Below are 55,525 nucleotides of genomic sequence, written 5' to 3'. Positions count from 1 at the left end.
CGTGATGGGAATGAGATGGTAGAAGGTGTTCAGGACTTCCACGGGCTGCTCCGGCGGGCGGCGGCCCGCGCAAGGTCGAATGACGTGGGGCGGGATGCGTTCATGCGTTGGCCTGCAGCAGTATCTGGTCGCTGGCGCCGCCGAAGCGCTGCACCAGGTCGGCCACGCTAAGCCGGCGTTTCTCTTCACGCGCGATGTCGAGCTTGACGCGGCCGCATTCCATCATCAGCAGGCGATCTCCGTATTCCAGGGCATGGGCCATGTTGTGAGTGATCATGAGCGTGGTGAGGCGATGCTCGGCCACGATGCGCCGGGTCGCCTCCATGACCAGCTGCGCGGTGCGCGGATCCAGTGCCGCCGTATGTTCGTCCAGCAGCAGGACGCGCGGACGGTTCAGGGCGGCCATCAGGAGCGCCAGCACCTGGCGTTGCCCGCCCGACAACAGGCCCGCGGCTGCACCCATGCGGTTTTCCAGGCCTAGTCCGAAGCGCGCCAGCTCGTCGCGAAAGCGCGCCCGTTTCTGGTGGTTCAGCGCCATGCGCAGTCCACGCCTGCGGCCCCGCATGGCGGCGAAGGCGAGGTTCTCCTCGATGGACAAAGCCGGCGCGGTGCCCACCATGGGGTCCTGGAACACGCGCGATACCCATTGCGCGCGCCGGTGCACCGGCCAGGACGACACGTCCGTGCCGTCGATCACCGTGCGGCCCTGGCGAGGCCGGATGGCGCCCGCAAGAACGTTAAGCAAGGTGCTCTTGCCGGCGCCGTTGGTGCCCACGACCACGCAGAAACTGCCATCGTCGAGGGAAAGATCCAGGCGGTCAAGCGCGATGCGTTCGTCCGGCGTGCCTGGATAGAACACGACATCGATGTCTTCGAGCTCGATCATGCGGGGACTCCGGCGCGGCTCAATCGACGACGCAGTTCAGTTCTTGAGCGAGTCCGGCAAGGCGATGCCGAGCGCCTTGAGCCGGCGGCCGCTGATCCTGACTGCATGGTCTTCGACCGACGGGACGGAAATGGGGATGTCCGCGGGCTTCTTGCCGCGCAACACGTCGGCGGCGATCCGTCCCGCGTTCACGCCCAGGCTTTCGTACTCGACCGTCATGGCGGCCAGGAAATGGTGCTGCGCCACGTTGTCGACGTTGGGGCTGTAGGTCGGCAGCTTGATCCGGCTGGTGACCGACGCGATGGCGGCGGCCGCCGGGATCAGCATGCTGGAGGCGGGGACCATGAGGGCATCGGCCCGGCCCTGCAGCGAGGCGACGCGGGTCGGGATGTCGTTGGCATTGTCCACGCCCACCTTCACGAGCGAGAGGCCGTACTTGCCTACGACTTTCTCGAGCGCATTCAAAAAGCCCAGGTCGGCGTCGTCGCCAGGGTTGTAGATGAATCCCAGGCGCTTGACACCGGGGGTGAGCTGCTTGATGAAGCCCACGGAGGCGTCCATGTTGGGCAGGTTGGAGCCGCCAGTCATGAGGGTGTCACCACGGTCCCACGACGGCACCAGTTTCGCCGCCACGGGATTGGCCACCGCGCCGAACACGATGGGAAAGCTGCGGTTGGCCAGCACCTGCTTGGCCGTTTGCGTGAGCGGCGTGGTGATGGTGAGCATCAGGTCCGGCTTGCCGGCAGCCTGCCGGTTCAGCAATTGCGGCGCGAGCGACCGGTCGAAATTCACGTGACCCTCGTCGTAGGTCACCTTCAGCCCCTGGCTCGCGAGCTCTTTCTTGAAACTCGAGACCAGCGTGTCCAGCGTGTGGTCGGGGCCGAATTGCGCGATGGCCACCTTGTAGGTCGGCTGGGCATGGGCCAGCGACGCGGCGCAGGCCAGGGACAGACAGGCGCCGAGTCGTGCGGCGCGGACGAAGATGGCATGGATCATGGCGGCTCCAGGCGTTGCGGGTGGGAGAAGAGGTCAGGGCAGTCCGAAAATGCGGTCCCTGCCGAGCAGGGCCCCGGGGTCGAAGGCGCGCTTGACGCGGCGCATGGCATCGAGTTCGGCGGCCGGATACAACCGCTGGAAACTCTGGCTCTTCTCCAGGCCGATGCCGTGCTCGGCGGAGATCGAGCCGCCGCTGCGCATCACCTCGCGATAGACCAGGTTCTCGACGCCGTCGGCCGGCGACCCTTGGCAGCCGACCAGCAGATGCACATTGCCGTCGCCCAGGTGGCCGTAGGTGAGGCGGCGCATTGCCGGATCGATGGCATCCAGCCCGGCGTAGATGCGAGGCAGGCAGTCCTGCAGTTCGCTGGTCGGTATGCTGACGTCGAATGAAAGGTAGGGGCCGAGATGCCGGGCCGCCTCGCCCGAGGCGTCGCGCATGCGCCAGAGCTCCGCGGCTTCGGACAGCGACTTGGCGATGACCACGTGCTGGGTGGACAGCGAGGCCGAGAGATCCTCCAGCGCATCCATGACGCGCGCCTCGTCGCGTTCGGGTTGGCGGTCGTAGCAGGAGAGTTCGAGCAGCACCACGTAGCCGCATCGGCCGCCGAAGGGATCGCGCCCGATGCCCAATTCACGCGCGACGAAGTCGACGAAATCGCGCCACATGACCTCGAACGAAGTCAGCATGGGGCCGAACTGGCCGCGGCAGGCCGCCAGCGCGCGCAGCACCTGGTCCAGTTCTTCCACGCCCAGCGCGACCGTGAACCTCTGGCGGGGCAGGGGCTGGAGCTTGAGCACCGCGCGCGCGACGATGCCCAGCGTGCCTTCCGAACCGATGAACAATTGCTTGAGATCGTAGCCTGCGTTGTCTTTCGCCACGCGGCCCATGCGCGAGACGAGCCGGCCATCGGGCAAGACCACCTCCAGGCCGAGCACCGAGGCGCGGGTCATGCCGTACTGCAGGACGCGGTTGCCGCCGGCGTTGGTTGCGATGTTGCCTCCCACGGTGCAACTGCCCCGGCTACCGAGATCGACGGGGTAGAACAACCCATGCCGCTCGGCCTCCTCTTGCACCGCCTGCAGTGTGGCGCCGGCCTGTACCGTCATGGTGGCGCCGTAGAGATCGCAGGCCTCGATCCGGTTCAGCAGCTCGAGCGAGATCACCACCTCGTCTTGCATGGGCGCGCCGCCGCCCACGAGTCCGCTCATTCCGCCCTGGGCCACCATGCGCATGCCTGCCTCATGCAGTCGCCGTACCGCCTCCGCCAAGGCGGCGACCGTGCGCGGCCGTACGACCGGGGAACGGGCGCCAAAGGCGCCGGACCAGTCTTCCTGGTAGCGCGGGCCGGCGGTCGCGGAATCGAGAATAGAGATATTGTCCGACAGACCGGCAAGAATCCTGAGCACAGCCGCATCCAGGTCCGATGCCTTGGAATCAGATCGTTTATTGGCAGCGTAAGATTGATTGTCGGACAGCATCGTGCTTTTTTCCAGAGTATGCTGGGTATTTGCCCTGAAATTGCACGGTATTGTCGGACAGGATGAGCGAAGTCAATATCGGGAAAAGTACCCAGTCATAGATTTCCGCCATTGTTTTGTCGCGGCTGGGACTGTGCGGAGATAGGATTTGTCCTACAATTTTGCGGACGATTGCTTCTTCCGGATGCGCCCGTACCCGACCATGGCCAAAGACCCGACCTCGATCGTTCCCTTCTACCAGCCGCCGCAGGCCGAGCCTGTGCGTTCAGGCAGCGTGTCGGATTTCGTGTTGAACGAAATCGCCCGCCGCATCGTGGACGGGGTCTATAAGCCCGGGCAGCGCATCGTCGAGGCCGAAGTCACCCGCGACCTCGGCGTGAGCCGCAGCTCCGTGCGCGAAGCGTTCCGGCGCCTGGAAACCAACCGGTTCGTGCGCATCGAGCCCAATCGCGGGGCGATGGTGGCCACGCCCAGGCGCGAGGACATCGTGGCGCAGTTCCGCATCCGCGAGGTCATCTCCGGGCTGGGCGCGCGCGCCGCGGCCGAACGCGTGCAGGAACCTGGCAACCGGGAAATCATGCTGGGCCTGCTGGACGACATCGAGGCGCAGCGCAAGGCGGACGATCCCCGCAACCACCGCGCGGAAAACGGCAGGTTCCACCGGGCCATTAACAACATGTCAGGCATTCCGGACGTGGGCGAGCTCCTGGACCAGTACAACTATCCGATCCTGCACACCATCTACTTCCGGGACTTGAGCCATGCCAACTGGCTGCGCAACCTCTCGGACCATGTCGACATCGCGCGCGCCGTCCTGCACGGCGACCCGGTCGCGGCCGAGCACTTCGCGCGCCAGCACATGCACCGCATGGTCGATATCGCCATAGAAATCGCCGAACGGCTGCTGGAAGAGGCGCGCAACCGCTGAGTGCCGGCGCAGGCGGCGGTCAGGCCGCGATCGCCTCCGGCTCGAGGTCGGCGAGGAAATGATCGCGCCACTGCCGGATGCTGTTGTCTTTGAGCAATTGCATCATGTGGCCGTGGCGTTCGAGCCGTTCCTCGAGCGGCATGTTCAGGGCCTGGTCCAGCGCGCGGGCCATTGCCTCGATGTCGTAGGGATTCACGATGATGGCGCCGTTGGCCAGTTCGTCGGCCGCGCCGGCGAATTCGGACAGCACCAGGACGCCAGGGTCGTCGGGCGCCTGGGCGGCTACGTACTCTTTGGCCACCAGGTTCATGCCATCGCGCAACGGCGTCACGAAACCCACCTGCGAGGCGCGGAAGAACGACAGCAGCGCGGACCGCTCGTAGGCGCGGTTCATGTAGCGGATGGGCGTCCACGACAGTTCGGTCCATCGGCCATTGATGTGGCCCGCCGTGCTTTCGAGCTGGCGGCGGATGTGCCGGTAGCCCTCGACGTCGGAACGCGAAGGCGGGGCGATCTGCAGGAAACTGACCTGGCCGCAATGCGCCGGATACGACTCGAGCAGGCGTTCGAAGGCGTTGAAGCGTTCCACCAGCCCCTTGCTGTAGTCGAGCCGATCGACGCTGACGATGAGCTTGCGTTCCTGCAGTCCCTGCTTGAGGGTGGCTACGAGCTTGGAGCGGCTGCGCGCCTTGGACTTGTTCTGGATGTCGTCGGGCAGGATGCCTATGGGATAGTGGCCTACCCGGACCAGCCCGGAGCGTGTGCGCAGCATGCCCCCGGTCTCCAGCGGCAAGCCGAGCCGCCTGCTGGCGTAATCGATGAATGCCTGGGCGTCGCCGCGGGTCTGAAAGCCGACCAAGTCATATTCGCACAGGGCTTCGACGAGGTCCCGATGGGGCGGAATGGTGCGCAGGACGCCCTCCGCGGGAAAGGGCGTATGCAGAAAAAAGCCGATGCGGTTGCGCATGCCCATGCGCCGGCAGGCCCGGGCAAAGGGAATGAGATGGTAGTCGTGCACCCAGAGCCGGTCGTCCTCGTCGACCAGCTCCGTGAGCATGCCCGCGAGCCGTTCGTTGACGGCAAGGTAGCCGGCGTATTCCTTGGGGTCGTAGCGGCTCAGGTCGACCCGGTAGTGAAACGCGGGCCAGAGCGTGCCATTGGCGAAGCCGCGGTAATAGGTGTCGTATTCGCCGCGGGAGAGGCTGGTGGTGGCGCAATCGATGCGGCCGATGCGGTATGAAGAAAGGCCCGCCTGGGCGGGATCCTCGATCTTGCCGTTCCACCCGAACCAGAGTCCGTCCTGCCGCTTGAGCGCATCGAGCACGCCCACCGCCAGGCCGCCGGCGGTGCTCTTTCCCTCGGCGGCGGAAGCCACGCGATTGGAGACGATGACGAGTTTGCCCATGTCATGATCCTCTATTCGTGGCCCCGGACGCATGCGAAGCCAGCGCCAGGAGGCCGTTCAGCCAGAGCGCGAGGGCGGCCGGATCCGCCAGCCGCCATGATGCCGACGTGTCGCCGCCGCCTATCTTGATCGAGACACCGCCCAGGCGATTGACCGCTTGGAACGCCGGTTCGTCGGTCAGGTCGTCTCCCGCCATCACCGGCGTGCGGGCCGAGAATGGCTCGACCGCCATGAACCGCTCGATGGCCCGGGCCTTGTCCGCGCCGCGCGGCTTGACCTCGGCGACCATCTTTCCGTACTGCAGCGCGTAGCGCTGGTCGAAGGGCTCGGCTGCCGCCCGCACTTCCTCCCTGATCCGGTCCTCCAGGCCGGGGGCGTGGCGGTAATGAACCGCGAACGAAAGCCCCTTGTTTTCCAGGCGCACGCCCGGATGCCGCGCGGCCACGGCGGTCAAGGCGTCCAGCAGACGCGCGGACTCGACCGGGTCCACGGACGCTTCCCACAACCGTCCGTCGGGTCCGCGCCATTGGGCGCCGTGCAGGCCGCCCGCGGGCAGTCGCAGCGGCTGCAGCATGCGGTCGATGGTGTCGAGCGCACGACCGGAAACCACGGCCAGCGCGCCGGCCGCGGCGCGCTGCAGACGTTGCAGCAGGGCGATGGTGGACGCGGGGACCGCCGCGGACTCGGGCGTCGGCGCGATCGGAGCGAGCGTGCCGTCCAGATCGAAAAAGAAGGCACAGCGTGCCAGGTCGGGAGCGCGGGCGGGACCGGAGGCCGGGCCGCGTCCCAGCGTGCAGGCAAGCAGGTCTCTGGTGGGGGAAAACGGATGTGTATTTTCTTCCGATCCGGTCATCGCCTGTTGATGCGCACTCTACGTATCGTTTTGACAACATTCATGATAGTGAATGTTAGGTAACGGCATGGCTCGGCGGATGGTTCATTCTGCGTGTTTTTGTTTCCATTTATCTCCACGTGCGCCCGCATGCCGGCCAGGCCGGACGCGGCCACGGGGCGCCACGCCGTTCCTGCGCGCTTCGACTTTTACGGTACGCTATCGGCAAGAACGAGAAGAGAGCGGACGAAGCCATGCAACTGGTTCATCTCCAGGGTGAGCAAGGGGAGGCGGTATGGCGCCGCACCTCCCAGCGGGCGTCCTTCGCCATGGCGGGGGTCATCGGCTGTCTCGGACACGAGGATTTCGGGACGGCGGCGCTGCGGCAGCTCAACGAGGCGATCCCCTTGTGCTGGTGGTCCACTTACAGCCTGCATCAGTCCCGGCCGCCCGAACTGCACGCCACCGGCAGCTTCCGCGTGCCCGACCGCACCCGCGAAGCCTTCCGCTTCTACCGGGAAGGCCTCTACCGGTACGACCGGACGTTCGAGGCGGCGCGCGAACGGGTCCTGGGCGGCGGGGCGGTGGTCACGCACTGGCACGCGGCGGAATTGCCGACCGCGCATCGCGATGGCATCTATACGCGGCATGACCTGCGCGAGCGCGTGTCGCTGGTGCGGACCTGGGAAAGCGAGGACCTCATCGCGGTCAATCTCTACCGGCGCAACGAGCAGCCGGCATTCAGCGATGCCGAGCTGGACCTGATCTGCGGCCTGGCGCCGCCGCTCATCGCCTGCATCGAAACCCACCTGCGAAGCAGGCCGCAGGGGCCGGGACGCGCGGGCGCCTTGCCATCGGTGTTCGACGCGTTGCCGCGCCGCGAGCGCGAGGTGTGCGAACGCCTGCTGCGAGGCTGGACCCACGAAGGCATTGCGGCGGATCTGGGAATTTCCGCGGGTACCGTCAAGACCTATCGCGATCGTGCCTTCGAAAGGCTGGGCATTCATCATCGCAACGAATTGTTCGCGCTCGCGCTGAACGGCATCGCGCCGCCCGGCCTGCCGGCTGCCGGACACTGACGCCGGCTTTCGTCGCACCGTCCTGGGGTTGACCCGGTCCCCAACGCAGGGGACAGCCTTGCGGGCGCATTCTCTCTAGGCTTCGGTCAGGCGCCTCCCAGGCATGGAGGCGTTCCATGACACGAAGGAGACCGCGTGAAGACACCTGCCATCCGATGCCTGGACGACATCCGGGCCATCGAGTTGCAGCCCTACGCCACGTTCATGCCGCATGAAAGCGTTCACGAGGCGCTCGAACACGTCGCGCGCGCGCACCCCGCGCGGCGGGCGCTGACCTTCATCGAATCGGCCGACTCCGCCGTGCCCGCACGCAGCTGGACCTATGCCGACCTGATCGGCAGGATACGGCAAGCCGCCCGGGTCTTCAGCCTCCTGGCGGACGGGGCGCCGCCGCGCGTCGGCTTCCTGCTCCCCGCTATTCCCGCCGCGTACGTCACGCTGTGGGGAGCGGAAGCGGCGGGCATCGCGTGCCCCATCAACTACCTGCTTGGCGAGGAGCACATCGCAGATCTCATCGACAACGCGGGCGTGAACGTGCTGGTGGCGCTCGGCCCGCACACCGACCTGGACATCTGGTCGAAAGTGCCTGGCCTGATGCGGCGCTGCGCCGGGCTACGCCGCGTCGTCGCCGTGGGCGGGGCGGACGATGCGCCGGATTTCGAGACGTTGCTGGCCGGCGAGAGCGACGCGCCCCTGGGACCCGGTTACCGGCGCCGGCCCGACGACATCGCGGCGCTTTTCCATACCGGCGGCACCACTGGTCGTCCCAAGCTCGCACGCCATGCCCACCGCAACCAGCTCCATGCGGCATGGGGCGCCGCATGCATGTACGGGGCCAGCGAAACGGACGTGATGTTGAACGGTTTCCCGTTGTTTCATGTTGCCGGATCGTTCGTCTACGGCTTGTCCACGCTGCTGGTAGGCGGCGAGGTCGTCCTGCCCACCGTGCTAGGCATGCGCAACCGCGGCTTTGTGCAGCGCTACTGGGAGTTCGTCGAACGCCATGGCGTGACGCTGCTGGCGGCCGTTCCCACGGTCATGGCCAGCCTGCTCGGGGTGCCGCGGCAGGACGAGGACCTGTCCCGCGTCCGCTGCCTGCTTACGGGAGGATCGCCCCTGCCTGCGGAGCTGGCCGATGCCTTCGAGCAGCGGCTGGGAATAGGCGTGCGCAACATCCTGGGCATGACCGAGTGTGGGGGCGTCATCGCCATCGAGCCGGTCTGCCTGCCGAGGACCGCCGGGTCCGTCGGGCTGCGGCTGCCGTTCACCGTCGTCGAAGTCGATCCGTCCAGCGGCATCGATGGCGAGGGCATCTTGCGCGTCAAGGGGCCGAACGTCAGCCCGGGCTACACCGATCCCCGCAACGATGCGGGCGCATTCGACGGCGACGGCTGGCTGGTCACCGGAGACGTCGGGCACATCGACGAGACCGGACGGGTCTTCGTCACCGGCCGGGCGAAAGACCTGATCATACGCAGCAGCCACAACATCGATCCGGTCGTGATCGAGGATGCGCTGCTCAAGCATCCGGACGTGCTGATGGCGGCCGCGGTGGGGGCGCCGGACGAGTATGCGGGGGAGGTCCCGGTCGCCTATGTCGCGTTGCGGCCGGGCAGCCGGCTGGCGGTGGAGGAACTGGCCGCGTTCGCGCGCCGGCACATCCCGGAGCGCCCGGCGATTCCCAAGGCGATCTTCGTTCTCGACGCATTGCCCATGACGGCCATCGGCAAGCTGTACAAGCCCGAGCTGCGCGCCAGGGCCGCGCGATGGGCGCTGGAGGAACGCGTCGCGGATCGCGGCCTGGCCGGGGCGGTGAAGGTCGATGTGAGCGCCGGGGCCAAGGGGTGCACCGCGCTGTTCGCCATCGCGGAAGGCGAAGGAATCGAGATGCGCATCCGGGAGCTGATGGCGCCATTCGCCCTGGACTATCGCATAGAGAGCCACCCGGCGCGGGCCTGCGGAGGCGCGGCATGAGCGGACACGTGGCGTATGAGAAGCAGGGGCACATGGCCGTTATCCGCCTGGAGCGGCCGGCCGCGCGCAACGCGCTGACGCCCGGCATGCTTTGCGCGCTGGCCGACGCATTCATCGACTTCAGCCGCGACGATGCGCTCCGTGTGGCGGTGCTCACCGCCGTGGGCGATGCGGCGTTCTGCGCAGGCGGCGATCTGGGGACCACCTTGCCGCTCCTGACCGGAGCCCGGCCTCCGGCCGACGCGTTCGACCGGCGCGTACTGGACGACCCGCTGGTGATGGCGGCGTCATCGCTGCGCGATTTTCCGTTGCACAAGCCCGTGATCGCCGCCATCAACGGCGCATGTCTGGCCGCCGGCATGGAGCTGGTCCTGGGGACCGACATCCGCGTGGCGGCCGGGCATGCCACGTTCGGGCTGCCGGAGGTCAAGCGCGGGCTCGTCCCATTCGCCGGCTCCATGGCGAGGCTGCCGCGCCAGGTGCCGCACGCGGTCGCCATGCACATGCTGCTCACGGGCCAGGCGATTTCCGCTGCCCAGGCGCTGCAATGGGGGCTGGTCAACCAGGTCGTGGCCGCCTCCGATCTGCAGGCGGCGGCGATGGACCTCGCGGGGCGCATCGCACGCAACGGACCGCTCGCGGTCAGGGCCGCCAAGCGGGCGGCGCTCGAGGCCAGCGGCGTGCCGCTGGACCTTGCGTACCGGCTGGAGGATCACGCGCGCGAAGCGGTCCTGGCCAGCGAGGATGCGCGCGAGGGGCCGCGCGCGTTCATGGAAAAGCGCAGCCCGGTCTATGCGGGGAGGTGAGATGGGGCTTGAACGAGCTGTCAGGCTGGACGGGAAGGTGGCGATCGTCACCGGCAGCGGCAGGGGACTGGGGCTGGCATTCGCCCGTTCGCTGGCTGCCGCGGGAGCCGCGGTGGTGGTGAACGACGTCGACGCCCGAGCCGCGGACGAAGCCGCGGCGGCGATATGCGCGCAAGGCGGCAAGGCCGTGGCCGAGGCCGTGCCGGTTGGCGAGACAGAGGCCGCGGAGCGGCTGGTGGCCACCGCCGTGCGCAGCTTCGGCCGTCTCGACATACTCTGCGCCAACGCGGGAAATTTGCGCGACCGAGTCCTTTGGAAACTTGCCGACGATGATTTCGACAGTGTCGTGGCGACGCACCTGCGAGGGACCTTCACCTGCGCACGGGCCGCGGTTCGGCAGATGCGGGCCCAGGAAAGCCCGGGGCGGCTGGTGCTGGTCGCCTCGCCGGCCGGGCAGCGGGGCAACCCGGGACAGACCGCCTATGCGGCGGCCAAGGCGGGCATCGCATCGTTCGCGCGGACCTGGTCGATGGAGTGCGCCAGATCGGGCATCACGGTCAACGCCATCGTTCCGGTCGCGCTGACCCGCATGGTAGCGACCATGCCCGCGTTCGCGCCCTACGCCGAGGCGCTTGCCAGGGGCGAACCGCTGCCCGATTCGCTGCGCAAGGGAGCAGGCATGGGATCGCCCGAGGACGTGGCGCCGCTGGTGGTGTTCCTGGCATCGGACCTGGCCGCCCACATCACCGGCCAGTGCATCGGCCTCGGCGGCGACAGACTCAGCCTCTGGTCCCATCCGCAAGAGATCCGTTGCGCGTTCCGCGATGGCGGATGGAGCGCGGAAGCCATCGCGCAAGCCTGGCCGGCAACCGTCGGGAGCCATCCGGAGAGCGTGGGCCTGCCGCCCATGCCTTGAAGCGTCCGCAACACCGCTATCGACTACGAGAGGAGACGACATTCATGGATACCGCATCGTTATCGCGCCGCCTGTTTGCCGGCTGGATGGCCGCCATGGCGGGCGCCTGGCTGCCCGGCCATGCCGCGGCGGCCGAGACCTATCCCGCGCGCCCCATCCGCCTTGCCGTGGGATTCGCGCCGGGCACGGGGCCCGACATCCTGGCGCGCACCCTGGGGCAGAAGCTCGGCGACCTGTTGGGCCAGCCCATGGTCGTGGAGAACCGCGCGGGAGCGGGAGGACAGATCGCCGCTCAGTTCGTCGCCAAGAGCCCGCCCGACGGCTACACCGTGCTGGTCGCCGACGTGAGCGCCATCAGCATTGCCCCGGCGGCGTTTTCCAAGCTGGGCTACGACCCGGCGCGCGAACTCGTCCCCGTGTCGGAGGTGGTCAAGACGGATTTCATTCTTGTCGTGCCGAACCAGTCGCCGGCACGGTCCGTGGCGGAGTTCGTCAAGGCGGCCCGGTCGCGGGACAAGGTCAACTTCGGCACGTTCGGGGCGGGCACGCCGGGCCATTTCGGGGCCGAGATGTTCGCCGAGCAGGGCGGATTCCGGATCGAGCCCGTTCACTACCGGGCCACGGGCGATGCGGTGTCGGCGGTGGTCAGCGGCGACGTCAATGCGGTGTTCATGTCCACGGCCCTGGCCACGGCCCAGGTCAAGGGCGGCAAGATGCGCGCGCTGGCGACGACCGCGCCGCAACGTTCGCCGCTGTTGCCGGAGGTGCCCACCTTTGCCGAGGCGGGCTATCCCAAGGCCGACTTCTCGGCCTGGTTCGCGCTGTTCGTGCCGGCGGGAACGCCCGAGTCCGTCGTTGCCGGGCTCAATGCGAAGGCGGTTGCCGCGGTGCAATCGCCGGAGGCGCGCAAGCGGCTGGAGGAAGCGGGCTTCAGCATTTCGGGCACCAGTGCCGAGGATGCGCGGCGCATGATCGCGGCCGAGGCCGAACGCTGGAAGAAGATCGTTTCGGCAACCGGATTCAGGGGCGATTAATCGCGCGGCCTCACCGGCGTTCGAACAACGAGCGCCGGTTGCGGTTGCGCATCTCGCCGGCCACCTCGCGCAAGACGTCGATGAACAGCCGCACGCTCTCCGGCAGTTCTTCCGTGCCCAGCGTCGTCAGCCCGACGGCCGCCGAGGTGGGGCTGGTGTCCACCGGCAGCGCTTGCGCCTCTCCCTGGTCAAGGTCGATCTCGATCACGCCGTAGGGAACGAACCATATGGCGTCTCCGGTGCGCATCAGTGTCCGCGCCATGGTGGAGGAGAGCGTTTCCACCAGTTGCTGCGGGATGCCGATGCCGCTTGATTGCAGGAAGGTCTCCGCGGCCGGCCGGATGTAGGTGCCCTTCATCGGCAGCACCAGGGGGTAGGCCCGCACGTCAGCCGGTTCGAGCGTGGCGGAGGCCAGCAAGGGATGATCCGGGCGCACCGCCATGACCAGTGGTTCCATGTACAGGTGCTCGAACGAGATGCCCACCATTTCGGAAGGGTGGCTGATCCGCCCGATCACCAGATCCAGCTCCCGCAATTTCAGGCGCACCAGCAGGTCGGCGTTGGTGCCGCCGTGGGCGGTCACGACCAGATGGGAATAGCGCGCCTGCATCTGCCGGATCGCGTTGGGGACCAGCGTCGCCGCGGCGGTGGGAAGAATGCCGATGCGGATGTGCTCGGGCGCCTTCTCGCCCGCGCCCAGCAGCTCGAAGCCGTCGCGCAGCGCGCCGATGGCCTGGGCCGCGTGGCGCAGCAGGATATGGCCCGCCGGAGTGAGCTCCAGCCCCTTGCGGTGCCGCAACGCCAGGGTTTCGCCGGTAATGGCCTCCAGTTCGGCCAGGCTCTTGGAGACGGCGGACGGCGTCTGGGCCAGGGCGTCGGCGGCCTTCAGCACGCTGCGATGGCTGGCCAGGGCAACCAGACACTGCAGGTGCCGCAGGCGCAGGCGAGGGTCGAGGACGCGCAGCATGATTTCCTTTTTCTCAATTAATTTGCGAAAAGATCAACCAATATTACCGCCTGCGCTTCTATGATGGGGCCAGAGAGGATGTCCCCGACAGGGCGGCATTTCCACATCCAGGAGGAGTTTCGACATGCTGAAAACCATGGTCCGCGCACTCGGCGTGGCGTTTGCATTGTCCGTGGCGTCCGGCGCGGCCACGGCCCAGGCGGCTTATCCGGACAAGCCGGTGCGTTTCGTCGTCAATTTCACGGCCGGCGGCCCGCTCGACATCATGGCGCGCATGATGGCCGAGCGCCTGAACGCCATTTTCAAGCAGCCTTTCGTGGTCGAGAACAAGACGGGCAGCGGCGGCAACATCGGCGCCGCCGCCGTGGCCAACGCGGCGCCGGACGGCTACACCGTCCTGATCGGGCTGGACTCGACCTTTACCGTCAATCCCAGCCTCTATTCGTCGCTGGGGTTCGGGCTCGATCAATTGAAACCGGTGATGCGGCTGGCTTCCTCGGGCATGCTGATCGCCGCCCACCCCTCGGCCAAGGCCGACACGCTCAAGGGCCTGGTCGAACGCGGCCACAAGGACCCGATCACCTTCAGTTCCGCCGGCAACGGCTCGCCCGGCCACCTGAGCCTGAGCATGTTGTCGCAGGCGACCGGCATGAAGATCAACCACATCCCGTACCGCGGCAATGCGCCCGCCGTCCTCGCGCTCGTGTCGGGCGAGGTGCAGGCGGCGGCGCTGGCCACGCCGGGGCTGTTGCAGCACGTGAACGTGGGCACGCTCAAGGCGCTGGCGGTGACCGGCAGCCAGCGCTCGCCGCTGCTGCCTTCCGTGCCGACCACCGCGGAACTGGGATACCCCGACGTCAAGCAGGATGTGTTGTATCTTGCGATGGTACCGTCGCAGACGCCGGATGCCGTCGTGCAGGCGCTGCGCAAGGCCATCCAGCAGGTCCTGGCGCAGCCCGACGTGCAGCAGCGGCTGCGCGCCATGGACTTTACGCTGGAGACGCGGGACGGCGAGGCGGCAGCCAAGGAGCTGGCCGAAGTGCGGGCGCGCTACGCGAAAATCATCAAGTCGGCCGGCATGACCGTCGACTGATCACGTGGGAAAAAGACCAGTTCGTATGACCAATTTCATCTTCATCCTGGCCGACGACCTCGGCTATGCCGACCTGGGGTGCTATGGCGGGCGCCAGCCGGTATCGCCCCATCTGGACCGCATGGCCGCGCGCGGCATCCGCTTCACCCAGGGCTATTCCAACTCGCCCGTGTGTTCGCCCACCCGGTTCGGCCTGATTACCGGCCGCTACCAATACCGCCTGCGCGGCGCCGCCGAAGAGCCCATGACCGGCAAGTTTCGCGGCAGCACGGAAATCGGCCTGCCGCCGGCGCATCCTACCTTGCCCTCGCTGCTGCGCGACCATGGCTACCGCACCGCGCTGATCGGCAAGTGGCACCTGGGCTACCCGCCTCACTTTGGCCCGCAGAAGAGCGGATACGAGTATCACATCGGTCCTTTGTCGGGCGGCGTCAGCTATTTCAGCCACGTGGACCGCATGGGCAAGCACGATCTCGTGCGCAATGGCGAGCCGGTCAACTACGACGGCCACTATCTGACCGACCTGCTGACCGACGAGGCCGAGGCCTACCTGCGGACACGCGCCGAAGACCGCCAGCCCTTTCTTCTCAGCCTGCACTACACCGCGCCGCACTGGCCGTGGGAGACGCGCGAGCAGGGCCGCTCCAGCCCCGAGACCGACAAGGATATCCGGCACCTGGACGGCGGCTCCATCCACGTCTACGCCGAAATGATCAAGGCCCTGGACGAAGGTTGCGGACGGGTCCTGCAGCGCTTGGACGAGCTCGGGCTGGCCGACGACACCATGGTCATCTTCACCAGTGACAATGGCGGCGAACGGTTCTCCGATTCGTGGCCGCTCGTGGGCGGGAAAATGGACCTGACCGAAGGCGGGATCCGCGTGCCTTACATCGTGCAATGGGGCAGCAAGATCGCCCCGGGAGCCGTTTCAGCGCAGCATTGCATGACCATGGATTGGACAGCGACGATGCTCGATGCGGCGGGTGTGCCTGCCCATACGGACTTTCCGCTGGACGGGGTGTCGATGCTGCCGGTGCTGCGCGATCCGGCCCTGACCTTTCCACGAGAGATGTACTGGCGGATGAAATACCGCAACCAGCGGGCCATGCGAGACGGCAACTGGAAATACCTGGCGATCGAGGACAACGAGTATTTGTTCGACTTGTCGGTGGACGAGCGCGAACGCGCCAATCTGGCGCGCCGCCATCCCGAGAAGCTGGCTGGGATGCGTGCACGGTATGATCGCTGGAATGCCATTTTCGGCCCCATCCCGTCAGAGGCAAACAGCGAGCTCGTCTATACCGAAAAGGACATGCCGAGCCGCTGACCGGCTGCGCCGGCCGAGGCCGGCGCTTCCTCCGGGGCCGTACGGTGCCACGGGGGACCTCATGCAGTTGAACAAACTCGATCTCAATCTGCTCCTGATCTTCGACGCCTTGATGCGTACGCGCAGCGTGACCTTGGCGGGGGAGCGCGTGGGGTTGTCCCAATCGGCCACCAGCAACTCTCTGCAGCGCCTGCGCGAGGCCTTCGGCGACAAGCTGTTCGTGCGCACGCCGACAGGCATGCAGCCGACCGGGCTGGCATTGGAGATCGCCGACGAGGTAGGCGAGGCACTCGATCGCCTCCGCCAGGCGATCGAGCGCAGCCGGGTTTTCGATCCCGCGCAGGCACGCCGGACTTTTCGCATTCTCTTGAGCGATATCGCGCAGCAGGCCCATCTGCCGACATTCGTCGCCTTGCTGCGAAGGGAGGCTCCTCATGTGGATCTGGCAGGGGTTTCGCTGCCCGTGCGAGAAGCCAAGGAGGCGATGGCTTCGGGGGAGCTCGACCTGGCCGTGGGGTTCCTGCCCGATCTGGGCGCCGATTTCCATCGGCAGTCGCTTTTCGTCGAGCACTGGGTCTGCGTGATCAGCCGCGAACATCCGACGATCGGAGAAGCGATGACGCCGGAGCAATATCTCTCCGCCGCGCACGTGAGTTATCGGCCGGCTGCGTCCATTCATGCTTCGCTCGACCAACTGCTCGAGACCCAGTTCGCCGGCCAGGGCGTCAGGCGGCGGGTCGCGCTGAGTGTCTCGTACTCCAGCGGTCTGGCGGCGACTTTGGCGCTGTCGGATCTGGTGCTGACCGCGCCTTATGGCCCGGCCCGCTCGATGATTCACAGCCAGCCGCTGCGGATCGTGCCCCTGCCGTTCCAGTTGCCCACTATCGATCTCAACATGCAGTGGCACGACCGCATGCATCACGATCCCGGCAACCGGTGGTTCCGCCAGCGTTTTGCCGCGAACTATTGCGATAGCCGCCAATAAGAGACGATGCCGGGTCGTCCTTGGGGACAACCCGCCCCCCGGGCTTTCCCGAAATATCCGTATCGTCCATTTCCGGTATTCGGACTATCCATTGGACGCTGGCGCCCATGCATTCCTAAGATGCTTGGCTGTGGCCGCGCCGCCCAGGACGCGAATCCATGGACCGCATTCCGTCAGCCGTTTCGCGGCAACGGTCCGGCCAGCGCGTGCCGCTTCGTCAACCAAGGAAAGCCTGAATATGTCTGGACCGCAAAACATTCGACTGCCTGAACACCGGGACCTCTACTACGGCGGCCAATGGCACGCCCCCGAGGGCGGCTACGTGGACACCTGGAATCCCGCTACCGGCGAATGCCTGGGCCCCTGCGCGGACGCCAATGCGGCGGACGTGGATGCCGCCGTGCAAGCAGCGCAAGCCGCTTTCGCGGAATGGAGCCGAACCAGGCCCGCGGAGCGCGCGGCGCTGATGCGCAAGGTGGCCACGGTACTGCGGGGCCATGCGACCGAGCTGGCGCTGCTCGATGCAGCCAACTGCGGCAATCCCGTGGCGGAGATGACGCGGGACGCGCTCGCGGCGGCCGCCCAATTCGATTTCTTCGCTGGACTGGTCACTGAGATCAAGGGCGATACCATTCCCATGGGGGAGGGAGTCGTGAACCTGTCGGTACGCGAACCTTATGGGGTCGTCGGCCGCATCGTGGCCTACAACCATCCGCTGATGTTTACGGCGGCCAAGAGCGCCGCGCCGCTGGCGGCCGGCAATACCGTCGTGATGAAACCCCCGGTTCAGGCGCCGCTGTCGGCTTATCGCTGGATGGAGTTGATCGACGGGATCCTGCCTCCCGGCGTGCTGAACGTGGTGAGCGGCGGAACGGAGTGCGGGGCGGCCTTGTCGGCCCACCCGGACGTCCCCTTCGTGTCGCTGATCGGGAGCGTGGCGACCGGCCGTGCGGTGGCCAGGGCCGGCGCGGACCGCCTCAAGCGCATCACACTGGAGCTCGGCGGCAAAAACGCCTGCATCATCTATCCCGATGCCGATCTCGAGCGCGCGAGTCATGGCGCCGTCCATGGCATGAACTTCACCTGGAGCGGGCAATCGTGCGGATCGACTTCCCGCCTGTTCGTCCATGAGTCGGTTCATGACGAGGTGGTGGCGCGAGTGCTGGACAAGATACGCCACTATCGCCCCGGATTGCCCACTGATCCCGCCACGACCATGGGCGCCATCGTTTCGCGCGCCCAGTTCGACAAGATCATGAAGTACATCGACTTGGGGCTGAGCGAAGGCGCGACGCTGGCATATGGCGGCAAACGGCCGGACGACCCGGCGCTGAGCAAGGGTTTTTTCATCGAACCCACGGTGTTCACCGATGTGACCGCCAAAATGCGCCTCGCCAACGAGGAGATCTTCGGCCCCGTCCTGTCCGTCATCAAATGGAGCGACGAGGAAACGATGCTGGCCCAGGTCAACGCGGTGGAATACGGCTTGACCGGCGCTGTCTTTACACGCGACCTGGCGAACGCACACCGCGCCGCCAGCCGTATCCAGGCGGGCTTCATCTGGGTGAACAACGCCGGGCCACATTTCCTGGGCACCAGCTACGGCGGCTACAAGCAGTCCGGCATCGGGCGCGACGAGTCCATCGAAGAGCTGCTCTCCTACACGCAGGGCAAGAACATCAACATCACTTACTGATTCAGTCCGGCGCGGCCGGCACACAAGGATAAGGATATGAGACAACGGATAGCCACCGTATGCATGGCCCTGGCAGCATTCACCCAGTTGACGCCCGCTGCCGCGCAATCCTGGGCGCCGACCAAACCCGTGACCATCGTGGTGACGGTGCCGCCGGGGTCGAGCACTGACATGCTGGCCAGGATACTGGCCGAGCGCCTGCCAGCCACGCTCGGGCAGCCCGTGGTCGTCACCAACCGCCCGGGCGCCAGTGGCCTGATCGGCGCCGCCTCGGTAGCCCGTGCCGAGGCCGACGGCCATACGCTGTTGCTGAGCCCCAGTACCTTGCTGGGAGCCCCGCACGTGCTGCCGAAAGGAGCCGGCGGCGGGGTGGACGTGGTGCGGGACTTGATGCCTGTCGTCCGAACCGCCTCGTCGCCGGTGATCCTTCTCGCGAATCCCCAGTTGGGGGTGAAGACGCCACAAGAGCTGGTGGCCTATCTGAAAAAGCATCCGGGCCTGCCATATGCGTCCTCCGGCAATGGCTCGCCGCAGCATATCGCCGGGCAACTCTTCATGAAGGCCACGGGCACGCAGATGACGCATGTTCCCTACAAGGGCGTGATGCCGGCGGTAGTCGACACGATCAGCGGCCAGATCAAGCTGGCGGTCGGAGCGCTGGGCGGCGTGGGGCAGTACATAGACGGCGGGCAATTGATTGCCGTTGCCGTGGCCGAGCGGCAGCGATCCGGCCTGTTGCCCAGGGTGCCGACATTGAGCGAGAGCGGTATCCCGGGCGTGGAACTGAACGTATTCTTTCCGGTTTTTGCTCCCGCCGGCACGCCGCGGGCCGCGGTAGAGCGCCTGAACCGCGAGATCAGCCAGGTCATGCGCGCTCCCGACGTCAAGGAGAAGATGCGCGGTGCCGGTGTGGAGACCTCGGGCAGCAGTGTGGATGAAGCCGTGCATGCCGTGAGGGATGAGTACGCGTTCTACGGGCGGGTCGTGGCCGAGTTCGGGATCAAAGGGGAATAGCCGCCGGGTGGAAAAAATGCCCCACGCTAGGCCCTTCGGGCCGTCCCAAGGCAAAAAAATGGCCGCGTAAGCGGCCATTCCTGCGGGAAGATCTCTCGGACTTACATAGGCATCATGTTCGCATTCATGTTGTGCAGCACCCAGGCGGAGCCGCCGACGATGATCGCGATGATGAGCACCGTGAAGACGAAGGACGAGAGGTTCTCGCGCTGCTCGGGCGAGGTGCCCATGTGCAGGAAGAACACCAGCTGGACCAGCAGCTGCAGCACGCACAGGACGACGAGGGAAGCGACGGCGGCGAAGCCGGTCAGGATTCCCGTCATCGCCACGCCGAACGACAAGGCCGTCAGCACGATGCAGAGGACGAATCCGACGATGTACGACTTGACCGAGCCGTGGCTGCTGGCGTGGGCGCCGTGATCGCCGGCGGCCGTGGAGGAGTGTTGCGCCATTACAGGGCTCCCATCAGGTAGACGAAGGTGAACACGCAGATCCAGACTAGGTCCAGGAAGTGCCAGAACAGGCTCAGGCAGGCCATGCGGCGGCGAACCACCGGATCCAGGCCGTAGCGCCGGATCATGTCCATCATCACGACCATCCAGATCAGGCCCGAGGTCACGTGCAGGCCGTGGGTCCCGACCAAGGTGAAGAAGGCCGACAGGTAGGCGCTGCGCTGCGGGCCGGCGCCCTCGGCGATCAGGTGATGAAACTCATAGATTTCCATCGCGATGAAGCCGGCGCCGAACAGGAACGTGACGGCCATCCAGCCCAACACCTTGTTGCGCTGGCCGGCGTGCATGGCCAGCATGGCCATGCCGAAGGTCACGCTGCTGATCAGCAGCAGCATGGTCTCGGTCAGCACGAACGACAGGTCGAACAGCTCGCTGCCATGAGGCCCGCCCGCGGTCGCTCCCGACAGCACGGCAAACGTCGCGAACAGCACCGAAAAGATGAGCAAGTCGCTCATCAGATAGATCCAGAACCCCAATACGGTCTTGGACCCGTCATCGTGATGCTCATGCCCCCCATGGGCATGATGATCGCCACCATCGTGACGATGCGTATGAAGAATTGCTGCGCTACTCATATTGATCTTTAAAAAATCGGCGCTCCGCACCAAAACACTGCTACACGACCCAGGATGCGGTGGATCCGGCTTTGCCGGTCCACTCGCATCGCCCCCTGGGGGGCGCGCGCAAGCGCGTAGGGGGGACCTCTACGCCGCCTGCTTCAGCGACTCGTAGTGCGCGTTCTCGATGCGCGCAACCTCGTCAGCCTTGACGTAGTAGTCCACGTCGCGGTCGTAGGCGCGGGCGATGAAACCGCCGATCATGCCGACCAGACCCGCCACGGCCAGCCACCAGATGTGCCAGACCAGCGCGAAGCCGAGAATGGTGCCGGCGATGCCGATGTACACGCCGGCGCCGGTGTTGCGCGGCATGTGGATGTCTTCGTAGTGGTCGGGACGCTTGTAGGCGACGCCGGTTTCCTTGTCATGCCAGAACTGATCGAGCTGGGTCACTTGGGGCACCTTTGCGAAGTTGTAGAACGGCGGAGGAGAGGGAATGGACCATTCCAGCGTACGGCCACCCCAGGGGTCGCCGTCGAAGTCGACATTCTTCTTGCGGTCGCGGATGCTGACGAAGATCTGCAGCAGCAGGAAGAAGATACCCAGCGCGATGATGACGGCGCCTACCCAGGCGACGATCAGGTACGGTTCCCACGCGGGGTTGTTGTGGTGGTTCAGGCGGCGCGTCATGCCCATGAAGCCGAGGATGTACAGCGGCATGAAGGCCATGAAGAACCCGACGAACCAGCACCAGAACGAGTACTTGCCCAGGCGCTCGTTGAGCTTGAAGCCGAAGGCCTTGGGGAACCAGTACACCATGGCCGCGATACACCCGAACACGACGCCGCCGATGATGGTGTTATGGAAGTGGGCGATCAGGAACAGGCTGTTGTGCAGCACGAACGAGACAGCGGGAATCGCCATCAGCACGCCGGTCATGCCGCCGATCACGAAGGTGACCATGAAGCCCAGCGTCCACAGCACCGGCGTGGTGATCTGCACCCGTCCGCGGTACATCGTGAAGAGCCAGTTGAAGATCTTCACGCCCGTGGGTACCGAGATGATCATCGTCGCGATGCCGAAGAAGGCGTTGACGTTCGCCCCCGAGCCCATGGTGAAGAAGTGGTGCAGCCAGACCAGGAACGACAGCACGCCGATGGCGGCCGTGGCGTACACCATGGACTTGTACCCGAACAGCGGCTTGCGCGAGAAGGTGGCGATGATTTCCGAGAACGCGCCGAAGCAGGGCAGGATCAGGATGTAGACCTCGGGGTGGCCCCAGATCCAGATCAGGTTCACGTACATCATCACGTTGCCGCCCAGGTCGTTCGTGAAGAAGTGCGTGCCCAGGTAGCGGTCGGCGGTCAGCAGCGCCAGCGTGGCCGTCAGCACCGGGAAGGCGGCGACGATCAGGATGTTGGTGACCAGCGCGGTCCACGTGAAGACCGGCATCTTCATCATCGTCATGCCCGGGGCGCGCATGCGCATGATGGTGACGATGAAGTTGATCCCGCTGAGCGTGGTTCCGAGCCCTGACAGCTGCAATGCCCAGATGTAGTAGTCCACCCCCACCCCCGGGCTATAGTCCAGGCCCGACAGCGGCGGATAGGCCAGCCAGCCGGTGGCGGCGAATTCGCCCACGAACAGCGACATCATGATCAGTACCACGCCGCCGCCGAACAGCCAGAAGCTCAGCGAGTTCAGGAACGGATAGGCGACGTCGCGCGCGCCGATCTGCAGCGGCACGACGATGTTCATCAGGCCCGTGATGAAAGGCATGGCCATGAAGAAGATCATGATCACGCCGTGGGCGGTGAAGATCTGGTCGTAGTGGTGCGGCGGCAGGTAGCCGGCCGAGTCGCCCGAGGCGACGGCCAGCTGGGTGCGCATCATGATGGCATCGGCAAAGCCACGCAGCAGCATGATCAGCGCGACGATGATGTACATGATGCCGATGCGCTTGTGATCCACCGTGGTCAGCCATTCCTTCCACAGGTAGGTCCACTTGCCGTAATAGGTGACGGCGCCGAGCAGTGCGGCGCCCAAAACGACGACCGCGGCCAGCGTGACCATGACGATGGGCTCATGGTACGGGATGGCATCCAGGGTCAGTTTCCCGAACATCGATTTACTCCGACAAGGCGATCTTGGGTGTGTTGGCAGGCGTGCACATTCCGGTATCCATGCCTGCGGAGGCCATGTACTGGTAAATGATGCCGTCGAACATGTTGGGTTCGGCGCCCGAGTAGTAGGCGACGGGCTCGTGCTCGCTGGGCGAGACCAGCGCCTGGTAGGCCTCGGGCGTCATCTTGTTGGGCGACGCCTGGGCGTTGCGGACCCACGCCTCGAAATCTTCCTGGCTGGTGGCGATGGCCTTGAAGCGCATGCCCGAGAAGCCCGCGCCACTGTAGTTGGCCGAGATGCCCGCGTAGGTGCCGGCTTCGCGCGCGATCAGGTGGAGCTTGGTTTCCATGCCCGCCATGGAATAGATCTGGCTACCCAGCTGCGGAATGAAGAAGGAGTTCATGACCGAGGCGGATGTGATGCGGAAGTTGACCGGGACATCGACCGGGAACTTGATCTCGTTGACCGTGGCGATCTTGTATTCCGGGTAGATGAACAGCCACTTCCAGTCCAGCGAAACGACGTCGATCTCCACCGGCTTGACCTCGGACTGCAGGGGCCGGTAGGGGTCCAGCTCGTGAGAACTCTTCCAGGTCAGTACGGCGAGGATGCCGACGATGATGCAGGGAATGGTCCAGACGACCACTTCGATGGCGGTGGAATGCGACCACTGGGGATCGTATTTGGCCTTGGTGTTGGAGGCGCGGTATTTCCAGGCGAACCAGAGGGTGAGGAAGATGACCGGCACGACCACCAGCAGCATCAGCCCGGTCGCGGTCAGGAGCAGGGTTTTCTCTTGGGCGCCGATGTCGCCCTTGGGATTTAGAATGTCCATGTTGCAGCCAGCCAGCAGCAACATGACGGCGCCGACGCATAACGTGCGTCCCGCGTTCGCAAAGAAGGATTTACTCACGTCCAGCCTTGGTTTGTAGAAACGTTGGCGAAATCCGCCAGTTCCGCATCCTACTGAACGTGTCTCGGGTGGGGATGCGACAAAAAGTCGCGCGGGCGGGCCGGTCCGGCCGCCCCCGGAGCACAAGGCGCCCGCCCGGGCCTTGCTTCCCCTAGTTGTGGCGAATTGTGACGGTCAAAGGCTAGGGAATTGCCCTGCGACAATATGTCGCACCGCCGGCGACGGGTATTCCCGCTCGACGCTCCACGGAGGGTGGCGCCGGATGCAGGCCTACGGTTTTACTCGGGCTCCGGCCCTCGTTCCGGCCCCGGCCGCTTGGCCAGCTTGCGCTGCAACGATCGTCGATGCATGTTCAACAGACGCGCCGCCGCCGACACGTTGCCCCCTGTTTCATGCAGTGCCTGCTGGATATGCTCCCATTCCAGTCGATGCAGCGGAATCATGGTCGACTCCACCGTCACGGCTTCGGCTTTTTCCAGCCCCAGCGCGCGCAGGATCATGTCGGCGGTGGCCGGCTTGGGCAGATAATCGTCGGCGCCGCGCTTGATGGCGTCCACGGCGGTGGCGACGCTGGCATAGCCCGTCACCAGCAGGATGCGCATGTCGGCGCGCAGTGCGCGCAGCGGCTTGATCAGGGTCAGGCCGGAATCGTCGCTGCTGAGCTTGAGGTCGACCAGCGCGAAGCCGGGACGGATCTCGTCGGCGATGCGCAGCGCCTCGGCGATGGTCGTGGCGGTGCGGGTTTCGAGGCCGCGCCGCGCGAGGCTGCGCTGCAAGGTGCGCAGGTAGAGTTCGTCGTCGTCGACGAGAAGTCCGGTATCCAGGGCAGTCATCATGAGGTCACGGTGGTTTCCACGGGCAGTTGGAACTGGATGCGCACGCCGCCGCCTTCGGCGGCCGTCATCGTCATCTCGCCGCCCAGGCGCTCGACCGTGGCATGCGAGAGCGCCAGGCCCACGCCCAGCCCGCCGGGCTTGCCGCTGCGGAACAGCGTGGCGGGCAGCAGGGGCTGGTCGGGGTTGAGCCCGCGTCCATAGTCGCGCACCACGCCCCGCACCATGCCGCCTTTGCATTCCAGGTGCAGGTCCACATAGGGCGCGCCGGCCTGGACGCCGGCGTCGGCGGCATTGTTCAGCAGCGCCTGCAGCAGGTGGGCGACCGAGGGTTCGACGCGCAGGCCGCGCGGCAGCACGCCGGTGCGGTGCAGTTCGACCGTGGGGCGGACCAGCTTCCACTGTTCCACCACACGTTCCAGTTCCACTTCGGTTGGGACAGCGAGATTGCGCACACGTTCCCGGCACAGGGCCAGCAGCTCCACCAGCATCTCGGTGTCGGCGCGCAGGTCGTCGGTATCGGCCTGGGCGGCGATTTCGTCGGCGAGCAGCGTCATGGTGGCCAGCGGCGTATTCAGTTCATGCGCCATCGAGGCGGCGTGGGTGGCCAGGGCCACGATGCCCTCGTTGCGCGCGAAGCGCTCGCGCAGGTCGGCCAGCTCCCGTTCGCGGTTGCGCAGGTCGGCCGCCAGGCGCGTGGAGAAGATGAGGATCACCACGACCGAGATCAGGAAACTCGCGGCTATGCCCCACAGCAGCAATTCGTAGGCGTCGCCGGGCGCGTGGAGGGGCCGGCCGAAGATGGCTGCCGCGGCATAGCCGACAACGCCCGCGCCGGCGGTGGCGTAGGCCCAGCGGCTGGGCAGAACCATGGCGGCCAGCGCAATCAGGACCAGGAACAGCAGCCCGAAGGGGTTGCTGATGCCCCCGCTCCAAGCCACCATCCAGGCCAGCACCACGATGTCCACCAGCATGTGGACGAACGCGGTGGCATGCGAGGGTTCGCCGCCGGTGCGCAGGCGCCAGCCGGCGTACAGGTTGAAAAGGACGAGGGTGGCCACACCGCTCCACAGCATGGCCAGGGGCAGGTCCACGTCCAGTGGGCCGCTGGCGATGAAGATGGTGGCCGCCTGGCCGCCGATGGCGAGCCAGCGCAGGCTGGACAGGGTGCGTAGGAACGAGGTTTCGGTACGGCTCATACGATAGGAGGACGAGCCGGACGGTGGCGCCGGCGGGGCTCCATTATGACGTACGGAAGCGCGGGGCCGCCGGCCGGCGGCCCCGCGGTCAGGCGTTGCCCGGCGGAGGGGCGGCCGGCAATCCCCTGCGCAGCGCCAGGCCGAGCATCACGAGAGTGGCTCCCTGGAACAGCAGGTCGATGGCCAGCAGGAGGCCGAGTATCCAGAGGCTGTTGGCGGGCCAGCCCACCGCCACGAGCAGGCCCGCGAGCAGTGTGATCACCCCCGACAAGGCGAGCCATCCCCAGCCTTGCTGGCTGCGGTGCTGGAACCAGACCCAGAGCCGCAGCACACCGGCGGCGATGAGGAAGGCGCCCAGCAGCAGCGTCAGGACGGCGGCGCCGGCGAGCGGATTGTAGAGGGCGAGGCCGCCGGCGATGGCGTAGAGCAGGCCGCTGAGGGTCCAGAGGAGGAACCCGCGCCAGCCTTTCACGCGCCAGGCCTGGACCAGCTGGCCGATGCCGGCAACCAGCATCATGACGCCCACGAACAGGACGCTCGCGACGGTGGCCGCCAGGACGTAGACGCCGGCCACGAAACCCAGGATCAGCATCAGCACGCCCAGGGCGACGAACCAGCCCCAGCTCGCGCCAAGCGTCTTCAAGGTTTCCGGCCACGAGAGGCTGCCCGGTACGGGCGTGGGGTTTGAAGCATCTGCCATATCGGTTCCCTCCGTATGGGTTCAAGCCGATAGCCGAGGTCACGCAGTGCCATGCCGCGTGCGGCGGATACGCGGTGCATCCGCCGCACGCTCCCAGTGTAAACACGCTCTAGCCGGAGCGTTGGAGCAAATCTTGTAACCGATCGATGAAGGGGCGCTGGGCTTCGAGGATCTTGCCGCGGGCGGTGTGCAGGTCGAACCAGGCCGCGCGGTCGACCTCGGGGAAGGCCTGCATGCGGCCGCTGCGCGGCGGCCATTCGAGTTCGAAGGTGTTGCTTCGCAGGGCGGCGGGGTCGAAATCGGCTTCCATTGCGAAGGCGCAGACTTCCTTGCCGCCGCGCTGCCGTATCCGGCCCAGCGGCGCGAGCGCGCCGGCCGGGGCGTCTCCCAGTTCCTCGCGCAGTTCGCGCAGGGCCGCGGCGGCGAGATCCTCATCCGCTTCCACCAGGCCTTTGGGAATGGACCACGCGCCGGCGTCGCGCCGGCGCCAGAATGGTCCGCCAGGGTGGACGAGCAGCACCTGCCATGCTCCGGCTTCGCGCCGGTACATCAGGATGCCCGCGCTCGTCGCGCTCATGGCTGATACGTCTGCCGGGCCTGCGCCGCGGCGTCCGCGCCTTGCCGCATCTGCGCGTAGGAGACGCCGAAGATGGCCAGTCCGCCGAGCGCGAGCAGCAGGCCGACCCAGCCGGTGGACGCCCAGCCCAGGCCGGCCGAGATGGTCAGGCCGCCGAGCCAGGCGCCCAGCGCATTGGCGAGGTTGAAGGCGGAGTGGTTGAGCGCGGCCGCCAGCGTCTGGGCGTCGCCGGCCACATCCATCAGGCGGATCTGCAGGGCCGGGCCGATGGCCACGATGGTTCCGATCAGGAAGACGTTGAACGCGCCGAGCCAGATGCTGGAGGCGGTCAGGCAGAACAGTCCGAGCACCAGCCCGGACCAGACCAGGAGGCCGCATATGGTAGGCATCAGGGCCTTGTCGGCCAGCCGGGAGCCGACCAGATTGCCGGTCACCATGCCCACTCCGAAGAGCGCGAGCACGAATGGAACCCCGTGCACCGGCAGGCCCGCCAGCTCCATCAGCGTCGGCTTGATGTAGCTGAACACCGCGAACATGCCGCCAAATCCGATCGCGCCGATGCCCAGCGTGAGCCACACCTGCTTGCGGCGCAACGCCCCGAGTTCGCGCCAGGGGCTGGCGCCTTCGCTGGCCGGGATGTCGGGGATCCAGCGCCAGACGAGCAGCGCGGCCAGCACGCCGATGGCGCCGACCAGGGTGAATGCGGCGCGCCATCCCAGCCATTGTCCCAGCCCCGCGGCCAGCGGGACGCCGATCAGGGTCGCGACGGTCAGTCCCAGCATGACGTAGCCAACCGCACGTGCGCGCTGTCCGCCGGGCGCCAGGTGCGCCGCGACCAGCGCCGCGACGCCGAAGTACGTGCCGTGCGGCAATCCCGTCATCAGGCGCATCAGGATCATGGAGAGATAGCCCGGCGCGGCCGCGCTGGCGACGTTGCCGAGGGCGAAGAAGGCCATCAGGGCCACCAGCAGGGCGCGACGCGGCATGCGGGCGCCAAGCACGGCCAGCACCGGGGCGCCCACCACGACGCCGAGGGCGTAGGCGCTGATCAGGTGCCCGGCGGCAGGAATGGAGATACCCAGGTCCTGGGCGGCGTCAGGCAGGAGCCCCATGATGACGAATTCGCCGGTACCGATGCCGAAACCGCCGAGCCCCAGTGCCATCAGCGCCCGGCCGAACGAGGGCGGGCGGCCCGGGGCCGTGGACGGATCGGGGAAGGAAGACTGCGGCGTGGCGGGGACGTTCATGAAGAGGCGGCGGGCCGCGAGGCGAATGGCGTGGCGAAAGCGGATAGCTTAGCAGCACCAGGTTGCACTGCACAAAAAGTCTTGCCCACGGCGTGGTCCGCGTCGAGGCTATGATGCGGTCAGCGCCGCGCCGGTGGGGCGGGGCAGACTTTTCATGTGAGACCATGCAATGAGCGACATCACCATCTACCACAACCCCGCATGCGGCACGTCACGCAAGGTCCTGGCCCTGCTCCAGGAGCGCGGCTACGCGCCCACGGTGGTCGAATACCTCAAGACGCCCCCCAGCCGCGAGACGCTCGAGTCGCTCATCGCCGCAATGGGGCTGCCTGTGCGCGAGGCAATGCGGGTCAAGGGCTCGCCCTACGAGGAGCTGGGCCTGGGCGACCCCAAGTGGAGCGATGAGGAACTGATCGATTTCATGATGCAGCATCCCATCCTGATCAATCGCCCCATCGTCGTGACGCCGCGCGGCACGCGCCTGTGCCGTCCCATGGAGACCGTGCTGGAAATTCTGCCGGAGTGAGAGGCAACCGGGCGGAGCAGGATCCTAGAGCAAGACTTCGCCGGTGACGCAATCGGCGACATCGCCTCCCACCCAGATGTCGCCATCCGCGCGGCTGATGTACAGGCGTCCCGCGCGGCCGCGGGCGGTCCCCTGGCTGGCGACATAGGAGGCGGGGGCAAGGCCGGCGCCAATGAGCCATTGCGCGACGCCGGCGTTGAGGCTGCCGGTGACGGGGTCTTCCGGGATTCCCAGGCCGGGTGCGAAGGCGCGGACCTCGAATTGCGCTTCGGCGCCGTCCGTGGCCGGGTCCCAGGGGCCCACGACCCCCAGCTTCAGCGTACCCAGGGCGGGAAAGTCGGGTTTCAGCGCCAGCACGTCGGCGCGCGAGGCAAGCATGACCGCGATCCACGCCGGGCCGTTGTCCACCCAATTCGCGGCGACGATCGCCTGGGGCGCGATTCCGAGGCCGCGTGCCGCCTGTGCGAGGGTGGCCGGATCGATCGGGCCCGAGCGCCGCAGCGGCGGCGCCGCGAAGGCCAGGCGGCCTTGGTCGCGCCGGATTCGCACCAGCCCCACGCCGCATTCCTGGACGATGTCCGCCGCCCGGGGACGCCCGCCGGCCTGCAGCCACGCATGGCAACTGCCCAGCGTGGGATGGCCCGCGAAGGGCAGCTCGCCCGATGGCGTGAAGATGCGCAGCCGGTAGTCGGCGCCGGCCACGGTGGGGCGCAGCAGGAACGTGGTTTCGCTCAGGCCGGTCCAGCGGGCGAACGCGGCCATCCGGTCCTCATCGAGATCGTCCGCGCCGTGGACGACGGCCAGCGGATTGCCCAGCAGCGGAACCGCAGTGAAGACGTCCACTTGCCGGAATTCATAGGGGCGGGGAGAGGCGGCGGGCATCATGGCACCAAAGAAGCGGTCAAACGTAGGTGGACAGGAGGATGTTGGTCTCGGTATTGGCGATGCCGGGGATCAGCCGTATCCGTTCCAGGGCGCGGTCGAACGCTTCCAGGCTCTCGGCACGCAGTTCGGCCATGATGTCCCAGCGGCCGTTGGTGGTGTGCAGCGCCTGGATCGCCGGCTCCCCGCGCAGCGCCTGCAGGACTCGCCGCGCGGTGTTGCCTTCGATTTCTATGCTCATCCACGCGCGTATGCCCTTGGGCTCCGCATCCGGCCGCAGACGCACGGTGTAGCCCACGACGACGCCTTGTTCTTCCAGGCGTGCCATGCGGTTCTGGACTGTGCCGCGCGAGACCTTGAGCTTGTGGGCGAGCGCGGAGACGGGCGTGCGCGCATTGTCGCGCAGCAGGGCGATCAGGCGATGGTCGACGTCGTCCATGGCGATTCCTGCGCGGGGAGATGACAAAACGATAGCAGACTCTGGCGTTCTGGCAATCGATGGGACGGAATGCGCAATTTCTTGCACTCCATCTTGGCATCACGGACGAGCAGAATGGGGATGCGGTCCTGCGGGACCGCGCGCGGAACAAGGAGGCAAAGTGAGCGCCAGAGCCAAGATCCTGATGATTGATCCGACACATTTCGACGTCAGCTATCGCATCAATCCCTGGATGAAACCCGACCTGTGGGCGCGCGATCCCGAGGGATTCCGCGCCGCTGCGCGCACCGCGTCCGACGCGCTGCATCGGGCGCTGTCGCGGGCGGGCTGCGACGTGATCGTGGGTGCCGGCAGACCGGGCCTGCCGGACATGGTGTTCCCCGCCAATGCCGCCATCGTCCTCGACGGCCGGGCGTTGTTGGCCCGGTTCCGTTATCCGCAGCGACAGGGCGAGGAAGCGGCGTTCCTCGCGATGTTCGAGGCGCTGCGCGCACAAGGCCTGCTGGCGGAAGTGGCGCAGTTTCCCGACGGCTGCCACCAGGAAGGCGCGGGCGATGCCATCTGGGACGCCAACCGGCAATGGTTCTGGGCCGCCCATGGCCCGCGTTCTTCCCGCGAGTCGCTGGCCCATATCTCCGGATTCTTCGGGCAGGAAGTGGTGCCGATGGAACTGGTTTCGGACCGCTGCTATCACCTGGACGTGTGCTTCTGCCCATTGAGCGGGGGCGAGATCCTCTATTTCCCGCCGGCCCTGACGCAGGACGCACTGCGCAACCTGCGCGAGCGCGTGCCGGCCGACATGCTGATCGAGGCCACCGAGGAAGACCTGGCGCGTTTCAGCGTGAACGCGGTCAACGTCGGCAGGCAAGTCGTCATGGCCACGCCGCCGGATCGCCTGCGGTCCGTCTTGAACGAGCGCGGCTATCGCGTCGTGCCGATAGAACTCTCGCCCTTCATGATGTCTGGCGGTGGCGCCTATTGCATGACCTTGCGGCTGGACCGGGCGAGCGTGCCGGAAGCGTCGGTGGGCAACGGCAGGCGGGAGGCCGCCATGGCCTGAGGAGGCGACATGAAAACGCGCTTTCTGGATGCGGACGCGGTTGCCGCACTGGTGGTCCGGCGCGGCACGACGCAGGTCATCGAGGAGCTGGCGCGCTACATCCGCGACGATTACCTGCGCTGGCCCGAGTTCGAGAAGAGTGTCCGCGTGGCCCATCATTCCAGCATGGGTGTCATCGAGCTGATGCCGGTATCCGATGGCCGGCGCTATGCGTTCAAGTACGTCAACGGACATCCGGGCAACGCGCTGAGCGGCCTGCCCACGGTCCTGGCGTTTGGCGTGCTGGCCGAGGTGGCGACCGGTTATCCGCTGCTGCTTGCCGACCTCACCCTGGCGACCGCGCTGCGCACCGCGGCCACCTCGGCGCTGGCCGCGCGCGCCATGGCGCGCAAGGGCGCGCGAACCATGGCCCTGATCGGCAACGGCGCGCAGAGCGAATTCCAGGCGCTGGCGTTTCATTCCATGCTGGGCGTCGCCGAAATCCGGGCCTACGACGTCGACCGCCGCGCGACCGACAAGCTGATGGCCAACCTGGCCGGCATCGCCGGATTGCAGCTTATGCCGGCGCCATCGGCCAAAGCCGCGGTCCAGGGCTCCGACATCGTGACCACGCTGACCGCGGACAAGCGCAAGGCTGTGATCATCCGGCCGGAGTGGGTGGAGCCGGGCATGCACCTGAATGCCGTGGGCGGCGATTGTCCCGGCAAGACCGAGCTGCATCCGGCCATATTGAAGCGCGCCCGCATCGTGGTTGAATACGAGGCGCAAACGCGCATCGAAGGCGAAATCCAGCAATTGCCGGCGCATGCGCCTGTGGTGCCGCTCTGGCAGGTGTTGTCGGGCGCGCTGCCGGGACGCCAGCAGCCCGAAGAGGTGACGGTATTCGACTCGGTGGGGTTCGCGCTGGAAGATTTCTCGACGCTGCGCTATCTCATGGATCTGGCGCGCGGCGGCGAGGCCGGCAAGGACTACCGGCTCGTGCCGGAACTTGCGGATCCCAAGGACTTGTACGCGCTGCTCGAGCTTGGCCAGCGTGCCGCGGCTTCCGCGGTCACATCCTGATCCAGCCGCGCCTGACCATCAGGTGCAGGGCCAGGCCCACGACGAAGCCGGCCGCGACGTTCCACATGCAAAGCGCTGCGGTCATCAACGCGACCAGGCGCTGGTTCCTGTCGGCCGGCAGGACGCTGCTGCCTAGCGCCAGCTGAGCACCGGTCAGGAACAGGATTACGCCGAGGATGGCAAGCGGGAACAGCTTGAACAGCAAGGCCACCCCCGGGCTGAAAAACAAGGCCAGCGCAAGCAGAATGCCCCCCAGTATGACCAGCGATCCCCCGGTTCGGGCGCCGAAGGCCACGTGCCCCGCCATGCCGCCCGCGCCATGGCACATCGGAACGCCGCCCACCACCGAGCTGAGCAGGTTCATGATCCCGGTGGACGTCGCCAGGCCGTTCTCCGATACGGGCCGCTGGGGAAAGAGGCGGTTGTTTTCCTCCTTGATGGCGATCACGGCGTTGCCCAGAGTAAGCGGAAGCTGGGGCAGGGCGAGCAGGAAGACGCCCACCATCAGTTCGTTCCAGCCCAGGCTCGACAAGGCAAAGGTCGGCGCAGGCAGGCCGATGGGCACTTCGGCCAGGCCATGGAGCAGCTCGGGCTGGCGCCACAGGCCCACCGCAGCGCCGAAGGCCAGGAGCACGAACATCGCCGGAAAGGTCCGATTGGCCATCAGGGCGAGCGTGGCGAGCCCGGCGATCGCGGCGACGGGCCAATCGGTCTGCATCATTTTCACGCCTTCCAGCATGAATCCGAATCCCAGTCCCAGCATGATCCCCAGGACGACGGCCGGCGGCACGAGGCGCGACAGGCGGGCCGCGGCGCCGCTCAGGCCGAGGAAGAGCCACGCGGCGCCCGTGGCCAGCGCCGCGGCGTAGACCGCGCCAGGGGTGACGACGGCCGTTTGCGCGGCCTGGGTCACGGCCACGGCGCCGATGGCCTTCATGGGCTGGACGGGGATCGGGGTCCTGTAATGCAGGCCGCAGGCCAGCATGCACAGGCCGAACGCGAACAGCACGCCGAACGGGTCGAGCTTGAGCACGCCGATGTAGGCCACCACGAATGGGATCAGCGTGCCGAGGTCGCCGAAGGCCCCGGCCCATTCCATGCGGTCATAGCGATTGCCCGTGGCCGCTTCCTGCACGGAGCGGCTGGCCGGCTCGTGCATCCGTGCCCCCTGATGTGTGGACAAAGAACAGCATTGTCGGCCAGCCCAGGAGGCCTGTAAATGCGGCCCGGCGTTCAGGCCCAGGCTTCGGTGCGCAGCGTCCGGCCCATGGCTTCGAGCATGCGGGCCCATCCCTTGCGCGTGCGGTCGGCGTATTCGGCGTGGCGGGCATCCATCTGGTGCGTGACCTTGACCTTGCAGCCGGCTTCGGCGGCGAGCAGGGCGACGGTGACGACGTCGGCCCGTTCCATGCCCGCAACGTTCCAGGTAAAGGCGAGGCAGTAGGGCCGATCCACGATCAGGTATTGCCCCCAATGCTCCGCGTCGCCGTCGGTCCTCCGCTGGGTGAAGAAGAACGTGCCGCGTTCGCGCGCATCGATCTCCACCCTGACCAATTCGCCCAGGCCGGGACCGAACCAGCCGCGCACGGCGGCGGGAGAGATCCAGGCGTCGAAGACGCGTTCGGCGGGAACCGGGAAATGCTTGATGGTCGAGACGTCGATCGTGCTGGCGCTCATGGGACTTTTTCCTGGGCGGAGAGCGGGCGCTGGGGGAGCACGCGCTTGGCGGGCAATGCGGGGACTCGCAGAGTAGCGAATTTTGTGTACAGCGTCCACAATATCCCGCACGAGATGTCGGAATAAGGTATCAGCCGGCTTTGCGCAGGGTGAAGTTGATGCGCTGCCCGCCCAGTTCAGGATGGTGGGCCTCGCGCAGCGGCAGGACGCCGTGATAGCGCAGCCGGTCCGAGCCGCCCCATACGGCCACGTCGCCATGGAAGAGCGGGTAGCGCCGGGGCCGATCGGCACGCTCGTGCCCGCCGAACAGGAAGACGGCGGGAACGCCCAGCGATACCGAGACAATGGGGGCGCCGAAATCGCGTTCGTTGCGATCCTGGTGCAGGGTCAGGCGCGAACCCGGCAGGTAGCGATTGACCAGGCAGGCATCGGGGGCGAAATCCGGAAAACCCGCGGCGGCCGCCGCGCGCGCCGCGAGACTGGCGAAGGCCTCCGGCATGGCGGGCCAGGGCCGGCCGGTCAACGGGTCGTGGCGGGCATAGCGATAGCCCTGGCGGTCGCTCACCCAGCCCCAAGTTCCGCAGTTGGTCAGGGCCACCGACATGGTGTGCCCGCCCGGCGTGACCATGTGGCGAAACGGCGCGACGGCCTCGAGGCGCGCGAGCGCGTCCAGCAGGCGCGGCACGTCGGGCAAGGCCTCGCCGCGCAGGATGACCGCCTGTTCGCCTATCGGCTCGGCAATGCCGGCGGAGCCGGCGTGATCGAAAAGTTCGAGGTTCATGAACAGGCCTAGGCCGCGTCGTGGAAGATGATGCCCAGCGTGTGGCGCGTGCCGGCATGCAGGCGGCTCACGCCGTGGCGCAACTGGTGCCGCACGGGACCGCGCGCGCCGGGCACGGGACGGGCATGGACCGCGAACACGACCGCGTCGCCTTGATCCAGCGGCACGACCTCGGCCCGCGATTGCATGCGCGGGCGCTGTTCCGTCAGCACGAATTCGCCGCCGGTGAAATCGCGGCCCGTGCGCGACAGGAGGATCGCGACCTGGAGGGGAAATACGTGTTCGCCGTAAAGATCCTGGTGCAGGCAGTTGTAGTCGCCGGCCGTGTACTGGAGCAACAGCGGCGTCGGCCGTGTCTGTCCGGCCCGGTGGCAGCGGGCGACGAAATCGGCATGGGCGGGCGGGAAGCGCTGGGGCAGCCGCAAGAGCGCGTGCCAGCGGTTGGCGAGCGGAACGAGGCGCGGATAGAGGGCCGTGCGCAGGGCCTCGACCAGCGGCGGCAACGGATACGCGAAATATTTGTACTGGCCGCGTCCGTAGCCGTGCCGCGCCATGTCGACGCGGGTGCGGTAGCCCTCGTCGCGCGGATAGAGCGCGGCCATGGCCGTGCATTCCGTGCTGTCCAGCAGTGCGGGCACCCGCGCACAGCCGTAGCGGTCGAGGTCCGCCTCGATGGCGGTCCAGTCGAGGCGCGCGCAGCGTCGTTCGACGTCTGCGGATGTATGGGGGGCGTTCATGGCGTTCCTGGGATGCGGGGCTGGCAATGTAGGCGCGCGAGCCAGGCTGGGCACTCCGGATGTTGCGGCCGAATTCCGGTGGTAATGATACGTCCATGTCCCGAAGGGTCATGCAAACGCAAGGAAGTGTTTCGGTTTCCGCGCCCTGGCGGCGGGCATGTCCGCCTCGCGGACGCGGGGGCCGGATGAGCCGATAGCGAAGGTTGCATCTTTAACGGCAAGACATGCGCGTGGAACGCAACTGCCCCAAGCTGGCGACGTGAAATGACCAAGGACGATGCGGAGCTGCCCATGACGGAGTCCGAATCGATCCCGCTGCGTGAGCGGATGGTGGAATGGCAACTGGCGGGGCGAGGCATCGCGGATGCCGCGGTGCTGGAGGCAATGCGGCGCGTGCCCAGGGAGCGTTTCGTGCCGCCGGAGCTGCGCGAGTTCGCCTATGACGACGCCCCCCTGCCGATCGGCGAAGGGCAGACTATTTCCCAGCCGTACATCGTCGCCCTGATGGCGGAGGCGGCCCGCCTGCGCCCGGGGGATCGCGTGTTGGAAATCGGGACCGGTTCCGGCTATGCGGCCGCGGTACTGGCGCGGCTCGCTGCGCGGGTCGATACCGTGGAACTGCGCCGCGACCTGGCGCAAGCGGCGCGCGAGCGCTTGCGCGACTATCCGCAGATCGAGGTCCACATCGGCGACGGTACGTTGGGGTGGCCGGCGCGAGCACCTTTCGACGCGATACTTGCCGCGGCCGGCGGGCCGGATGTGCCAGCCGCGTGGCGCGAGCAGCTTGCGCCGGGCGGGCGCCTCATCATGCCGGTGGGCGCGAGCCGGGACAGGCAGCGGTTGCTCAGGATAATCCGCGAGGCCGATGGAAGCTTCCATCAGGAAGACCTGGGCGGCGTGCGTTTCGTGCCGCTCATCGGGGCCCAGGGTTGGAGCGACTCCGACCATGGCGCGGGCGAGCCGGCCGCGCACGGCGAAAGTGGCGGGACCGGGCCGAGCCCCGGCGATGGGGCGCCATCGCCGGGCAGCAGCCTCGGAGAGCGGATCCGCCATGCGGCCGAGCCTTTCGCCGACCCGGAGGAAGCCGCGGCGCGGGGATTGTTCGACCGGTGGGGCAGCCGGCGGATCGTGCTGCTGGGCGAAGCCAGCCACGGGACGTCCGAGTTCTACCAGGCACGCGCCGCCATTACCCGGCGCCTGATCGAGCGCCATGGGTTCAACATCGTGGCGGTGGAGGCCGACTGGCCGGATGCCGCCGCCGTGGACAGGCATGTGCGGCATCTCCCGCATCGTGCCGACGGCGGCCCGGCGTTCCGGCGCTTTCCCACCTGGATGTGGCGCAACACGGACGTGGCCGCGTTCGTCGAGTGGCTGCGCTCGCACAATTCGGGACGACCGTCCGCCGAGCGCGCGGGCTTCTTCGGGCTCGATCTCTACAGCCTGTCCGATTCGATCGCGGCGGTGCTGGCCTACCTGGAGGACGTGGACCCGGAAGCCGCCAAGGTCGCGCGCGAACGCTACGGCTGCCTGACGCCCTGGCAGAAGAATCCCGCCGTCTACGGCCGCGCAGTGTTGAGCGATGCTTACCGGGGCTGCGAGGCGCAGGTCGTCGCGCAATTGACGGACCTGCTGGCCAAGCGCATGGAGTATGCCCGCGACGAGACGGGCACCTTCCTCGACGCCGCGCAGAATGCGCGCCTGGTGGCGTCGGCCGAGCGCTATTACCGCGCCATGTACTATGGCGCGGCCGAGTCGTGGAACCTGCGCGATACGCATATGTTCGAGACCCTGGTCCACTTGCTGGAAGCCCATGGACCCGATGCCAAGGCGGTGGTCTGGGCGCACAACTCGCACATCGGCGACGCCGCAGCTACCGAGATGGGACGCGTGCGCGGCGAGCTGAACATCGGCCAGCTGTGCAGGGAGCGTTATGGCGCCGAAGTGGCGCTGGTCGGCATGGGCACGCACGCCGGTACCGTGGCGGCCGCCCATGAATGGGGAGGCGCGATGGAAGTCATGCAGGTCCTGCCCGCGCGGGAAGACAGCTATGAGTTCCTGTCGCACGGCAGCGGCGTGTCGCGCTTCCTGCTGGACCTGCGGGCACCCGGCAACGAGGCCTTGTCCCGGGAACTGAGCCAGCCGCGGCTCGAGCGCTACATAGGCGTGGTCTACCGGCCGCAGACGGAATTGATGAGCCACTATGCCGATGCCTCGCTGCCGGACCAGTTCGACGCCTGGCTTTGGCTGGACCGCACGCACGCCGTGGAGCCCTTGACGCGCGCCCCCGGCGCGGGTGCGCCCGAAACCTATCCGTTCGGTCTCTGAGAAGCGTCGGTCATGGCTTCAGTCCCAGGCCGCCCCCAGTTCGCGCACGATCCGGGCCGCCGGCACTTCGAGGCAGGCGGTGGCGTTCTGGCCGCACCACAGCGGCGAAAAATCGCCCGACCCCTGGGCTTCGGCCTTGGCGCGCAATGGTGCGATGGCCGAGGTCGCCAGCGGAAATGCCGGCGCGGCGGGGGAGATGGGGCCGAGCTCGCGCATGACGCGGTTGACGATGCCGCGCGCCGGACGTCCGGAGAACAAATTGGTGAGCGCGGTATGCGCCGCCGCCGGACTCTTGAGCGCGGCGCGATGGACGGCGCCGGTCGTGGCTTCCGGGGTCAGCAGGAAGGCGGTGCCGGCTTGCACCCCGGCCGCGCCCAGCGCCCGCGCCGCCGCCACCGTGCGGGCATCGGCAATGCCGCCGGCGGCGATGACCGGCAGGCGCACCGCACGGACGATCTGCGGCAGCAGGGCGAAGGTGCCCGGCTGCGTGTCGATGTCCTCGGAGAGAAACATGCCGCGGTGGCCACCGGCCTCGTTGCCCTGCGCGATGATGACGTCCGCCCCGTGGTCTTCCAGCCAGCGTGCCTCGGCCACGGTGGTGGCCGACGACAGCACCTTGGCGCCCCATGACTTCACGCGAGCCACCAGCTCGGCCGACGGCAGGCCGAAATGAAAGCTGACCACGGGCGGTTTGAAGGCCTCGACCAGATCGGCGATCTCCGCCGTGAATGGGGCGCGGCCCGGGCCGGGCTGGATGCCGGCCGGATCGATGCCGAATTCAGCGTAGTAGGGCGCAAGAGCCTGGCGCCAGGCCGCTTCGCGGGCGGCATCGGGCATGGGAGGCGTATGGCAGAAGAAGTTCACGTTGTAGGGCCGGCCCGTGCCCGCGCGCAGGGCTTCGAGCTCGCTGCGCAGCGCGTCCGGGCCGAGCATGGCGCAAGGCAGGGAGCCGAGGCCGCCGGCGTTGGAGACGGCGATGGCAAGGGCGCTGCCTTGCGAACCCGCCATGGGTGCCTGGATGACGGGCAGTTCTATGCCGAGGAGTGCTTGCAGATTCATGAGGCGGCCTTGACCAGAGGGAAGGGGAAGGAAGCGGACGCGCCAACGGGCGGCAACAGGTCCGCCAAGGTGTAGCGATCCAGGTGCTGCAGGAAACGTTGCAGCGCGGTGTCCAGGATACCGGTCAGGCGGCAATGCCCGGTCAGCGCGCACCCGCCGTCGGGCACATGGCATTCGACCAGGTGGAAGTCCGGCTCGAGCTTGCGCACCACGTCGCCCAGGCCGATCTCAGCCGGCGCGCGGGCGAGCCGCATGCCGCCGCCCTTGCCGCGGACGGTTGCGAGATAGCCGAGCTGTCCCAGCCTATGGGTGACCTTCATCAGATGGGCTTCCGAGATATCGTGCATGCCGGCGACTTCGGCAATGGTGCACAGCCGATCGGGATGCCGGCCGACGTACATGAGCAGCCGCAGGGCGTAGTCGCTATGGGTGGTCAGGCGCATGGCAGATCACGCGCGAGGCGGTCGGGGTGGTGCTGCATCTGGTAGCCCAGCCACAGGCTTTGCGCGATGCGGCGGGCGAGGGTCTCGGCCCGTGTGGCCATGGCGGCGTTGTCCTGTTCGTGGGCGGTCTGGCCGAACAGTTCCAGCCAGCGCGCGAACAGGGTTTCGTCCAGGTCGGGCAAGGCGGCATGGCGCGCCATGGGCGTGCCGGCATAACGGCGCGTGCCGCGCAGCATGGACGACCAGAAGTCGGTGAGCTTGGCCAAGTGGTGATCCCAGTCGTCCACGTGGGCATCGAAGACGGGCCCCAGCCGCTCGTCCTTGCGGACCTTGGCGTAGAACGCCGCCACGAAGCGGGCGATTTCTTCTTCCGTGCAGAGCGAGGGATCGAACATGGCGGCATTGTGAACGCGAACGAGCATTCGACGGTAAAGATATATATTGAATATATCTTATCAAATTCCGAAGGACCGGCGCCTTTCGTGCCGACGCGGACGAGAATTGCTACAGTATGTACGGCACCGCATTTGCTTGTGATTTTCCATGTCGCACCTGGCATCGCTTTGGACCCAGTTGATAGCCTGGGTCAGTACCCATTTCGTCGAACCGGCCGTCGCCTTCCTGCACATCGCCGACACCGCGGGCAACCCGCTGGAGATTTCCGAGGCATTGCTGATCGCGCTGCTGCAGCTGTTCATCATCGGGTTCATTTTCCGGCCGCTGGAAAGCCTGGCGCCGGCCGAGCGCTGGCCCGACCGCCGGCACACCCGCATCGATCGCCTCTATACGCTGCTGATGCTGCTGGGCCTGTTTCCTCTGTTCAGCTACCTGGTCCTGACGCCCTTCGCCAACATGCTCGGCGGCCTGGGCGGCGGTCCCGAAGCCGGCCCCACCTCGTCGGGGCTCAAGCACTGGGTGCCGTGGTTCGAGGACCATCCTTATGTGCTGTTCCTGGTCTATTACCTCGTCTACGACTGCGTCTACTACTGGATGCACCGGGCGCAGCATGCCATCCCATGGTGGTGGGCCCTGCACAGCATGCACCACAGCCAGCGGCAGATGAGCTGCTGGACGAACGACCGCGGCAGCTACATCGACGGCGTGCTGCAGTCGTTCATCCTGGCCACGGTGGGACTGGCGATGGGCGTGGAGCCGTCGGAATTCGCGCTGCTCGGGCTCCTGAGCGAACTCGTGCAGAACCTCTCGCACACGAACGTGCGCTTCGGCTTCGGCCGCATCGGCGAAAGGCTGCTGGTCGACCCCAAGTTCCACCGCCTGCACCACATGGTCCGCGATCCCGAGCGGCCCTCGCTGCACAACTGCAATTTCGGCCAGGTGCTGCCCATCTGGGACATCCTTTTTGGCACCGCGCTGTATGGAGAGAAGGTACGCCCGACGGGCGTCAGCGATCCGATGGTCGATGTCGACAACGAATATGGCCTGGTCGGACAGCAGTGGCAGGCGGCCAGGCGCTTCTGGGGCGCGGTGCGCCGGCCCGCCGGCTGGAAGCTGGGGGACGTCTCGTTCGGTCCCGACTACGCGCCCATCCCGAGCGACGAGGCCACGCACCTGCCCGAGCGAGTCCCGGCCAATGCGGCGGGTGGGGCGCCCGCCGCGGGGCTCATGGGCGCGCCAGGTGCCACACGCCGTTGAAGCCGTCGCCGGTACGGTCGCCCGGCGCCCGGTCCTTGGTCCAGAAGTACAGCGGCTTGCCCCGGTAGGCCCACTGACGGCTGCCGTCCTGGCGCGTGATGACCATCCAGTCGCCGCTGCGCTTGGCGTCGGCAGGGGCCGTCAGGGGAGGCCAGTTCTGCGCGCAGGCGCTGTTGCAGGCGCTCTGTCCGACCGGGTCGCGGTCGAAGGTGTACAGGCTCATGCCGTTGGGAGCCACCAGCACGCCGTCGCTGACCTTGGCGGGCTCCCTGACCGACAGCGATGAGCAGCCCGCCGCGAGGATCGCGCCGGCGCATGCGGCGTAGACGAAAGCTCGAACCATGATGCCTCCTTCAGAAAATTCATGCGTTGCACGGAGGCGGCCGTCTCGTTCGCATTCCATGCCGCCGCCGGCCGCCGCGTCGAGGCCGGGTAGGACACGGCCGGCGACCAGTATGGTGGCTTTCGGCGCGATCTCGCATATCGCGCAGCCGGAGGCGTTGTAAGAATTTGCAACTCGGCGCGGGCCGATGTTTCCAAGAATGTCGGCCGCCATGGCGCAATCGGGCATGAGCCATAATGGCGCCGGTATCCATCACCGTCATGCTCATGAAAAGCGAGTCCACCTTCGAATGGCTGGGCGCCATGCTCGGCGAAGCCATACGCACCATCGTCGCGGCGCTCAAGACTGTGTTCGGCGGCTTCGGCGAGGCCGTCGGCGAGTTTTCGTCCGGCCTGGCCGAGGCGCTGGGCATGAGCCCGACGCTGTTCAACTTCGCGTTGCTGGTGCTGGGACTGCTGCTGCTCTATGCCGGCATCCGGGCCCTGATGAATCGATCGATCCTGGGAGCGATCTTCTGGTTCATCCTGGCGGTGCTGCTGCTGGGCGGCCTGATCGGCGAGACCGGCGCCACCGCCTGAATGGCGCGTCGTCCGACACCGCGGTTGCGGCGGGACGGCAATTGCGGTGTCATGGAACGCTTTCATTGCCGAGGTACGTGCATGCTTCCCATCCTCATCCTGCAGACCGGCGGCCCGCCTCATGCCGTCGGAACCGTCTATGGCGGCTTCGACCGCATGGTCAGCGAGGTGGCCGGGCTGAATCCCGCGCGCCTGGCCCGCGTGGCGGCCTACAAGGGCGAGAGGCCGGAAGCGCCGTCGCGCTACGCGGCGGCGTTGATCACCGGTTCGCGCGCGAACGTGACCGACCACGCCTCGTGGAGCGAGGACTGCGCCGGATGGGTGCGCGACGCGATGGACGCATCGTTGCCCTTGTTCGGCATCTGCTATGGGCATCAGCTGATGAGCTACGCGCTCGGAGGGCGCATCGACTACCTGGGCGACGGCCGCGAGATCGGCACCGGGGAGGTCGAGCTGACCGAGGCGGCGCGCGAGGATTCGCTGCTGGCCGGCGTGCCGCCTTTGTTCGCGGCCCATTTCATTCACGAACAGACCGTGGCCGAGCCGCCCGCGGGAGCGGTCGTGCTGGCGCGCAACCACCGGGATCGGCACCAGATGCTGCGGTATGGCCCGACGGCCGTATCGGTGCAGTTCCATCCGGAATTCACCGCGCCCGTCATGCGGGCCTATTTCGACGTGATGCGCGAAGGGCTGGGCCAGGAGGGCTTGGACGTTCCGGCCTTGCGCGCCGGCGTCTCGGAGACGCCGGTTTCCCATGCCATCATGCGGCGGTTCTTCGAGGAGGCGGCAGCGGTCTCGCGCACCGAGCCCGCCGGCGCAAGATCCTGACGAACCGCGATCCGCCATCGCAATCAAGGAGACTGCAAGCCCTATGCATGCCTTTCGCGTGCGCCGGCCCGGAAGCCGGCTGCTACCCGCCCTGGGCGCCGGCATGGCCATGCTGGCGGCCAGCGCGGCCCATGCCCAGCTCGATACCGACGCCTGCCTTGCCAGGCTGAGGCCGGGCGCGCCGGCCAACGGCATCCAGGTGGCCGATTTCGATACTTACACCCAGGGCGCCGCGCTGCTGGCATCCACGGTGGCGGCCGCCCAGGCCCAGCCCGAAGGAAAGGAGACCTGGTGGGACTACATCGCCAAGACGGTGGACGACGAGCGCGTGGCCGACGGCCGCCGGTTGATGGCGGCCGAAGCGGGGCCGCTGACGCAGATCGCCGACCGCTACGAGGTGGACGGCGAAGTGCTGGTCGCCATTTTCGGCATCGAGACCAACTATGGCGTGCAATTGGGCAAGACCCGCGTGCTCGATGCCTGGCTGACCCGGGCCTGTACCGAAGGCAAGCCCCTGTGGATCAAGAACGTTTACGCCTCGATACGCCTGCTGCGCGATGGGCTGGTGGTGCCCGAGACATTCGTCGGCTCGTGGAGCGGGGCGTTCGGCATGACGCAGTTCATCCCCACCTCGTTCTACGAGCTGGCGGCCGACGGCGATGGAGACGGCCGGATAGACCTGTACGGATCGCTGCCCGATGCGCTGGCATCCACCGCCAGCCACTTGCGCAAGCGGCGGGCGCGCTGGACCCGGGGGCTGCTGCCCGTGATCGAGGTCAAGCTTCCGCCAGCCGTGGCGGCCGCGGTGCCGGCCGGGGAAGAGTTCGCCGGCGGGGAGCGCCGCAGCCTGGCCGAGTGGGCGAAGCTCGGCGTGGTGCGCGCGGACGGGGGCAGGCCGGACCGCTCCCGCTCGGGCGAACCTGCGCCTGACTCGCAGGCTTATCTGTTCGCCCCGACCGGGGCCGGCGGGCCGGTATTCCTGGCCACCCGCAATTTCGAGGCCATCCTGAGCTACAACGGTTCGCGCAAGTATGCGCTCGCGGTCAGCCTGTTGATCGACCGGCTGCGCGGCGAACCGGCGCTTGCCACGGCCTGGCCCACCGACGACCCGGGGCTCTCGCGTGCCGAGATACGCGAGCTCCAGGCGCTGCTCCTGGCCCGCGGCCATGACGTCGGAACGCCGGACGGGATTCCGGGCGGCCGCACGCGAGCGGCGGTCGCGGCCGAGCAGGAGCGGGCCGGCATGGCGGTGGACGGCAGGGTGGGGCGGCGCATCCTCGATGCCCTGAGGCAGAACCCGATACCGGGTCCGGAGCAAGGCCCGCTGCCGGCGCCCCAACCCGGGAGCGGCGCGTGACGACCGGCATCCTGGCGGTAGACATCGGCGGCAGCGGCCTGAAGGCTGCCGTCATCGATGACACGGGCACCCGCATCAGCAAGCGTGTGCGGGTGCCGACGCCGCAGCCTTGCCCGCCCGGAGTCCTGGTCGACAAGGTGGCGCGCATGGCGGCCAAGCTGGAAGGCTACGACCGCATCTCCATCGGCTTTCCCGGCGTGATCCGCCAGCAGCGCGTACTGACGGCGGTCAATCTCGGCTCGAAGGAATGGATAGGATTTCCGCTGGCGCAGGTCCTGGGCGAACGCCTGGGGTGCCCGGCGCGGATGATCAACGACGCCGACATGCAAGGCTACGGCCTGGTGCGCGGAAGCGGCCTGGAGTTCGTCATGACCCTGGGCACAGGCGTCGGCACGGCGCTGTTCCGCGATGGCGAGCTGATGCCGCACCTGGAACTGGCCCATCATCCCATCGACGGCGAAAGAACCTACGAGGAATACCTGGGCGGCGCGGCGCTGCTGTCTGTGGGCAAGAAGCGCTGGAACCGGCGCCTGCTCAAGGCGCTGGCCCTGATCGACATCCTGCTCAAGCCCGATCACGTGTTCCTGGGCGGCGGCAATGCGCGCGAGATTGCGATCGAACTGCCGGCCCATGCCAGTGTGGGCTCGAATGCCGCCGGGATCAGCGGCGGCGCTGCGCTCTGGCGCGACTGGGACGCCGTGCGCTCCTGAAGAAGGCCCCCACCGGCGTGGCGGGTCAGGCGGCGCTCAAGGCAGTTCCGCCGGATAGCTGTCCAGCGCCAGGGAGATCTGGCGCCGTATGTCCCAATCGGCCAGCGTGGCCTGCACGGCGCCGTAGTAGACGCCGTTCTTGACCACGAACATGGAGGGCAGGTGGAACACCTCGTAGCGTTCCACGAGGCCCCGGTTGCGGCCCGCGTCTATCCAGCAGATGCGGCCCACCGGCAGGCTCATGTCGGGGAGCTGGGCGCGCGCCAGCTTGCAGTTGGCGCAGGTGGCGCTGGTGAAGACCAGCAGCGAGGTGCCGGGCGCATCCAGCAGGAAGCGGTCGGCAGTGCCGTCGTCGAGTTCGATTTGTTCCATGCACGAGGCGGCGGCCGGACGGCGCCGCGCAAAGGTTATGGGCGACAATATATCGGATTTCCTTCCCCGACCTCCGCCGAGCCATGCACGACACCCGCCGCAACGGCCAGCCCACGCGATGCGCCTGGGCCGGCAATGACGATCTCTACATCGCCTACCACGACCACGAATGGGGCCGGCCGCTGACCGGCGATGCGGCGCTGTTCGAGCGCATCAGCCTGGAAGGTTTCCAGGCCGGCCTGAGCTGGCTGACCATCCTGCGCAAGCGGCCCGCATTCCGCCAGGCGTTCGCGGGGTTCGACATCGACAAAGTGGCCGCCTTCGGCGCGCGCGACGTGGAACGGCTGCTTGGCGATGCCGGCATCGTGCGCCACCGCGGCAAGATCGAGGCGGTCGTCAACAATGCGCAGCGCGCGGTGGAATTGCGCGCCGAGGCCGGTTCGCTGTCCGCATTCCTGTGGCGCTACGAGCCCGCGGCCGTGCACCACGGTCCGCCTCGCGCCGAGTCGCCCGAGTCGCGGGCCCTGTCCAAGGAACTGAAGCGGCGCGGCTGGCGATTCGTCGGCCCGACCACCATGTATTCGCTGATGCAGGCGGTGGGCATGGTCAACGATCACGGGCCGGATTGCATGTGCCATGCCGAAGTCGAGCGCCTGCGCAAGGCCTTCGAGCGGCCGGGAGCTCGATAGCCTATTCCCAGCCGCCGCCCAGGGCCAGGAACAGCGCGACCTGGTCCGTGGCCAGCTGGCCCTGGGCCGAAGCCAGCGCGCTTTCCGAGCCGGCGAGCGTGCGGTCGGCGTCCAGCGCGGTGAGAAAATCGGTGCGGCCCAGCCGGTACAGCGTACGGGCCTGTTCGGCGGCGTCGCGATTCCGGTCGCGTGCCGCGCGCAGCGCGTCGGCGCGATCCAGGTCGCGCGCGTAGACCGTCAACGCGCTGGACGTCTCCTGCAAGGCATTGAGCACCGTGGCGTCGAATCGGGCGAGCGCCGCCGCGCTGCCGGCTCGCGCTTGCGCGATATGGCTGCGCGCCACGCCGGTGTCGGGCAGGTTCCACGAGATCAGCGGACCCAGGCTCCAACGGAAGGTGTTGGCCGCGCCGAACTGCGACAGGGCGCCGGTGCTGCCGGCCGACAGGCCCAAAGTGATGCTGGGATACAGCTCGGCGGTGGCTACGCCTATGCGCGCGGTGGCCGCGGCCAGCGTGCGTTCAGCCTGGCGGATGTCGGGGCGGCGGCGCAGCAGCGCGCTGCCGTCCCCGACGGGAATCGGTTCGTGCAGCGTGGGCGGGACGTGGCAGTTCGCGATGGAAGCGGGCAGCGAACCCGGGACCTTGCCGGTCAGCACCGCCAGCCGGTAGAGCGCCGTCGAACGTTGTGCCTCCAGCGGCGGCACGGCGGCACGCAATTGTTCGAGCTGCCCTTGGGCGCGGCTGACGTCCAGCGAGGTGCCGCGGCCCATCCCGGCCCGTTTCCGGGTCAGTTCGGCGAACTGTTCCTGCAGCGCGATGGAGCGCCGCGCCACGTCCAGTTGCCGTCCCGCCGAGCAGATGTCGGCGTAGGCGCGCACCGTCCCCGCCGCGACCGTCACGCGCGCCAGGTCATATGCGGCCTGGGCTGCCTGCGCGTCTGCGCCGGCGGCCTCGATGGCGCGGGATATCTTGCCGAACATGTCGACCTGGTAGGACACCGAGGCACCGGCGTCATAGGTGCCGGTATCGGGCAGCGCGTACGGAACGCCCTTGGCTGCGCCGGACGAGCGGCCATAGGCCGGCGAGGCGCTGACCGTGGCGCCGGGACGGCGCGCCGCATTGGCTTCGTCGACCGCCGCGGCGGCGCGCTGCAGGTTGGCGGCAGCCACCCGCAGGTCGGTGTTGGCGGCGAAGGCGTCGGCGATGAGGGTATCGAGCACCGGATCGTCGTAGAGGCGCCACCAATGGGGCGGCAGGGGCGTGGCTTGGGCCGCTCGCGGCTCCAGGCCGGCAAGCGGGCCATGTGCGGCGTCGAGCCTGGCGGCGGCTTGCGAGGGAATCTCGTAGTCCGGCCCGACAGTGGAGCAGGCGGCCATCGCGCCGAGCAATGCGGCTGCGAGGCAGCGTAGAGCGATGGTTTTCATGATGTTCATCCCGCCGAATGAGTCGTGGCGGCATGTTCGTGCACTTCCACGGTGGCCGTCTGGCCGGCCACGAGCCGGGTGGAGGCCGGAACCCGGTCGATCGCCACCCGCACCGGTATGCGCTGGGCGAGGCGCACCCAGTTGAACGTGGGGTTGACGTTGGGCAGAAGGTTGGCGGCAGTGCTGCGATCGCGGTCGGCGATGCCCTCGGCGAAGCTCTCCACGTGGCCTTCCAGCGGTTCGCTCGCGCCCATCAGCGAGACCGTGACCGGATCGCCGACGTGGATGCGCGGCAGCTTGTTTTCTTCGAAATAACCTTCGACGTAGAAGGAATCGCGATCGACCAGCGCCATGACGGGATGGCCCGCCGTCACGTAGCCGCCTCCCCGCAGGTCGAGGTTGGTGACGTAGCCGTTGACCGGCGAGACGACGGTGCTGCGTGCGAGATTGAGCTTGGCCAGGTCGAGGGCCGCCGTTGCCTGGGCGAGCGCGGCGCGCAATTGTTCGGTACGCGCAAGCGCCTGCTCGCGCGTTTCCTGGGCCACCAGTTCGCCGAGTTCGCCGTTGCGGCGGACTTCGCGCGTGGCCTGGGCGAGCGCCGCGCGCTGAGATTGCACGGTGGCCTGGGCTTGCCGCAATGCCAGCTCGTATCGCGCCTTGTCGACCTGGAACAGCACCTGGCCGGCGCGCACGGGCTGGTTGTCACGCACCAGGACCTGGGTGACCTGGCCGGTCACGTCGGGCGCCACCTGCACCACGTAGGCCTTGACGCGCCCGTCGCGCGTCCAGGGCCGGACTTCGTAGCGCTGCCACAGGGTCCATCCGGCGGTGACGGCAATGGCCAGGACCAGCATCGTCAATGCGAACCGGCCCAGGGCCGGCAGGGGAATCTTCGGAATCACGTCAGAACTCTCGAGTAAACAGGAACGACAGACAGGCCAGCACGATGACGAACAGGCACAGATCGAACAGCGGCGGATGCCATACGTGGCGGTAAAGGCCGGCGCGGGCGAGCGCGCGGCCGAGCAGCCGCGCCACGACGATGGCCGCGAAAGTCAGCACGAGCAGGGTGGGCATGTAGAGCCCGTAGACATTGATTTCACCGAACATGGACGGGCTCCGTGCGGGAGGAGGCCGGCTGGTAGTCGCCGGCGTCGGGGTAGAGGTCGCGGCGGAGGCCGCCCAGCGCGGCCACCGCGTCGCGCTGCTCGGACGAGGCATGCAGCGCGCAGGCGGCGCGCAGCATGCCGTCGAGGCGTTCGAGCAGCTCGGGCGAGGGGCGCTGCGTGGGCCGGCGGCGGCTCTCGAAGAAGGCGGACAGCGTCCTGAGCAGCGGGCGTACGTCCAGGCCGGCTCGATCCAGGACGGGCTGGGTACGCAGGAGCTGGGTCATGTTCAGGCCTACCCGCAGGTCGGCCAGCGCGTCGGCGCCCTGCAGGTCGGCATTGCCGCGCGCGACAGCCAGGCGCGGAGAGAGCAGCGCAAGGCGATCGAGCATGCGCGCCGAGATCTCCGTCACCGTAATGTTGCCTACCGAGTCGGCGCGGCCGAGCTCGGCCAGCTCCTTCCAGCTGGCGCGCAGCAGCCGCAAGGCGCTGCGGTCGGCGCTGATGGTGCGGAACAGGCGCGTGCACACTGCCGCCGCGACGATGCCGGCGACTTGCGCCAGCATGCTGTTGACGAAGGACACGAGATCCGCGGTCTGCGTATCGTGCAGGGCCAGCGCGCCGGTGATGCCGAACAGGAAGGCCATGGCGGGGCCCATGGTCGCCGGCCGGGCGATGAGCACGCCCAGCACGAGAAAGAGGGGCGCGGTAGTCAGCACCAGCATCTCGAAGCTGTGCACCGCCGGCAGCACGGCGAGCAGATAGAACGCCGCGCACGGAATGGACAGCAGCGTGAACTTCAGGAATACGCGTATGGCGGGGACGGGGTTGTCCTGGGTGGCGAAGAGGCAGCAGAAGATGGCGGCCATCAGCGCCGCGCCGGAACCGGCCTGCCACGCGGACGCGATCCAGAACAGGCAGCACGCGAGGATGGCCACGGTGGCGGCGAAGGCCGACAGCAGGGCGAGGCCGCGATCGGTGTGCAGGACCCGCGGCGAAAGCCCGGGTTGTTCACGAATCGAGGGAGAGGCGGCGTCGTGCAGGCCGCTTTCGATGTGGGTGCGCAGGGCGCGCGAATCGGCGTAGGCATTGACCAGCGCCTTCAGGCGTGAACCCAGGTTCAGCTCCAGGATCTCGCGCCAGGTCATGCCCGGAGTGACAGCGGGACTGCTGGCGTCGATGGCGCGCAGGAGGGCCGCCATGCGCACCGGGTCGGGTCGCCCGGCGTCGCGCACCCAGTCGGCGACCTCCCGCATGGCCGCGGTCCAGCGCTGCGCCAGGCCGGCGGACATGCCGCGCAGTACCGCCAGCCGGTCTTCGATGGAGGACAGGAGCGGCAGCATCAGGGAAATGCGGTCCTGCACGGCATGAATGGCGTTCGAGGTCCACCGCAGGTGCGAGGTATCGAATGGCAGGTGGGTAGCCATCAGGCGCAGGTCGGTGATGTCGGCTGCGAGCTTGCGCCGGTCCTGCTGGCCGGCGTCCGTGCCGCCGTCCAGCGCATCGACGATCCATCGCTGCGCATCGCCGTAGGCCCGCTGCACGCGTGCCAGGAGCACGGGACCGATGCCTTGCGGAAAGACGAGACTGTGCACCAGCGTCGCGCAGCCTATGCCCAGCAGGATTTCTTCCACCCGGGCGAGCGAGGTGTCGAATATCTGCTCGGGCTGCGTAACCGTGGGAAAGCCGATCAGGGCGGCGGTATAGCCCGCCAGCATGAACACATAGGAGCGGGGCGTGCGGTCGAGCAGGGAGATGTACAGGCACAGCCCCACCCACACCGCGAAGACCAGCGACAGCAGTTCGGGGGCATTGACCAGCAGCGGGATGGTGCCCAGGGCCATGGCCGATCCCAGCGTCGTGCCGGCGACGCGGTAGATGGCCTTGGAGCGCACCGCTCCCGCCAGCGGACTGGTGACCACATAGGCCGTCATCATGGCCCAGAAAGGCCGCGGCAGGCCGATGCGCATCGCCACGTAGAGGGCGAGGACGGCGGCGGCATAGCTCTTGAGCGAGAACAGCGTTTCGGAAAGACTGGGGGACTTCATGGGGACGACGGGGGGCCGGGCTCCTGATTGCGTTGTTCGATCGCGGTCTGCAGGCCTTCGAGAGTACGCAGGCAAGCCTCGATGTCGTCCAGTTTCTGGCCGGCGAACAATTCGCGCCGGAACGGGATCAGGGCGGCTTCGATCCGGTCGGCGCATTGCCGGCCGGCGGCCGTGAGGTAAAGGGATTTGGCGCGGCGGTCGGTGGCGTCTTCGCGGCGTTCCACCAGGCCGAGTTCGATGACGCGGTCGATGACGCGAACGACCGAAGAGGGCTCGATGCCCAGGGCTTCGGCCACCGCGCCGGGACGAGCGCCGTCGCCCAGGCGGCCGATCATGACCACGGGCCAGGCGGTGGCTTGCGACAGGCCGAAATCGGCGGCCATCTTGTCGGCCGCCGATTTGTACGCCCGGGAGGTACGGCCCAGCGCCATGGTGAGTTGCGTCAGCAACGCATCTAATTTTTCCATGCAAAATATTAGCATGCAAAATATTTGTTTGTGAAGTTAATGACGTGCCGATGCAACAGGGATCGCGGCATGCGATCCCTGGAAAGGAGGGAAGGGGGAGGGGAACGGAGGCCGGCGGTCACCGGCCTCCCGGGTCAGAAGACGCTTTCCGCCAGATTGTGCTGCTCGATGACCGAGCGCACGGTATGGCCCGACGGTTGACAGGCAAATTCACATTCCGCGGCGGAATGCATCTGGCAGCCGCTGAGCAGGGGACATCGGCTGAACAGCTCCGCCACCCAGTCCACGAAGACCCGCACCTTGGGCGAGAGGTGGCGGTTGTGCAGGTAGACCACGGAAATGGGCATGGGGGAAGGTTTCCACGCGTGCAGCACCTCCCGCAGCTGACCCGATTCCAGGTAGGGCAGCACCATGTAGCGCGCAGGCTGGATGAGGCCGAATCCCTGCAATCCGCAGGCGACGTAGGCATCGGAGTCGTTGACAGAGACGATGCCGTTGACCTTGACCTCGGTGGCGACGCCGTCGACGACGAAGTCCCAGTCAATGGTGCGGCCGGTGCGGGTGGAGAAATAGTGCACCGCGTGGTGGTGCTTGAGGTCCTCGAGCGTGCGCGGCTCGCCGTAGGTGTCCAGATAGGCGGGGGCGGCGCAGGTGAGGCTCTCGAAGGTGCCGATGCGCCGGGCCACCATCGAGGAATCCTGCAGGTCGCCGACCCGGATGGCGCAGTCCACCGCTTCCTGCACCAGGTCCACGGGGCGGTCGCCCATGCCGATGACCAGTTCGATGTCCGGATACCGCTCGTGGAATTCGCACAGCGCCGGAATGAGGATGGAGCGCCCGATCGAGGCGGGCGTGTCGATGCGCAGCCGGCCCCGCGGACCGCGCGAGACGTCGCGGAACGAGGACTCGGTTTCCTCCAGGTCGGCGAGGATGCGCACGCAGCGTTCGTAATACGAGGCGCCGTCGGGCGTGAGGCTGATCTTGCGGGTAGTCCGGTTCAGCAGCCGCACCTGCAGCATGCGCTCCAGGTTCCGGATGGTGGTGCTGACCGTGGCGCGCGGCAGGCCGAGGTTGTCGGCCGCAAGGGTGAAACTGTTGGCTTCCACGACGCGGGTGAAAACCTGCATGGCTTGGAATCGATCCATGGGTGCTCCTGGCTCGGCCCGGGAATTGTTCGTCTATGACGAATAGTGTTTGCAAAAAGGCGGGATTTATCGGAATCACGATAACACTCAAAATCGGCCATCGCCTTATTCACCCATACGAACCCGAGGTTTTTCCATGTCTCTTTTTCGCAAACGTACGGTGGCGGTGGCCGCGGCCATCGCCGTGCTCGGCGCCGCCGGCGCCGTAGCGGTGCTGCGCGTGCCGGCCCTCGCCGGCGAGGAAGCGCCCGCGCCCGTGGCCGCGCCCCAGGCCGCGGTGGTGGACGTGGCCGAAGTCGTCCACCGCACCATCATCGATTGGCGCGCCTACTCAGGACGGCTGGAGGCCGTGGACCGCGTCGAGATCCGCCCGCTGGTGTCCGGCACGCTGACCGCCGTCCACTTCAAGGACGGTGCCCTGGTCAAGAAGGGCGACGTGCTGTTTACCATCGATCCGCGCCCCTATGCAGCGGAGGTGGCCCGCATGCAAGCCCAACTGGCCGCTGCGCAGGCGCGCGAGGCCTACACCGCGTCGGAGCTGGCGCGCGGCCAGCGGTTGCTCGCCGACAACGCCATCGCCAAGCGCGATTTCGAGGAAAAGCAGAACGCCGCGCGCGAAGCGGCGGCCAATCTGCAGGCGGCGCAGGCAGCGCTCGAGGCCGCCCGGCTGAACCTGGAATACACCCGCATTACCGCGCCGGTCAGCGGACGCATTTCGCGCGCCCAGGTCACGGTGGGCAACGTCGTTGCCGCCGGAGCCGCCTCGGCGCCGTTGACCACGCTGGTGTCGACCGCCCGCCTGTACGCGGCGTTCGACGTGGACGAGCCGACCTATCTGAAGATCGCCCAGGCCAGCCGCGCCGACGGCGGGACCATCCCGGTCTACCTGGGGCTGGCCAACGAAGAGGGCTATCCGCGGAAGGGATCGGTCAGTTTCATCGACAACAAGCTGGACGTGGCTTCCGGAACCATCCGCGTGCGGGCGGTATTCGACAACCCGGACGGCCAGCTGATCCCGGGGTTGTACGCGCGCGTGCAACTGGGCAGCGGCCAGCCGCGCGACGCGCTGCTGATCGACGAACGGGCGGTGGGCACCGACCAGGACAAGCGCTTCGTGCTGGTGCTCGACGCTTCCAACCGCACCAGCTACCGGCAGGTGCAGCTGGGGGCGACGAACGAAGGGCTGCGCGTGGTCGAATCCGGCCTGAAGGCGGGCGAGCGCATCGTCGTCAACGGCTTGCAGCGCGTGCGCCCGGGCGAGGCGGTGGAACCCCGTCCGGTCCCGATGGCGGGCAACGCCGGCCGGCTGGCGGGCGAGCGACCGCCGACCGGGGGCGAGCCGCTGCGCGAGCCGGCCGGTCGCCAGGCCAAACAAGTCTAAGGCGGACCGGAAGCAGTCATGAATATTTCCAAGTTCTTCATCGACCGGCCCATTTTCGCGGGCGTGCTGTCGGTCCTGATCCTGCTCGGCGGCGCGCTGGCCATGTTCCAGTTGCCCATTTCCGAGTATCCCGAAGTCGTTCCGCCCTCGGTCGTGGTGCGGGCGCAATACCCCGGCGCCAATCCCAAGGTGATCGCCGAGACCGTGGCCTCGCCGCTGGAGGAATCCATCAACGGCGTCGAGAACATGCTGTACATGCAGTCGCAGGCCAACAGCGACGGCAACCTGGCGGTCACGGTGACCTTCCGGCTCGGCATGGACCCGGACAAGGCGCAGCAGCTGGTGCAGAACCGGGTGTCGCAGGCCTTGCCGCGCTTGCCCGAGGACGTGCAGCGGCTGGGCGTGACCACGATCAAGAGTTCGCCGACGCTGACGATGGTGACCCACCTGATCTCGCCCGACGATCGCTACGACATCACCTATCTGCGCAATTACGCGTTGATCAACGTCAAGGATCGTCTGGCGCGCATTCCCGGCGTGGGCGAGGTGCAGCTGTGGGGAGCCGGCAATTATTCGATGCGCGTCTGGCTGGATCCGCAGAAAGTCGCGCAGCGGGGATTGACGGCGTCGGACGTGGTGGCGGCCATCCGCGAGCAGAACGTGCAGGTGGCGGCGGGCGTGATCGGCGCCTCGCCCAGCGCTTCCGACGTGTCCCTGCAATTGTCGGTGAACACGCAAGGCCGGCTGCAGACCGAATCTGACTTCGGCAACATCGTGCTCAAGACGTCGCCCGACGGCGGCGTGACGCGCCTGTCCGACGTGGCGCGCATCGAGCTGGCGGCGGCCGAGTACGGATTGCGCTCGCTGCTGGACAACAAGCCCGCCGTGGCGCTGGCCATCATGCAATCGCCCGGCGCCAACGCCTTGGCGGTATCGGACCAGGTGCGCGCCGCGATGAAGGACATGGCGCAGGACTTTCCGTCGTCGGTGGACTACCGCATCGTCTACGACCCCACGCAGTTCGTGCGCGCCAGCATCAAGGCAGTGGTCATCACGCTGCTGGAAGCGGTGGCCCTGGTGGTGCTGGTGGTCATCGTGTTCCTGCAGACCTGGCGCGCTTCCATCATTCCGCTGCTGGCGGTGCCGGTGTCCATCGTGGGAACGTTCTCGCTGATGCTGGCCTTCGGCTATTCGATCAACGCGCTGTCGCTGTTCGGCATGGTGCTGGCCATAGGGATCGTGGTCGACGACGCCATCGTGGTGGTGGAGAACGTCGAGCGCAACATCGCGGCCGGGCTCACGCCGCGCGAGGCCACATATCGCGCCATGCGCGAAGTCAGCGGGCCCATCATCGCCATCGCGTTGACGCTGGTCGCGGTGTTCGTGCCGCTGGCGTTCATGACCGGATTGAGCGGCCAGTTCTACAAGCAGTTCGCCATGACGATCGCCATCTCCACGGTGATCTCGGCGTTCAACTCGCTGACCCTGTCGCCCGCGCTGGCGGCCTTGCTGCTGAAGTCGCACGACGCCCAGCCCGATGGCCTGACGCGCGTGATGAACCGCCTGTTCGGCGGATTCTTCCGCCGCTTCAACCATATGTTCGGCCGGGCCTCGGAGCGGTATGGGCAAGGCGTGTCCGGCGTCATTTCGCGCAAGGCCATGGTGGGGTCGTCTCAGAAAACGGAAAAAATCGTACGCTAAGACCCGGAGAGCGGACGTAGCGGCCTGAACTTCCCCGCGCCGATCTTGGCGCTGCTACGCCAGAGGTAATCGCCGGTCAGGTTGATGTGTTCCCAGCCGAGTGGCGACAGGTACTGCAACAGGCCGTCATCGACGGCTTGACCGTGGCCGCGCAGGGCGTTCGCCGCCCGCTCCAGATAGACCGTGTTCCACAATACGATGGCCGCCGTTACTAGGTTGAGGCCGCTGGCCCGGTAGCGCTGCTGCTCGAAACTGCGGTCGCGGATTTCGCCCAGGCGGTTGAAGAACACGGCACGGGCCAGCGCGTTGCGGGCTTCGCCCTTGTTCAACCCGGCATGCACGCGGCGACGCAGTTCCACGCTTTGTAGCCAGTCCAGAATGAACAGCGTGCGCTCGATGCGTCCCAGCTCGCGCAAGGCGACGGCCAAGCCGTTCTGGCGCGGATAGCTGCCGAGCTTGCGCAACATCAGCGAGGCCGTCACCGTGCCCTGCTTGATCGAGGTAGCCAGCCGCAGGATTTCTTCGTAAGCGGTTAGCGAACAACGCCCTATCGGGGTAGCGTACAAGTGGTCAAGCTTGCGTCCGCAACGACTTTTGCGGACGCAACCATGACGATCGAACAGGTAGACTTTCTCCCGCTGCAACCCATAC

General features: G+C 67.3%; 55 protein-coding genes and 2 pseudogenes (1 of these 57 cut by a window edge). 23 read left to right on the top strand and 34 right to left on the bottom strand.

Annotated features, from left to right (window positions below; all coding sequences use genetic code 11):
- The 4 genes in view from CDO44_RS14680 to CDO44_RS14665 are tightly spaced (at most 58 nt apart) and all read right to left on the bottom strand, a layout consistent with a single transcriptional unit that may run on beyond the window.
- Positions 1-42: the 5' portion of an ABC transporter permease gene (locus tag CDO44_RS14680; protein ID WP_087780952.1), read on the bottom strand. It extends 843 nt beyond the left edge of the window; the window shows 42 of its 885 coding nt (coding positions 1-42); the start codon lies at positions 40-42; the stop codon falls past the left edge of the window.
- Between the two features lie 58 nt (positions 43-100).
- A complete protein-coding gene (locus tag CDO44_RS14675) occupies positions 101-886 on the bottom strand; it encodes an ABC transporter ATP-binding protein (RefSeq protein WP_087780951.1) in 786 nt (261 codons plus the stop codon).
- 36 nt (positions 887-922) lie between these two features.
- Positions 923-1,882 (bottom strand): ABC transporter substrate-binding protein, encoded by a 960-nt coding sequence (locus CDO44_RS14670; protein ID WP_087780950.1) that lies wholly within the window; start codon positions 1,880-1,882, stop codon positions 923-925.
- Between the two features lie 33 nt (positions 1,883-1,915).
- Positions 1,916-3,292, bottom strand: coding sequence for an FAD-binding oxidoreductase (locus CDO44_RS14665; RefSeq protein WP_158213293.1), 1,377 nt, complete (start codon positions 3,290-3,292; stop codon positions 1,916-1,918).
- 220 nt (positions 3,293-3,512) lie between these two features.
- Here CDO44_RS14665 and CDO44_RS14660 point away from each other — a divergent pair, with 220 nt between their 5' ends.
- Positions 3,513-4,292: a GntR family transcriptional regulator gene (locus tag CDO44_RS14660; protein WP_233146191.1), complete on the top strand. Its 780-nt coding sequence runs from the start codon at positions 3,513-3,515 to the stop codon at positions 4,290-4,292.
- Positions 4,293-4,311: 19 nt separating this feature from the next.
- Here CDO44_RS14660 and otsA read toward each other — a convergent pair whose 3' ends face one another.
- Both otsA and otsB read right to left on the bottom strand, forming a co-directional pair.
- A complete protein-coding gene (gene otsA, locus CDO44_RS14655; RefSeq protein WP_087780948.1) occupies positions 4,312-5,697 on the bottom strand; it encodes an alpha,alpha-trehalose-phosphate synthase (UDP-forming) in 1,386 nt (461 codons plus the stop codon).
- A gap of 1 nt (position 5,698) precedes the next feature.
- Complete coding sequence (gene otsB, locus CDO44_RS14650) at positions 5,699-6,550, bottom strand: trehalose-phosphatase (protein WP_087780947.1); 852 nt, start codon at positions 6,548-6,550, stop codon at positions 5,699-5,701.
- Between the two features lie 233 nt (positions 6,551-6,783).
- Between otsB and CDO44_RS14645 the strand changes: the two genes are divergently transcribed.
- From CDO44_RS14645 to CDO44_RS14625, 5 genes are all read left to right on the top strand, one after another.
- A complete protein-coding gene (locus CDO44_RS14645; RefSeq protein ID WP_087780946.1) occupies positions 6,784-7,608 on the top strand; it encodes a LuxR C-terminal-related transcriptional regulator in 825 nt (274 codons plus the stop codon).
- Between the two features lie 135 nt (positions 7,609-7,743).
- The gene (locus CDO44_RS14640; RefSeq protein ID WP_087780945.1) at positions 7,744-9,582 is read left to right on the top strand and encodes an AMP-binding protein; all 1,839 of its coding nucleotides are present in this window, start codon (positions 7,744-7,746) and stop codon (positions 9,580-9,582) included.
- The gene (locus CDO44_RS14635) at positions 9,579-10,388 is read left to right on the top strand and encodes an enoyl-CoA hydratase/isomerase family protein (RefSeq protein ID WP_087780944.1); all 810 of its coding nucleotides are present in this window, start codon (positions 9,579-9,581) and stop codon (positions 10,386-10,388) included. The genes CDO44_RS14640 and CDO44_RS14635 overlap by 4 nt, the downstream gene beginning before the upstream one ends.
- A gap of 1 nt (position 10,389) precedes the next feature.
- Positions 10,390-11,304: an SDR family NAD(P)-dependent oxidoreductase gene (locus CDO44_RS14630; RefSeq protein ID WP_087780943.1), complete on the top strand. Its 915-nt coding sequence runs from the start codon at positions 10,390-10,392 to the stop codon at positions 11,302-11,304.
- Positions 11,305-11,348: 44 nt separating this feature from the next.
- The gene (locus CDO44_RS14625; RefSeq protein WP_087780942.1) at positions 11,349-12,338 is read left to right on the top strand and encodes a tripartite tricarboxylate transporter substrate binding protein; all 990 of its coding nucleotides are present in this window, start codon (positions 11,349-11,351) and stop codon (positions 12,336-12,338) included.
- 10 nt (positions 12,339-12,348) lie between these two features.
- Here the strand turns inward: CDO44_RS14625 and CDO44_RS14620 are convergent, their stop codons facing one another.
- Complete coding sequence (locus CDO44_RS14620; protein WP_087780941.1) at positions 12,349-13,305, bottom strand: LysR substrate-binding domain-containing protein; 957 nt, start codon at positions 13,303-13,305, stop codon at positions 12,349-12,351.
- 124 nt (positions 13,306-13,429) lie between these two features.
- Here CDO44_RS14620 and CDO44_RS14615 point away from each other — a divergent pair, with 124 nt between their 5' ends.
- The 5 genes from CDO44_RS14615 (at position 13,430) to CDO44_RS14595 (ending at position 19,420) form a co-directional block, all read left to right on the top strand.
- Positions 13,430-14,398 (top strand): tripartite tricarboxylate transporter substrate binding protein, encoded by a 969-nt coding sequence (locus CDO44_RS14615; protein WP_233146190.1) that lies wholly within the window; start codon positions 13,430-13,432, stop codon positions 14,396-14,398.
- A gap of 25 nt (positions 14,399-14,423) precedes the next feature.
- Entirely contained in the window at positions 14,424-15,725 is a 1,302-nt protein-coding gene (locus CDO44_RS14610) for a sulfatase (RefSeq protein ID WP_087780940.1), read from the top strand.
- Between the two features lie 61 nt (positions 15,726-15,786).
- On the top strand, positions 15,787-16,710 hold the full coding sequence (locus tag CDO44_RS14605; protein WP_158213292.1) for a LysR family transcriptional regulator: 924 nt from the start codon (positions 15,787-15,789) through the stop codon (positions 16,708-16,710).
- 238 nt (positions 16,711-16,948) lie between these two features.
- Positions 16,949-18,406, top strand: a complete 1,458-nt coding sequence (locus CDO44_RS14600; RefSeq protein ID WP_087780938.1) for an aldehyde dehydrogenase family protein — start codon at positions 16,949-16,951, stop codon at positions 18,404-18,406.
- 36 nt (positions 18,407-18,442) lie between these two features.
- Positions 18,443-19,420, top strand: a complete 978-nt coding sequence (locus CDO44_RS14595; RefSeq protein ID WP_087780937.1) for a tripartite tricarboxylate transporter substrate binding protein — start codon at positions 18,443-18,445, stop codon at positions 19,418-19,420.
- Between the two features lie 101 nt (positions 19,421-19,521).
- Here CDO44_RS14595 and cyoD read toward each other — a convergent pair whose 3' ends face one another.
- The 9 genes from cyoD to CDO44_RS14550 all read right to left on the bottom strand — a co-directional run bounded on the left by cyoD (position 19,522) and on the right by CDO44_RS14550 (position 28,082).
- Positions 19,522-19,872: a cytochrome o ubiquinol oxidase subunit IV gene (cyoD, locus tag CDO44_RS14590; RefSeq protein WP_087780936.1), complete on the bottom strand. Its 351-nt coding sequence runs from the start codon at positions 19,870-19,872 to the stop codon at positions 19,522-19,524.
- Complete coding sequence (cyoC, locus tag CDO44_RS14585; RefSeq protein WP_087780935.1) at positions 19,872-20,507, bottom strand: cytochrome o ubiquinol oxidase subunit III; 636 nt, start codon at positions 20,505-20,507, stop codon at positions 19,872-19,874. The genes cyoD and cyoC overlap by 1 nt, the downstream gene beginning before the upstream one ends.
- A gap of 129 nt (positions 20,508-20,636) precedes the next feature.
- The gene (gene cyoB / locus CDO44_RS14580; RefSeq protein WP_087780934.1) at positions 20,637-22,613 is read right to left on the bottom strand and encodes a cytochrome o ubiquinol oxidase subunit I; all 1,977 of its coding nucleotides are present in this window, start codon (positions 22,611-22,613) and stop codon (positions 20,637-20,639) included.
- A gap of 4 nt (positions 22,614-22,617) precedes the next feature.
- On the bottom strand, positions 22,618-23,526 hold the full coding sequence (gene cyoA, locus CDO44_RS14575) for a ubiquinol oxidase subunit II (protein ID WP_369824670.1): 909 nt from the start codon (positions 23,524-23,526) through the stop codon (positions 22,618-22,620).
- 278 nt (positions 23,527-23,804) lie between these two features.
- Entirely contained in the window at positions 23,805-24,359 is a 555-nt protein-coding gene (locus CDO44_RS14570; RefSeq protein WP_087780985.1) for a response regulator transcription factor, read from the bottom strand.
- On the bottom strand, positions 24,359-25,558 hold the full coding sequence (locus CDO44_RS14565) for an ATP-binding protein (RefSeq protein ID WP_087780932.1): 1,200 nt from the start codon (positions 25,556-25,558) through the stop codon (positions 24,359-24,361). Before CDO44_RS14565 ends, CDO44_RS14570 begins: the two co-directional genes overlap by 1 nt.
- 88 nt (positions 25,559-25,646) lie before the next feature.
- Positions 25,647-26,258, bottom strand: a complete 612-nt coding sequence (locus CDO44_RS14560) for an HdeD family acid-resistance protein (protein ID WP_087780931.1) — start codon at positions 26,256-26,258, stop codon at positions 25,647-25,649.
- Positions 26,259-26,367: 109 nt separating this feature from the next.
- Positions 26,368-26,835 carry an NUDIX domain-containing protein gene (locus CDO44_RS14555; protein WP_087780930.1) on the bottom strand — a complete coding sequence of 156 codons (468 nt, stop codon included), beginning with the start codon at positions 26,833-26,835 and terminating at the stop codon, positions 26,368-26,370.
- A complete protein-coding gene (locus CDO44_RS14550) occupies positions 26,832-28,082 on the bottom strand; it encodes an MFS transporter (protein ID WP_087780929.1) in 1,251 nt (416 codons plus the stop codon). Before CDO44_RS14550 ends, CDO44_RS14555 begins: the two co-directional genes overlap by 4 nt.
- Before the next feature lie 169 nt (positions 28,083-28,251).
- Here CDO44_RS14550 and arsC point away from each other — a divergent pair.
- Positions 28,252-28,605, top strand: a pseudogene (arsC, locus tag CDO44_RS14545) (arsenate reductase (glutaredoxin)); the annotation flags it as partial.
- Positions 28,606-28,632: 27 nt separating this feature from the next.
- On the opposite strand, the gene CDO44_RS14540 reads toward arsC, so the two are convergent.
- Entirely contained in the window at positions 28,633-29,490 is an 858-nt protein-coding gene (locus CDO44_RS14540) for a PhzF family phenazine biosynthesis protein (protein ID WP_087780984.1), read from the bottom strand.
- Positions 29,491-29,509: 19 nt separating this feature from the next.
- Positions 29,510-29,929, bottom strand: coding sequence for an Lrp/AsnC family transcriptional regulator (locus tag CDO44_RS14535; RefSeq protein WP_087780927.1), 420 nt, complete (start codon positions 29,927-29,929; stop codon positions 29,510-29,512).
- 160 nt (positions 29,930-30,089) lie between these two features.
- Here CDO44_RS14535 and CDO44_RS14530 point away from each other — a divergent pair, with 160 nt between their 5' ends.
- The gene (locus tag CDO44_RS14530; RefSeq protein WP_369824669.1) at positions 30,090-30,989 is read left to right on the top strand and encodes a dimethylarginine dimethylaminohydrolase family protein; all 900 of its coding nucleotides are present in this window, start codon (positions 30,090-30,092) and stop codon (positions 30,987-30,989) included.
- 9 nt (positions 30,990-30,998) lie between these two features.
- Positions 30,999-32,051, top strand: a complete 1,053-nt coding sequence (locus tag CDO44_RS14525; RefSeq protein ID WP_087780926.1) for an ornithine cyclodeaminase — start codon at positions 30,999-31,001, stop codon at positions 32,049-32,051.
- On the opposite strand, the gene CDO44_RS14520 is transcribed toward CDO44_RS14525, so the two are convergent.
- The 4 genes from CDO44_RS14520 to CDO44_RS14505 form a co-directional block, all read right to left on the bottom strand.
- Entirely contained in the window at positions 32,041-33,210 is a 1,170-nt protein-coding gene (locus CDO44_RS14520; protein WP_087780925.1) for a putative sulfate/molybdate transporter, read from the bottom strand. The two genes, CDO44_RS14525 and CDO44_RS14520, sit on opposite strands and share 11 nt — an antisense overlap.
- A gap of 74 nt (positions 33,211-33,284) precedes the next feature.
- Positions 33,285-33,728 (bottom strand): SRPBCC domain-containing protein, encoded by a 444-nt coding sequence (locus CDO44_RS14515; RefSeq protein ID WP_087780924.1) that lies wholly within the window; start codon positions 33,726-33,728, stop codon positions 33,285-33,287.
- Positions 33,729-33,858: 130 nt separating this feature from the next.
- Positions 33,859-34,509, bottom strand: a complete 651-nt coding sequence (alkB, locus tag CDO44_RS14510; RefSeq protein ID WP_087780923.1) for a DNA oxidative demethylase AlkB — start codon at positions 34,507-34,509, stop codon at positions 33,859-33,861.
- A gap of 8 nt (positions 34,510-34,517) precedes the next feature.
- Positions 34,518-35,246: a 2OG-Fe(II) oxygenase gene (locus CDO44_RS14505; protein ID WP_087780922.1), complete on the bottom strand. Its 729-nt coding sequence runs from the start codon at positions 35,244-35,246 to the stop codon at positions 34,518-34,520.
- Positions 35,247-35,510: 264 nt separating this feature from the next.
- Here CDO44_RS14505 and CDO44_RS14500 point away from each other — a divergent pair, with 264 nt between their 5' ends.
- Complete coding sequence (locus tag CDO44_RS14500; protein ID WP_233146189.1) at positions 35,511-37,571, top strand: protein-L-isoaspartate(D-aspartate) O-methyltransferase; 2,061 nt, start codon at positions 35,511-35,513, stop codon at positions 37,569-37,571.
- A gap of 18 nt (positions 37,572-37,589) precedes the next feature.
- Here the strand turns inward: CDO44_RS14500 and CDO44_RS14495 are convergent, their stop codons facing one another.
- The 3 genes from CDO44_RS14495 to CDO44_RS14485 are packed head-to-tail and all read right to left on the bottom strand — an operon-like array spanning position 37,590 to position 39,468.
- Complete coding sequence (locus CDO44_RS14495) at positions 37,590-38,630, bottom strand: nitronate monooxygenase family protein (RefSeq protein ID WP_087780921.1); 1,041 nt, start codon at positions 38,628-38,630, stop codon at positions 37,590-37,592.
- Positions 38,627-39,073 (bottom strand): Rrf2 family transcriptional regulator, encoded by a 447-nt coding sequence (locus CDO44_RS14490; RefSeq protein ID WP_087780920.1) that lies wholly within the window; start codon positions 39,071-39,073, stop codon positions 38,627-38,629. The genes CDO44_RS14495 and CDO44_RS14490 overlap by 4 nt, the downstream gene beginning before the upstream one ends.
- Positions 39,064-39,468 (bottom strand): group III truncated hemoglobin, encoded by a 405-nt coding sequence (locus tag CDO44_RS14485; protein WP_087780981.1) that lies wholly within the window; start codon positions 39,466-39,468, stop codon positions 39,064-39,066. Before CDO44_RS14485 ends, CDO44_RS14490 begins: the two co-directional genes overlap by 10 nt.
- A gap of 148 nt (positions 39,469-39,616) precedes the next feature.
- Between CDO44_RS14485 and CDO44_RS14480 the strand changes: the two genes are divergently transcribed.
- Positions 39,617-40,726, top strand: a complete 1,110-nt coding sequence (locus CDO44_RS14480) for a sterol desaturase family protein (RefSeq protein WP_087780919.1) — start codon at positions 39,617-39,619, stop codon at positions 40,724-40,726.
- On the opposite strand, the gene CDO44_RS14475 is transcribed toward CDO44_RS14480, so the two are convergent.
- Entirely contained in the window at positions 40,695-41,069 is a 375-nt protein-coding gene (locus tag CDO44_RS14475) for a hypothetical protein (protein WP_087780980.1), read from the bottom strand. The two genes, CDO44_RS14480 and CDO44_RS14475, sit on opposite strands and share 32 nt — an antisense overlap.
- 236 nt (positions 41,070-41,305) lie before the next feature.
- Here CDO44_RS14475 and CDO44_RS14470 point away from each other — a divergent pair, with 236 nt between their 5' ends.
- The 4 genes from CDO44_RS14470 (at position 41,306) to CDO44_RS14455 (ending at position 44,542) form a co-directional block, all read left to right on the top strand.
- Positions 41,306-41,647 carry a hypothetical protein gene (locus CDO44_RS14470; protein WP_233146188.1) on the top strand — a complete coding sequence of 114 codons (342 nt, stop codon included), beginning with the start codon at positions 41,306-41,308 and terminating at the stop codon, positions 41,645-41,647.
- An 81-nt stretch (positions 41,648-41,728) separates the two neighbouring features.
- Positions 41,729-42,475 (top strand): glutamine amidotransferase, encoded by a 747-nt coding sequence (locus CDO44_RS14465; protein WP_087780918.1) that lies wholly within the window; start codon positions 41,729-41,731, stop codon positions 42,473-42,475.
- A gap of 43 nt (positions 42,476-42,518) precedes the next feature.
- Positions 42,519-43,832: a lytic murein transglycosylase gene (locus CDO44_RS14460; RefSeq protein ID WP_233146187.1), complete on the top strand. Its 1,314-nt coding sequence runs from the start codon at positions 42,519-42,521 to the stop codon at positions 43,830-43,832.
- Entirely contained in the window at positions 43,829-44,542 is a 714-nt protein-coding gene (locus CDO44_RS14455; RefSeq protein WP_087780916.1) for an ROK family protein, read from the top strand. Before CDO44_RS14460 ends, CDO44_RS14455 begins: the two co-directional genes overlap by 4 nt.
- Before the next feature lie 36 nt (positions 44,543-44,578).
- Here the strand turns inward: CDO44_RS14455 and CDO44_RS14450 are convergent, their stop codons facing one another.
- A complete protein-coding gene (locus tag CDO44_RS14450; RefSeq protein WP_087780978.1) occupies positions 44,579-44,914 on the bottom strand; it encodes a thioredoxin family protein in 336 nt (111 codons plus the stop codon).
- A gap of 83 nt (positions 44,915-44,997) precedes the next feature.
- Between CDO44_RS14450 and CDO44_RS14445 the strand changes: the two genes are divergently transcribed.
- Positions 44,998-45,603 carry a DNA-3-methyladenine glycosylase I gene (locus CDO44_RS14445; RefSeq protein WP_087780915.1) on the top strand — a complete coding sequence of 202 codons (606 nt, stop codon included), beginning with the start codon at positions 44,998-45,000 and terminating at the stop codon, positions 45,601-45,603.
- Position 45,604: 1 nt separating this feature from the next.
- Here the strand turns inward: CDO44_RS14445 and CDO44_RS14440 are convergent, their stop codons facing one another.
- From CDO44_RS14440 to CDO44_RS14415, 6 genes are all read right to left on the bottom strand, one after another.
- Positions 45,605-47,017: an efflux transporter outer membrane subunit gene (locus tag CDO44_RS14440; RefSeq protein ID WP_369824674.1), complete on the bottom strand. Its 1,413-nt coding sequence runs from the start codon at positions 47,015-47,017 to the stop codon at positions 45,605-45,607.
- 14 nt (positions 47,018-47,031) lie between these two features.
- On the bottom strand, positions 47,032-47,880 hold the full coding sequence (locus CDO44_RS14435; protein WP_087780976.1) for an HlyD family secretion protein: 849 nt from the start codon (positions 47,878-47,880) through the stop codon (positions 47,032-47,034).
- A 49-nt stretch (positions 47,881-47,929) separates the two neighbouring features.
- A complete protein-coding gene (locus CDO44_RS14430; protein WP_087780914.1) occupies positions 47,930-48,136 on the bottom strand; it encodes a DUF1656 domain-containing protein in 207 nt (68 codons plus the stop codon).
- Complete coding sequence (locus CDO44_RS14425; protein ID WP_087780913.1) at positions 48,126-50,180, bottom strand: FUSC family protein; 2,055 nt, start codon at positions 50,178-50,180, stop codon at positions 48,126-48,128. Before CDO44_RS14425 ends, CDO44_RS14430 begins: the two co-directional genes overlap by 11 nt.
- Entirely contained in the window at positions 50,177-50,647 is a 471-nt protein-coding gene (locus CDO44_RS14420; protein WP_087780912.1) for a MarR family winged helix-turn-helix transcriptional regulator, read from the bottom strand. Before CDO44_RS14420 ends, CDO44_RS14425 begins: the two co-directional genes overlap by 4 nt.
- Before the next feature lie 134 nt (positions 50,648-50,781).
- Complete coding sequence (locus CDO44_RS14415; RefSeq protein ID WP_087780911.1) at positions 50,782-51,792, bottom strand: LysR family transcriptional regulator; 1,011 nt, start codon at positions 51,790-51,792, stop codon at positions 50,782-50,784.
- A gap of 136 nt (positions 51,793-51,928) precedes the next feature.
- On the opposite strand from CDO44_RS14415, the gene CDO44_RS14410 reads away from it, so the two are divergent.
- Positions 51,929-53,173, top strand: a complete 1,245-nt coding sequence (locus tag CDO44_RS14410; RefSeq protein ID WP_087780910.1) for an efflux RND transporter periplasmic adaptor subunit — start codon at positions 51,929-51,931, stop codon at positions 53,171-53,173.
- 18 nt (positions 53,174-53,191) lie between these two features.
- Positions 53,192-54,838 (top strand): annotated as a pseudogene (locus CDO44_RS14405) (efflux RND transporter permease subunit); the annotation flags it as partial.
- A 32-nt stretch (positions 54,839-54,870) separates the two neighbouring features.
- On the opposite strand, the gene CDO44_RS14400 reads toward CDO44_RS14405, so the two are convergent.
- Positions 54,871-55,525: Tn3 family transposase (locus CDO44_RS14400; protein WP_233146186.1), on the bottom strand; the 655-nt coding region annotated here is incomplete at its 5' end.

Origin of the sequence: Pigmentiphaga sp. NML080357 (assembly GCF_002188465.1) — a bacterium.
Lineage (GTDB): Bacteria > Pseudomonadota > Gammaproteobacteria > Burkholderiales > Burkholderiaceae_B > Pigmentiphaga.
Note: the sequence above shows the minus strand (reverse complement) of the source record. Positions and strands in the feature narration are given on the sequence as shown.

Coding starts and splice junctions, on each gene's coding strand:
- CDO44_RS14675 (WP_087780951.1), bottom strand. CDS start 886: ATGATCGAGCTCGAAGACATCGATGTCGTGTTCTATCCAGGCACGCCG.
- CDO44_RS14670 (WP_087780950.1), bottom strand. CDS start 1,882: ATGATCCATGCCATCTTCGTCCGCGCCGCACGACTCGGCGCCTGTCTG.
- otsA (WP_087780948.1), bottom strand. CDS start 5,697: ATGGGCAAACTCGTCATCGTCTCCAATCGCGTGGCTTCCGCCGCCGAG.
- otsB (WP_087780947.1), bottom strand. CDS start 6,550: ATGACCGGATCGGAAGAAAATACACATCCGTTTTCCCCCACCAGAGAC.
- CDO44_RS14645 (WP_087780946.1), top strand. CDS start 6,784: ATGCAACTGGTTCATCTCCAGGGTGAGCAAGGGGAGGCGGTATGGCGC.
- CDO44_RS14635 (WP_087780944.1), top strand. CDS start 9,579: ATGAGCGGACACGTGGCGTATGAGAAGCAGGGGCACATGGCCGTTATC.
- CDO44_RS14630 (WP_087780943.1), top strand. CDS start 10,390: ATGGGGCTTGAACGAGCTGTCAGGCTGGACGGGAAGGTGGCGATCGTC.
- CDO44_RS14625 (WP_087780942.1), top strand. CDS start 11,349: ATGGATACCGCATCGTTATCGCGCCGCCTGTTTGCCGGCTGGATGGCC.
- CDO44_RS14620 (WP_087780941.1), bottom strand. CDS start 13,305: ATGCTGCGCGTCCTCGACCCTCGCCTGCGCCTGCGGCACCTGCAGTGT.
- CDO44_RS14615 (WP_233146190.1), top strand. CDS start 13,430: ATGCTGAAAACCATGGTCCGCGCACTCGGCGTGGCGTTTGCATTGTCC.
- CDO44_RS14610 (WP_087780940.1), top strand. CDS start 14,424: ATGACCAATTTCATCTTCATCCTGGCCGACGACCTCGGCTATGCCGAC.
- CDO44_RS14605 (WP_158213292.1), top strand. CDS start 15,787: ATGCAGTTGAACAAACTCGATCTCAATCTGCTCCTGATCTTCGACGCC.
- CDO44_RS14600 (WP_087780938.1), top strand. CDS start 16,949: ATGTCTGGACCGCAAAACATTCGACTGCCTGAACACCGGGACCTCTAC.
- CDO44_RS14595 (WP_087780937.1), top strand. CDS start 18,443: ATGAGACAACGGATAGCCACCGTATGCATGGCCCTGGCAGCATTCACC.
- cyoD (WP_087780936.1), bottom strand. CDS start 19,872: ATGGCGCAACACTCCTCCACGGCCGCCGGCGATCACGGCGCCCACGCC.
- cyoC (WP_087780935.1), bottom strand. CDS start 20,507: ATGAGTAGCGCAGCAATTCTTCATACGCATCGTCACGATGGTGGCGAT.
- cyoB (WP_087780934.1), bottom strand. CDS start 22,613: ATGTTCGGGAAACTGACCCTGGATGCCATCCCGTACCATGAGCCCATC.
- CDO44_RS14570 (WP_087780985.1), bottom strand. CDS start 24,359: ATGACTGCCCTGGATACCGGACTTCTCGTCGACGACGACGAACTCTAC.
- CDO44_RS14565 (WP_087780932.1), bottom strand. CDS start 25,558: ATGAGCCGTACCGAAACCTCGTTCCTACGCACCCTGTCCAGCCTGCGC.
- CDO44_RS14560 (WP_087780931.1), bottom strand. CDS start 26,258: ATGGCAGATGCTTCAAACCCCACGCCCGTACCGGGCAGCCTCTCGTGG.
- CDO44_RS14555 (WP_087780930.1), bottom strand. CDS start 26,835: ATGAGCGCGACGAGCGCGGGCATCCTGATGTACCGGCGCGAAGCCGGA.
- CDO44_RS14550 (WP_087780929.1), bottom strand. CDS start 28,082: ATGAACGTCCCCGCCACGCCGCAGTCTTCCTTCCCCGATCCGTCCACG.
- CDO44_RS14540 (WP_087780984.1), bottom strand. CDS start 29,490: ATGCCCGCCGCCTCTCCCCGCCCCTATGAATTCCGGCAAGTGGACGTC.
- CDO44_RS14535 (WP_087780927.1), bottom strand. CDS start 29,929: ATGGACGACGTCGACCATCGCCTGATCGCCCTGCTGCGCGACAATGCG.
- CDO44_RS14525 (WP_087780926.1), top strand. CDS start 30,999: ATGAAAACGCGCTTTCTGGATGCGGACGCGGTTGCCGCACTGGTGGTC.
- CDO44_RS14520 (WP_087780925.1), bottom strand. CDS start 33,210: ATGCACGAGCCGGCCAGCCGCTCCGTGCAGGAAGCGGCCACGGGCAAT.
- CDO44_RS14515 (WP_087780924.1), bottom strand. CDS start 33,728: ATGAGCGCCAGCACGATCGACGTCTCGACCATCAAGCATTTCCCGGTT.
- alkB (WP_087780923.1), bottom strand. CDS start 34,509: ATGAACCTCGAACTTTTCGATCACGCCGGCTCCGCCGGCATTGCCGAG.
- CDO44_RS14505 (WP_087780922.1), bottom strand. CDS start 35,246: ATGAACGCCCCCCATACATCCGCAGACGTCGAACGACGCTGCGCGCGC.
- CDO44_RS14500 (WP_233146189.1), top strand. CDS start 35,511: ATGACCAAGGACGATGCGGAGCTGCCCATGACGGAGTCCGAATCGATC.
- CDO44_RS14495 (WP_087780921.1), bottom strand. CDS start 38,630: ATGAATCTGCAAGCACTCCTCGGCATAGAACTGCCCGTCATCCAGGCA.
- CDO44_RS14490 (WP_087780920.1), bottom strand. CDS start 39,073: ATGCGCCTGACCACCCATAGCGACTACGCCCTGCGGCTGCTCATGTAC.
- CDO44_RS14485 (WP_087780981.1), bottom strand. CDS start 39,468: ATGTTCGATCCCTCGCTCTGCACGGAAGAAGAAATCGCCCGCTTCGTG.
- CDO44_RS14480 (WP_087780919.1), top strand. CDS start 39,617: ATGTCGCACCTGGCATCGCTTTGGACCCAGTTGATAGCCTGGGTCAGT.
- CDO44_RS14475 (WP_087780980.1), bottom strand. CDS start 41,069: ATGGTTCGAGCTTTCGTCTACGCCGCATGCGCCGGCGCGATCCTCGCG.
- CDO44_RS14470 (WP_233146188.1), top strand. CDS start 41,306: ATGGCGCCGGTATCCATCACCGTCATGCTCATGAAAAGCGAGTCCACC.
- CDO44_RS14465 (WP_087780918.1), top strand. CDS start 41,729: ATGCTTCCCATCCTCATCCTGCAGACCGGCGGCCCGCCTCATGCCGTC.
- CDO44_RS14460 (WP_233146187.1), top strand. CDS start 42,519: ATGCATGCCTTTCGCGTGCGCCGGCCCGGAAGCCGGCTGCTACCCGCC.
- CDO44_RS14450 (WP_087780978.1), bottom strand. CDS start 44,914: ATGGAACAAATCGAACTCGACGACGGCACTGCCGACCGCTTCCTGCTG.
- CDO44_RS14445 (WP_087780915.1), top strand. CDS start 44,998: ATGCACGACACCCGCCGCAACGGCCAGCCCACGCGATGCGCCTGGGCC.
- CDO44_RS14435 (WP_087780976.1), bottom strand. CDS start 47,880: ATGCTGGTCCTGGCCATTGCCGTCACCGCCGGATGGACCCTGTGGCAG.
- CDO44_RS14430 (WP_087780914.1), bottom strand. CDS start 48,136: ATGTTCGGTGAAATCAATGTCTACGGGCTCTACATGCCCACCCTGCTC.
- CDO44_RS14425 (WP_087780913.1), bottom strand. CDS start 50,180: ATGAAGTCCCCCAGTCTTTCCGAAACGCTGTTCTCGCTCAAGAGCTAT.
- CDO44_RS14420 (WP_087780912.1), bottom strand. CDS start 50,647: ATGGAAAAATTAGATGCGTTGCTGACGCAACTCACCATGGCGCTGGGC.
- CDO44_RS14415 (WP_087780911.1), bottom strand. CDS start 51,792: ATGGATCGATTCCAAGCCATGCAGGTTTTCACCCGCGTCGTGGAAGCC.
- CDO44_RS14410 (WP_087780910.1), top strand. CDS start 51,929: ATGTCTCTTTTTCGCAAACGTACGGTGGCGGTGGCCGCGGCCATCGCC.